The following is a 57,671-nucleotide window of genomic DNA, read 5'->3' on the forward strand; positions in this document are numbered from 1 at the left end:
AGCCAAAGGTGATACGGCATTGTCTCTCGGTTGAGTATACAGGAGAGCGATCGCTCTGAATTCACTTGCCTCACATAAAGGTGCGAACTGACTCTTTCAGCGCTTCGCTATCGTGTCCTGCCTAAGAATGCCTTACAAGCGATCGCCCAACGATAAAGCAAAGTCTTGCAGGCACATTGTGGACAATAAAAACTTGTTACTACGTAATCGTACTTAAGTAAATTTACTTAGCTGTCAACTTAGAACTTCATAGAATCTTCATTTATTTTCCAGCAGCAAATTACTATTAAAGCTTTATTGGATAAGAAATTCCGCAACTATTCTTCCTTTACAACTTATTTTATTATTATAAACTTTCTGTAAAGCTACGGATAAACTTTGATGAGTAAACACTATACCTGGAAATGATTTCACGGCTTGATGACTGATAAGTAGAAACAACATTAAAACCTAAGTAATTTCTACAAATCGTTTTTTTCTAACTTTACAGGATTCACTTATTGACATTTTGAGTTAAATATACACCTGTATAAGGGCTGAAGAATTATCAAAATTAATGCTAGCCCTTCCGAAATACGCATACTTTTACCTGTATTCAAAGTAAGCCTAAGAAACGAACTTTCTAAGTAGTTACAGCTTCTGTTTATAAAAAAGCTGCGAACACCTAGGCATTTTCACTGCCAGCATCTATCTTGTATGAGACCGACTATGAATCTTTTTGCTAAAATCTCTGCTTCAGCCGCTATTGGTGTTACTGCTGCCCTGACGATGTTTGGGAATTCAGCAATGGCGTTCACAGTAACTCCAAACAACAATACGAATGCTTTGCTGCAAGCCTTGTTAGGCGACACGACTGGATTGAGTAACTTTTCTGTCAATGCCACAGGCAATGCTACTGCTTTTGGTCTTTTCAGTGACGACCCCTTCGGTTTGAAAGATGGCATCATCTTGAGTACCGGGAATGTCACCAATGTAGTGGGTCCTAATAATGCTCCAGGTAATGGTACAAGTTTCGGAACACCAGGTGATACGGAGGGTTCCTTTGATTTGGCTCAGCTCGATATTAGCTTTGACGCTGACGCTACCGTAGATAAGCTGTTCTTCGAGTATGTCTTCGGCTCGGAAGAGTTCCTAGAGTACGCTGGTACCGGGTACAATGACTCTTTTGAACTGTTGCTTAATGGTGTCAACCTAGCTAAGTTGACCGATGGCAAAACCGTCACGATTAACAACCTTGTTCCCAATCTCAACAGCCCTTATCACGCCGACTACATTGACAATCCAGAAGGGAGTCCTGGCACTGAGTTAGATGGCTACACCAAAACCTTGGCTTTCGAGGGTTTGCTGAACAAAAATGCCAAGAACACTCTCAGCATCAGGATTAAGGATGTAACTGATAGTCAATTAGATTCGGCGGTATTCATCAAAGGGAAGTCTGTGGGAGTCGTAGAGCCTCCGAAGGATGTTCCTGAACCCAGCTTGATGCTTGGTTTGCTGAGTGTTGGTGGTATGACCTTGATCAGCCGTCGCAACAAGCAAAAAGCACTAAAAGCTTAATCCGGCAGGATGGCAAAGATAGTTTAGGTGGTTTGCCTATCTTAGGCGCAAGAGTCTGATCTTGGACTCAGAACGCATAATTTTGACAAAGCTGTGTCTTTACAGAAGGCACAGCGATTTTTTTTATGGCTACTAACTTGCTCTTGCTGCTGTGATCTCGTTACTGATTCAACGATGAGGGCAATCTCCGCTGCTGGCAGAAACCCAAAGGTGAGACGGCATTCTCTCTCGATTGAGTATACAAGAGAGCGATCGCTCTGAATTCACTTGCCTCACATAAAGGTGCGAACTGACTCTTTCAGCGCTTCGCTATCGCGTCTTGCTCATCCACTAGCGCGATCGTAGTGCGTCTTGCCTAAGAATGCCTTACAAGCGATCGCCCGACGATGAAGCCAAGCTCTTGCAGGCAGATTGCAGCTAATAAAAACCTGTTCTACGTAATACTTCTTAAGTAAATTTACGTAGCTGTTAACTTAGAGCTTCATAGAATCTTCATTTATTTTTCAGCAGCAAATTACTATTAAAGCTTTATTGGATAGGAAATTCCGCAACTATTCTTCCCTTGTAAGTTATTTTATAATTGTAAGTTTTCTGTAAAGCTGCGGATAAATATTGATGAGCAGATACCTTACCTGAAAAGGCTTTCATGCCTAGATAGCTGGTAAGCAAAAACAACATTAAAGCCTAAGTAATTTCTACAATTCGTCTTTCTCCAACTTTATAAGATTCACTTATTGACATTTTGAGTTAAATATACATTTGTATAAGTGCTGAAGAATTATCAAAATTAATCAGTAGCTTTTACGAAATACGCATACTTGTACCTGTAGTAAAAGTAAGCCTAAGGAACAAACTTTCTAAGTAGTTACAGCTTCTGTTTATAAAAAAGCTGCGAACACCTAGGCATTTTCACTGCCAGCATCTATCTTGTATGAGACGAACCATGAATCTTATTAGTAAAATCTCTGCTTCAGCCGCCATTGGTGTTACTGCTGCCCTGACGATGTTTGGGAATTCAGCAATGGCGTTCACAGTAACTCCAAACAACAATACGAATGCTTTGCTGCAAGCCTTGTTGGGTGATACGACTGGATTGAGTAACTTTTCAGTCAGTGCTACAGGCAATGCTGATGCTTTTGGTCTTTTCAATGACGACCCCTTCGGTTTGAAAGATGGCATCGTCTTGAGTACCGGGAATGTCACCGATGTAGTGGGTCCTAATGATTCTCCAGCTACTTCAGGTTCCGGAACATTGGCTCAGCTCGATATTAGCTTTGATGCTGGCGCTTCAGTAGAGAAGCTGTTCTTCGAGTATGTCTTCGGCTCGGAAGAGTTCGTAGAGTTCGGTGGTTCCTCGTTCAACGACTCTTTCGAACTGTTGCTCAATGGCGTCAACCTAGCTAAGTTGACCGATGGAAAAATCGTCACGATCAACAACCTTGTTCCCAATGCGGCTGGGCCTTATCACGCCGACTACATTAACAATCCCGCAGGGAGTCCTGGCACTGAGTTAGATGGCTACACCAAAACCTTGACCTTTGAAGGTTTGCTCAACAAAAACGCCAAGAACACTCTCACCATCAAGATTCAGGATGTCGGTGATGTTTCATTAGATTCCGCTGTGTTCATCAAAGGGAAGTCTGTGAGAGTCGTGCAGCCTCCGAAGGATGTTCCTGAACCCAGCTTAATGCTCGGCTTGCTGAGTGTTGGTGGTATGACCTTGATCAGCCGCCGTAACAAGCAAAAAGCGCTGAAGGCTTAATCCGGTTTGGATGGCAAAGATATTGGGTTAAGTGCCTATTTTGAATTAGGCGCAAAAGTAGGATCTTTGATCCGAAGCATAATTTTAAATAGTGCTGTGTCTTTACAGAAGGCACAGCCCTTTTTTTATGGCTATTAACTGGCTCTTGATCCCGTCATCTCGTTACTGATTCAACGATTAAGGCAATCCCCGCCGCTGGTAGGAACCCGAAGGTGAGACGGTATTCTCTCTCGATTGAGGACATAAAAGAGCGAACTGACAAGTTAGCGCTTCGCTATCACATCCTATATGGGGATCAACTCAAGCCGCCAGACAGATTCGGCATCCTTTCAGTGGTACTCTGGAAAATGGCATTGCTAAATGTTAAGACTGTTTTCCCGTATCTATACAGATAGATTCACAACATAGGCACAAGCATGGTAGCCACCACAGACAAGACAAACGTAGGGCGTATTACCCAAATCATCGGTCCCGTTATCGATGCGGAGTTTCCCAGCGGCAAAATGCCGCAGATTTACAATGCCTTAAAAGTTGAAGGCAAAAACGAAGCCGGACAGGACGTGTCCGTAACCTGCGAAGTGCAGCAACTTTTGGGTGACAACCAAGTGCGTGCTGTTTCCATGAGTTCCACCGATGGTTTGGTGCGCGGCATGGAAGTAGTAGACACCGGCGCTGCCATTACCGTACCCGTTGGCCCTGCCACTCTGGGTCGGATTTTCAACGTTCTTGGCGAACCCGTAGACAATAAAGGGCCAGTCAATACTGAAGAAACCTTCCCCATCCACCGTCCGGCTCCCAAGTTCACTGACTTGGAAACGAAGCCATCGGTGTTTGAAACCGGAATCAAGGTGTTAGACCTGCTGGCTCCTTATCGCCGTGGTGGCAAGATTGGTTTATTCGGCGGTGCTGGTGTTGGTAAAACCGTCATTATGATGGAACTGATCAACAACATCGCGATCAATCACGGTGGTGTGTCTGTGTTCGGCGGTGTGGGAGAGCGTACCCGCGAGGGAAATGACCTCTACAACGAAATGAAAGAATCTGGGGTTATCAAAGAAGATAACCTCAGCGAATCGAAAATCGCTCTAGTCTACGGTCAGATGAACGAGCCACCCGGAGCGAGAATGCGCGTAGGCTTAGCCGCACTGACAATGGCTGAGTATTTCCGCGATGTCAGTAAGCAAGACGTGCTGCTGTTTATCGACAACATCTTCCGGTTTGTGCAAGCGGGTTCGGAAGTATCAGCGCTACTGGGACGGATGCCTTCTGCTGTGGGATATCAGCCGACTCTGGCAACAGATATGGGCGACCTGCAAGAGCGAATCACCTCCACCACCGAAGGTTCGATTACCTCAATTCAGGCCGTCTACGTACCAGCCGACGACTTGACCGACCCCGCGCCAGCAACCACCTTTGCCCACTTGGACGGAACCACTGTGTTGTCTCGTGGCTTAGCAGCGAAGGGAATTTATCCCGCTGTTGACCCGCTAGATTCCACTTCCACCATGTTGCAACCCAGTGTTGTTGGTGAGGAACACTACGCGATTGCTCGTGAAGTTCAGGCAACGCTACAGCGCTACAAAGAGCTGCAAGACATCATCGCCATTCTGGGTCTGGATGAATTGTCTGAAGATGACCGCTTAACGGTGGCTCGTGCGCGTAAGATTGAGCGTTTCTTGTCTCAGCCGTTCTTCGTGGCAGAAGTCTTCACCGGATCTCCAGGGAAATACGTGAATCTGCAAGAAACAATCAACGGTTTCAAGAAGATTCTGTCTGGAGAGCTGGATTCATTGCCAGAGCAGGCTTTCTACATGGTCGGCAATATTGAAGAAGCGATCGCTAAAGCTGAAAAAATCAAAAGCTAGTCCATAGGCATTTGCCATTAGTCATTAGCCTTTTTTCACGGGCTAATGACTAATGACCAATGACCAATGACCAACTAACAACTGACAACTCACAAATTATGGCTTTAACTGTTCGCGTTGTTTCTCCCGACAGAACTGTCTGGGATTCTAGTGCTGAAGAAGTAATTCTGCCTAGCACTACAGGTCAACTCGGTATCCTCAGCGGTCATGCTCCTTTATTGACCGCACTGGATATCGGTGTCATGCGTGTCCGTTCTGGTAAAGATTGGGTGCCCATCGCCCTCATGGGTGGCTTTGCAGAAGTGGATGAGAATGAAGTAACCATTCTGGTTAACGGTGCCGAGCGCGGCGACAAAATCGATCGGGAACAAGCCCGTGCTGCTTATACCGAAGCTGAGGCGAGGCTTAATCAGGTTGAGGGTGGTGGTTCCCGTCAAGAGCAAATTCAGGCAACTCAAGCCCTCAGACGTGCCCGCGCTCGTTTTCAAGCCGCTGGTGGCATGGTTCAAGCCTAAAGTCTGTCAACACTCAAATCTTCTGAAAAGCTTCTCCTGTAACTCAACGGGAGAAGTTTTTCGTTTGGGAGAGGTTAACAATCATGAGTATTGCACTCAGCGAAGCGATCGCTTGCTTGAGAAATTTAGAGCGTTTGTCAGTTGGGTGGAATATAGTGCAGCTCTAACGTTCGGTAGGGACTTTTTGACTGCCATGTCTTTACAGATGTATCCCACTTCTCAATTCATCTGCAACTAATTTGGGACAGCTAATGGCAAGATTGCTAATCAATGAACAATTAGCCATAAAAAACAATATTTATAAAATATTCCCATACCTGAGAATCTTTCCATCTGTTCATCCTTAAATGATCGAGCCAATTCATAATGTATATTTCGGCTATAAAATACTATAAATAAATACACAAATATTTTTACGAATTAATAATTATTTTTACACTTCCACATCTGCTTTTGACGAAAAATGATTAACCACTAGGCTCCTTTGTCTAAAAAATCAGGTTTGCTGCTGAATGGTCGAATATTAATCCTGCTACCTGTCGAAAGTTAAAAAATGCAAAGTTGAGGCAGGTCTCAAAAAGGCTTCAGTTGCAATGAATTCAACAAGCAGCCTATAAAAACCAAAGCAAAAACAGCCAGCTTTATGAAAATTTCCTAAAGCAAAATACCCATCTTTATCAACTCTTTAAAGTATTCAATATCTAATTAATCATTCCTTCATCAAAGCTGTGATATTACGGAGTGACTCAGAAAAATTGGCGAGTGTAGAGTTGCCGCAAATTTTTCATCAGCCCTAAGGAAGAGATTGATGTCAGTATTTACCAGCAGAATCGGTGCCCTGTTAGTCCTGTTGTTGTTTGGGGGTTCTGTAGGTGCCACATCCACCTCAGCTCAGTCAATCATTCCGGCTCCCAATGACACGAATACTCTGGTTAACCAGAATGGAAACCAGATTGACATCAGTGGCGGCACCCTTTCTAGTAATGGCTCGAATCTCTTCCACAGCTTCACTCAGTTTGGGCTGAATCAAAACGAGATAGGCAACTTCCTTTCAAACCCATCCATTCAAAACATCCTGGGTCGTGTCAATGGGGGAAATGCCTCAGTAATTAACGGTCTCATCCAGGTTACGGGTGGGAATTCAAACCTGTTCTTGATGAACCCCGCAGGCATTATCTTTGGCGCAGGAGCCAGCCTAAATGTGCCTGCCTCCTTCACCGCCACCACTGCTAACGGCATTGACTTTGGGAGCAATTGGTTCAGCGCCACAGGTGCCAACGACTATAACGCTTTAGTGGGTACGCCCAACGGCTTTGCCTTCGCAATGAGTCAACCGGGAGCGATCGCAAATGCCGGAAACTTGGCAGTCAACCCCGGACAGAATTTAACCCTACTCGGTGGCACCGTAGTCAGTACCGGGCAATTGTCAGCACCGGGAGGTAATATCACGGTGGCAGCAGTGCCTGGTGAGAGCGTAGTACGCATTTCTCAGGCAGGAAGTTTACTAAGTGTAGAAATTCAACCCCTAGCAGCAGCAGACAATCAACCGAATGACTGGAAGCTTCCGATTGCCTCCTTACCTCAGCTGTTGACAGGTGCTGGGGATGTGGGAGCCACGAAAATGACTGTCGCCGCTGACGGCACAGTTCATTTAACAGGTTCCGGTACTGCAATACCCACAGATACAGGTACTGTAATTGCTTCTGGTTCCCTGAATACCTCAAACACTGCCCCAGGACAAACCGGAGGCACTGTCCAAATTGTCGGCAATAAAGTGGGATTGGTAGGTGCCAACATTAATGCTTCCGGCACCCTCGGCGGCGGCACAGTGCGAATTGGCGGCGATTATCAAGGGAAGGGCACACTACCAAATGCATCGCGCACCTATGTCAGTAGCGACTCTCTGATTGCCGCAGATGCCCTCCTCAACGGCAACGGTGGAAAGGTAATTGTTTGGGCAGATGAGACAACCCGCTTCTACGGCAATATTACAGCTCGTGGCGGCGCTCAAGGTGGAAATGGTGGCTTTGTCGAAGTGTCAGGCAAACAAAACTTGGACTTTGACGGTTTAGTAGATGTGGGTGCGCCCCTAGGAAAGGGCGGTCAGTTGCTATTAGACCCGAAAAGCGTTGTCATTGATACCGCAGACGATGACAACAATCAGCTTGATGACAAGACAATCCTGGCTGATGATGGCAAGGACAACGATACATTCAAGATTTCCGCTGGCAAGGTGAAAACCATGCTTAACAGTGGCAATGTGTCAATTGCAGCCACGGAAAACATTGATGTAAAAAGTGCTATCAATGCCAGCAGCAATACCAATACTTACAATCTTGCGTTGGACGCTGCGACCGTCAACTTGAACGCTCCTATAACTCTCAAGGGCGGTCTGACAATTAATAGCACGCAGGCGCTGAAGATTGCCCCTAATGCAGACATAAATTTGGGGGGAGCCTTCTTGCACGAAAGCTCCGGATCGGTCGCTACTGCAAGCAATATTACCGCTGAAAACGGCATCAACTTTAAAAGTGCCGTCACCCTCACTGGAGCGGACGTTACCTTCAAAACAGGTACAGGGACGGGTGACATCACCTTTAATAGCACCCTGAACGGGACAAACCCAGGTGGTCAAAACCTGACTTTAGAGGCAGGCGACGGCACCATCCAATTCAAAAATGCCGTCGGTACTACCACACCTCTCGGCAACCTCACCATTAACAGCGGCAACCTCAACATTGCCGACGCAGCAGACATGAAGTTAGGGGGAGCTTTTGAGCAACTGGGGTCGGGAACCGTTTCCACTGCGGGTAATATTCAAGCTGAAACCGGCATCAGCTTTAGTGGAAATGTCACCCTCTCCGGAAATGTCAAACTCAATACCGGAACGGGTAACGGTGATATTGCTTTCACCGGAGCGATCGCAGGCAGTGGCAAAAACTTAGAACTGAGTGCGGGCACGGGTAACATTAACCTTGGTGGTGCAGTAGGTAGTAGTGATACCCCAATCGGCAACCTCACTATCACCGCTGCCAAAGATGTAGAGACAAAAGCGATCGCCGCCGCTAGCATTACCCAAAAAGCAGGTACAGGCACCACCACCTTTAATGGAGCATTGAAGACAAATACTGCCACAGGGATTGACTTGAGTGGCACTAACTTTATCTTCAACAGCCCTGTCACAACTACCTCCAATGGCACTGTCACCATCAACAACAGTGGCAATTTGACCATTGCTGCAAACGCAAACATGAATCTTGCGAAAGGCTTCAGCCAAACTGGCACAGGGGCAGTCTCCATTGGCAGCAACATTACCACTAGCAATGACAACATCAGCTTCAGCAGTCCCGTTACCCTGAAGGGAGATGTCAAGCTAGATACTGGAACTGGAGACGGTGATATTACTTTTAGCGGAGCCATTATAGGCGGTGGCAAAGACTTAGAACTGAGTGCTGGTACAGGAACTATTACACTGGGCAGCACGACGGGACTGGACGCTCTGATAATTGACAGTGCTGGCGACGTAACAACTGGAGCAATTACCGCCACCAGCATCACTCAAACGGCAGGTACAGGCACCACTAGCTTTAATGGAGCGCTGAATACCAGCGGTGGAAGTGGTATCAAGCTGACCACAAACGAAATTAAATTTGGGAGTACTGTCGATGCCAAGGCTAACCCCATTGTCCTGACTGCTGACAAGCTCGACCTGGGTTTATCAACAATTGCGGGTTCAAAAGTCACTCTGGCACCCAAATCTTCAGGGCAAAGCATCAGCGTAGGATTAGCCGCCAATCCTGGACTGAATTTCACCCTCGATCAACTGAAAAATATTACAGCTAGTAGTTTGACCATTGGGGATGCCACCAACACTGCAAGCATCCACATTGGGACATTCCTCAACCCGCTTACCGAGAATCTCACCTTTATTAGTAAAGGGACTGTAGATGTCACTGCACCGCTATTCGCAACTAACAATTTGACGATTACTAACGGTGGCAAGCTGACGATTGCCCCTAATGCAGACATAATTTTGGGGGGAGCCTTCTTGCAAAATGGCTCCGGATCGGTCGCTACTGCAAGCAATATTACCGCTGAAAACGGCATCAGCTTTACAAGTGCAGTCACTCTTACTGGAGCGGACATCGCTTTCAAAACGGGTACAGGGACGGGTAATATCACCTTTAATAGCACCCTGAACGGGACAAACCCAGGTGGTCAAAACCTGACTTTAGAGGCAGGGAACGGCACCATCCAATTCAAAAATGCCGTCGGTACTACCACACCTCTCGGCAACCTCACCATCAACAGCGGCAATGTCAACGCCGATGCTGCGATCAACGCCGCTAGCCTTACTCAAAAAGCTGGCAACGGTACTTACAGTGCGATAACTGCCAGCAACATTCAGCTAACTGGTAATATTTTTAACCTCAACGGTGCCATCAATACCACCAGTGGCGGCATCACTATCAATAACAGCCAGAAACTGACGATTGCTGCTGACGCAGACATGAACTTAGGAGGAGCGTTTCAGCAAATGGGGTCTGGAACTGTTTCCACTGCTGGTGATATTCAAGCAGAATCCGGCATCAGCTTTAGTGGAAATGTCACCCTAACCGGAGGTGTCAAACTTAATACTGGAACTGGCTCCGGTGATATTGCTTTCACCGGAGCCATTACAGGCGGTGGCAAAGACTTAGAACTGAGCGCAGGTACGGGAAATATTACGCTGAGCAATGCTTCCGGACTGGGCAATTTAAAAATTAACAGTGCTAGCGACGTACAAGCTGGGGCAATTACAGCAACTAGCATTACTCAGGGAGCTGTCACACCGACGACTGGCACCACCACCTACAGTACGCTGAACGCTGCGGGTGCGATTAACCTGAAGGGCAACATTTTTAACCTCAACGATGCCATCAAGACCACGGGTGGGGGCGTTACGATTACTAACAGCGGTTTGCTGACCATTGCACCTGCCGCCGACATGAATTTGGCGGGAAAGTTTGTGCAGAATGGCACGGGTAATGTTGTTACGGGTGGAGATATTACCGCTAGCAGTATTCAGTTTGACCAAGGCGTTAGTTTAACTGGCGATGTCTCTTTTAACACCAGTGGCAGTAATGGCGCGATCGCATTCAACAGCACAATTGATGGCAATCACAATCTCACCCTGAACGCAGGTAGCGGCAGTATTAACTTCAAGAATAACCTTGGCACCGTTACCTCTTTAGGCAACCTGACGATTGACAGCGGCAATGTCAACGCCAGTGCTGCCATCAACGCCGCTAACCTCACTCAAAAAGCTGGCAGCGGGACTTATAGTGCGATAACTGCCAGCGACATTCAGCTAACTGGTAATATTTTTAACCTCAATGGTGCCATCAATACTACGGGTGGCGGTGTCACGATTACCAACAGCGATTTGCTGACCACTGCCTCTGTTGCCGACATGAATTTGGCAGGAAAGTTTGTCCAGAATGGCACGGGTAATGTTGTCACGGGTGGAAATATCACCGCCAGCAGTATTGAATTTCACCAAGGCGTTAACTTAAGCGGTAATGTTAATTTTGATACTAGCGGTAGCAATGGCGCGATCGCTTTCAACAGTACAGTTGATGGTCAGAAAAATTTAACTGTGAACGCTGGTATCGGTGATATCACCTTCAACAGCACTGTCAATACTGCTAGCCTAGCTACCACTGGAGTTGGTGGGACAACCAAGCTCAACGGCAACGTGACCACTGCTAATAGTCAAAGCTATGGGAATAATGTCCTGCTGACCGGGGATATCATCCTAAAGGGGGATGAAATTGACTTTTCGGGCGGAACGGATTCGGTTGCTGGCACGGGAAATCTGACACTTCAGACAGCAACGGTGGGGAAAGCGATCGCAATTGGTTTCGATCAAGATGCTTCTCTAAATATCAACGATACCGACCTAGCTGCTTTACATGACGGATTTAGCAGCATCACCATTGGCAATGCCAGCGGAAGCCAAGACATCATTGTAGATTCGGCAACCTTCAAAGATGCTGTAACCATTCAAGCGGGCACAGGGGCGCTGACGGTGCAGGGAATATCGCCGGGAATTACCAGTAATGCATCTATTCATCTCATCGGCGGTGCAACGACTCTTAATTCAGGCATTAAGACCACAGATGGAGGCAATCTTACCCTCACCAACAGTGATGTGCTGAAGATTGCTTCGGGTACAAAGATGACCTTAACCGGAGCCTTTGTGCAAAATGGCACGGGTAGCGTTTCCACCGCAGGGAATATCACTGCTAGCAGCATTCAATTTACCCAAGGCGTAAATCTTACAGGTTCTATCTTCCTGGAAACGGGTGCAGGCGATATTAGCTTTGGCAATACCCTGAATGGTAATCACGACCTAACTTTGAGTGCTGGTACTGGTAACATCAATTTTACAGATGCAGTCGGTGGTAGCAGCAAATTCGGTTCTGTAACCATTAACAGTGCCCAAAACGTTGTTTTCAAAAACCCAGTTACAACGACGAATAATGGTGGCGTCAGTATCAACAATACTGGAACGCTGACAATTGACGCTGCCGCAGATATGAACCTCGATGGAGCCTTCAGTCAAGGTGGGACGGGAGGAGTCATTACCGCTGGAGATATTACTACCACCAACGACACTATCAGCTTCAGCGGTGCGGTGAACCTAACCGGCGCAGTCTCTCTGAACACGGGTGCGGGAGTAGGCGATATCAGCTTTAGCAATACTGTCAATGGAACTCAGAACCTGAATCTAGCAGCAGGTACTGGCAACGTTATCTTTAATAATCCGGTGGGAAATAGCGCTGCACTCAGCAATTTGACAGTGAGTAATGCAGCATTGGTCGAATTTAAAAGCACTGCCAATCTGACCGGAAATCTCAATTTGACGGCTGCTGAAATTAACTTTGACGGGGGAGACAATACAATCGTTGGCGGCGGTACCGTTCAGCTTCAGCCTGCAACACCCGATCAAGCGATCGCAATTGGCGGATTTGAAGAAACACCAGCGCTGGATATCACCCAAAAAGATATTAATGCTTTGGGTGGCTTTAAGTCGATCGTCATTGGTAGTGACAGCGGAACTGGGACGATTGATGTCAATGCTGTCACCTTCGACGATCCAGTGAAAATTCAGTCTCCGAATGGCATCATCAACGTTAATGGGACAATTCAGGGAGTGGATGATGCCGCGATCGCTCTCAACGGTGCAACAACCAAATTGTCGGCAAACATTTCCACTCAGGGGCAAGACATTACCCTCGGTCAACTCGGCAAAACTGTGGAGCTGACGACTGATATCGCACTCGCAAGCGGCGGTGGTAACATCATCTTTGAAGGCAATGTTAGCGCTCAATCTAATAACCAGCAGGGACTGACGCTCAATCCGGGTGCAGGTCAAGCGATTTTTAAAGGGAACGTCGGTAGTCCGCATCTCCTGGAGTATTTGACTATCAATAATGACTTGGGTGTTGTAATTATCGGTGGCGAGAATGCAACCTTAAAAGGCAACAGCGCCGATATTTACCAGGAACTAACTGTCAACGCCAAGCAGACACTCTTATCAGGCATCATCACGACTTTGGATGGCAACATTATTTTTAACGGTGATGTCACCCTGACGGATGATACTTTCCTCAATACAGGCTCATTGGGTGCGGGTAACATTTCTTTCAATGGCACCCTGGATAGCGAAAAGGGCGAATACAACGACCTAAAGATGATCGCAGGCACCGGCAACATCTTCTTCGGCAAAACGGTGGGTGCGGGAGATGGTAAAGGGTTAGGCGCAATCTTAATTGAGAATGCTACCGATGTGACCGCCATTTCGACGATTGTTGCAGACAGTCTGACGCAGTTATCTGGTAGCACTACGACGCTGGCAGGTGACATTACGACAACTAAGCCAGCTGGTGTAAATATTACTGCCAATAATATCCAGGTGGGCGGCAGTCTCAACACCAATGGCGGAAAGGTAAATCTAACTGGGAATGGCGGAGTCAGCGCTAGCAATATCACTTCCAAAGGTGGGGAAATTAGCCTCAATAGCACTCAAGGTGCGATCGCGAGTAATGGCACTTTAGATTCATCTGGCGGCAAGGTTAATCTCACCGCCAATCAAGGCGTTACAGCAGCCAATATTACTTCCAAAGGTGGGGAAATTGCTCTCAATAGTAGCCAAGGTGCGATCGCGAGTAATGGCACTTTAGATTCATCCGGCGGTAAGGTAAATCTCACCGCCAATCAAGGCGTCACCGCTAGCAATATCACTTCCAAAGGTGGGGAAATTGCCCTCAATAGCACTCAAGGTGCGATCGCGAGTAATGGCATTTTAGATTCATCCGGTGGCAACGTTAGTCTAAATGGGAATGGCGGAGTCAGCGCTAGCAATATCACTTCCAAAGGTGGGGAAATTGCTCTCAATAGCACTCAAGGTGCGATCGCGAGTAATGGCACTTTAGATTCATCCGGTGGCAAGGTTAATCTCACCGCCAATCAAAAAATCACCACCAACAATATCACCTCTAAGGGTGGGGGAATTAGCCTTACCAGTGACACGGGAGCCATTAATACCGCAGCCTTGGACTCCTCTTCTGCAACGGGTGCTGGCGGTGCGATCGCTCTCAACAGCAAACAAGGCGCGATACAAACGGGAAGTTTGATATCCAAAGGCGATACGGATGCTGGGGGAATTACAGTTATCGCCAATGACAGCATCACGACGCTGGATCTTGACGCAACAGCGACTAAAGGTGCTGGAAATGCGATCGCGCTTAGCAGCCAAAACGGAACCGTACAGACTGGAAATGTGAAAACTTCCGGTTCTCCCATCACTGTCTCTGCTCAAGACAATATCACTGCTGCCAATATTGATTCTGCTTCCGAAAAAGGCACCGGGGGAGCGATCGCACTTACCAGCCAAAAAGGAGCCATTACCGCTGCAAATGTGACCTCCAAAGGTACAACCGGCGGGGGTGCAGTCACCGTTGCGGCTCCAGGTAGCATCACCACGGCAAATATTGACACATCTTCTACCAATGGCACCGGCGGCGCGATTCGCCTAACGGCGATAGCTCCGCTTCACGCTCTCCTAAGCGATGCAGCAGCCATTCAAAGCGGCAATTTGCTCTCTCAAGGAACAGCAGGCGGTGGGGATATTGAAGTTTCCGCTCAAGGCATCATCACTGCTGGAGTTATCGACTCTAGTTCCAGCTTCGGGAAAGGTGGTAACGTCACCTTGGCAAACCCGCTGATCGAACTCAACAAAAAGCCAATTGATGACATTCAAGTTGTCTCCATCAATGCCCAAAGTGGAGGAAGCGCCTTCGGAGGCGTTGTTAAAATTACAACCGATCGGTTCTTCCGTGCTACAGGCACTTTCACCGATTCCAAAAACCCATTTGCGACCAGCATTTCCACGATTGGAGGCGCTGGGGACGGCGCGATTCTGATTTCCCACGGAGGCGGTTCCTCCTTTACTCCCTTTGTCGTAGGAGATGCGACAGAAAACGGGACGGCTGGCGCTCTCACCACCGGAACCGGGTTCCTCAGTACAATTTTGCCATCTAAAGAATTTCCTGGCCCTTATCGCCAAGGCAATATTCAAATTACTCCCCGCCGTCCGGGAGACAACCTGCTTCCCTACTTCGGCGCGATGCCTCTGAATACGCCTACTAGCGTCTCTGACGTAACAGTTGATACGACGAGCGATCTGGATAGCACAATCACGTCTAAATTTGACCAACATCTGGGGCAAACGGGAAATATCACCAATCCGAAAGCAGCCGCCAACCTATTGAGCCAAATCGAGAAGCAGACGAGCATCAAATCAGCATTTGTTTATGCAGTCTTTGCACCGGATCAAGTTTCTAGTAGCCAAAAAACTCAAATTAACAAAGACGATGAGCGACTAGAGCTAATTCTGGTAACAGGAGAGGGGAAAACGAAACGGGTGCGCGTAGCAGGTAGCAAGCGAGGAGCGCTTGGCGCATCCGCTTCGCGATCGCAAATCCTGAAAGTCGCTGGAAAGTTGCGAAACGCCATTACCAATAAAAATAAACTGAATGACGACTATCGTGCCCCCGCCGAACAACTGTATCAGTGGCTAATTGCACCTATCAAGGACGAGTTAGAAGCCCAAGGTATCCAGAATTTAGTCTTCATTATGGATGCAGGCTTGCGATCGCTTCCTATCGCCGCCCTCCATGACGGTCAACAGTTTTTAATCGAGAAATATAGTATCGGTCTCATGCCTAGCCTCAGCCTCACCGATACCCGCTACGCTAACATTAAAAACGCTAAAGTCTTGGCAATGGGTGCCGACCGCTTTACCAACAAAACGCAAAATCCATTGCCTGCTGTGCCGGTAGAATTGTCGATGATTACTTCTAAGCTATGGCAAGGTAAATCCTTCCTCAACGAAGCTTTCACCCTGAAGAATTTAAAAGCACAACGCACTTCTACACCCTACGAAATTATCCACCTCGCAACTCATGCAGAATTTAAGTCAGGGGCACTCGGTAACTCCTATATTCAGCTGTGGGACACCCAATTGAGATTGGATCAAGTGCGTCAGTTGGGCTGGAATAAACCAGCGGTGGAATTATTAGTGCTGAGTGCCTGTCGTTCAGCACTGGGAAATGAAGAAGCCGAGTTGGGCTTTGCCGGGTTTGCGGTGCAAGCAGGCGTGAAGTCAGCGCTGGCAAGTCTTTGGTACGTCAGCGATGAAGGCACATTGGGGCTGATGACAGATTTCTACAAAGAATTGAAAAAAGCCCCTATTAAGGCGGAAGCTTTGCGACAGGCACAGCTAGCAATGTTAAAGGGAAAGGTGCGACTAGAAGGGGGACAACTGCATACTTCTGATGGCAATATGGCTCTACCTTCCTCTCTTGCATCAATCGGAGATAAAGACCTAAAGCATCCTTATTTCTGGTCAGCTTTCACAATGATTGGGAGTCCTTGGTAGAAAGTTAATGCATGAAAAAACCGCTGACTACAAATACTTCTTCAACAGCAACTCCATTTTCTCCTTCGTTGCTGCCGGAACGTTCTCTAGTCGCGTGAGGATTGCATATTTTAAAGCCGAGTGAGCATCAGAAACTGGCGGATTTTCACTCAAACGCCGAACAGTTTCTTGAATTACTTTTTGAGCATTGGTTGCATTGCGTTGCAGATTGGCAATGACCATTTCTACCGTTACGCTGTCGTGATCGGGGTGCCAACAATCGTAATCGGTTACTAATGCTAAGGTTGCATACGCAATTTCTGCTTCTCTGGCTAACTTCGCCTCTGGTAAATTAGTCATGCCAATGATTGTGGCACCCCAACTGCGGTAAAGATGCGATTCAGCTTTTGTAGAAAATGCGGGTCCTTCCATACAAACATAAGTACCACCGCGATGGAGCGTGACATCGGGTAAGTTTAAAGATGCGATCGCATCTGCCACAACTCCAGCCAATTGATTGCACACGGGATCGGCAAACCCAATATGAGCCACAATCCCTTCCCCAAAAAAGGTAGAAACTCGATTCTTGGTGCGGTCAATAAATTGATCCGGCACTACCATATCTAAAGGTTTCGCTTCTTCTTTGAGAGAACCTACCGCCGATGCAGAGATTAGGTACTCGACGCCTAGCTGCTTCATGGCGTAGATGTTGGCTCGAAACGGCAACTCAGAAGGCAACAGCGTGTGATTGCGACCGTGACGTGCCAGAAAAGCCACTCGCGTTCCTTCCAAAGTTCCCAATATCAAAGCATCAGAGGGGAAGCCAAAAGGCGTGGAGATTTGCATCTCTTCTACATCTTTGAGCGCCTCCATCTTGTAGAGACCGCTGCCACCGATAATCCCAATCCGAGCCTGAGTCATTTTTTTGCCTTCTTGCTACAACGCCAAGCTATTTTACGGGAAATTAGGGAGTGTTTGGATAGCCAATCTGATTTGTCAATGATGAGAATCACCAAATCATGAAGGAATTGTTACATTCTCTTGAAGATGGCGATCGCGCAGGATTGTAAAGAAATATTACAATATTTTTATATGTCCTCAGAATCTCGTTCTGCGGGATTCGCAGCAGTATTACATAAAGTTGCTAGAGAACTATGCCAGCTTCAGCTAGTTTACCCACAATCTCCGTTCAACAAATTGTTGAGCGAATCTTTGTCTTTCGCCAAATTTCTCGTACCGATCAACGTCTATTGATGTCAACATTCCTATCGCAGGAAACCCTAAGTGAAGCAGAACACCTGCTAATTAATCGCGTGTTTGATGCACTGAAGCAGGGATTGCTAAAAGTAGTGGATTAATTAAGAAGAGTTGACTTTTAACTTTATTTATGTCAGCTCGCTTAAAGTAGCAAGCTTGAGGGATTGATAGCCTTTTAACAATTTAAATAAATATCAAAAAATATATTATTTGGAAGTAAGTCAGTTAAGGTGAGACTGAATTTACATCAGTGCAGATGCACTTAATCCATAAAGATGAGCAATTCGAGAAACTCTCTGACAGCGATCGCACTGCTATGTTTCTATACCACTGGCTTGCAGCTAATCGCCCAAACAAAGGCAAATGCAGCTACACCAATTTTACAGGCTCAATCGAGACCTGCACAAAACCAAGGCGTATGTTCATTTATTAATGGAAATAACGTCAATATCCGTAGTCTACCCAATACTCAATCCAATGTAGTAGCTAAACTCAATAGAGGCGATACAGTTCGGGCAGTGCGAAAACAGGGTAACTGGGTTCAAATCTCTGGAAGAGTAACCTCACAACCCGGAGTGACTCCGGAGGTGGTTAAACCTCTGAAAGGTTGGGTACTCAATACTTACATCAATGGATGCTCTGAAGATCAATTCGATCGATGGCGGACATAAAAAATACCACTTAATTCGCTGTTCTATTGAATTAAGCTAATACTTGGTAGTGCTAAAAAATTAATGCATCATTAATTTTTTAGCACTATCCTATACGCTACTATTCTTTAGCGTTGGCAAAACTTTTCGAGCTACTGTAAATAGTTTAATTCAAACCTTGAAGATAGGTTTTTTATTGTGGAAGGGAATTTCTCAATTTAAAGCGCACTGGCATTTTATCAGACGGATAAATTAACAGGTTTTGCTGTAATTGTTCTAGAGAAGAACGACCCTTGACTAACTCCCAGTCGAAGTTGCGGAGCAATAATGCTAGCATCATCGTTCCTTCCAGCATTGATAAATGCTCCCCCAAGCAACGATGAGGTCCTGAGCCAAAGTCTATCATTGGCAGCGAACTATTTTCCTTGCTCTTCTCTAACCAACGTTCTGGCAGAAATTCCTCTGGATTAGCATAGACTTCTGGATCTCTTCCCGCAGCAAGCATTGACCAAGCTATTCTTGTACCGCGAGGAATCGCTTTACCCTCAATGAGGGTGTCGCGTTGAGCCTCCAATGAAGTCGAGCCTGAGGCTACTGAATAAAGGCGCAAGGTCTCCTTAATAATTGCGCTAATATAAGCCAATTCCTTGAGGCTTTCGGTATTTATCAAGCCTTTGCTTTGCCAAACTTGGTCAACGATGTCTCGTGCTTGCTGAAAAACCCTTTGATTGAAGCTCAACTCTCCTACTGCAAAGGATAAAGTATGAGCTGTTGTATCAGTACCAGCGATTAAGAGTTCAACACATTCTGCTATTAATGTGTCGCGATTGTATTTTGGTTCTTTGGCAGCGATTTTGACTAACATTGATTCGGAGAACCAAGAACTTACCTGTGGTAAATCGGTCTTGTTTTGTTCTCTAAACCGTAAAGCTAAGTCTACACGGGGAGTTAAGAATTCCTCTAAATATCGCCTTGCTGCCCAATAATCTTGTGAATTTTTAGAGGGCAAATATTTCATCCATATCTTCTCGCCAGTAGCTTGTCGTAGGAACCGATAGCCTACAACAGACATCGCTTCGTACACCTTGGAAACTTCCAGGGGCGGTCCTTCAGGAGTAGCGCTCTTTCTATCAACTGGAATTCCCAGCACGAGACAAGAAATCACTCTCATTGTAAGTTCTACAAACAGAGGATCTACCTGAACTTCTTTTGATGGCGGTACTTCCTTCAATGTAGCAATTACTTGCTCGCAAGCCTCGCTAATAATTTCTGCATATTTCGTGAGGCTGGTAGAACTGAATTCGGGATTCCAAGCTTTGCGTCGCCACTGCCACTCAGCCCCAGTTTCTCCTAATAGAATCGGACCACTGACATCGTTCCAAGCTTTGCGTAATTGCTCCGACCTGATTAAGCTACCATCTTTCATCCCATTGACAATGGTATCTTCGATAACTTTTGCTTTACTTAAAATAACAGCAGGCTGATTGACCTTCCATATAACATAAATCGGGCCTAGCTCTTGACTCCAATCAAACATTTGCTGGAATAATTTCTTCTGTTTCACTGCTGCTAATAGTTGAGGAAGATTTCCTAACAGCCAGTGTTGAGGAGGTGAAGGGAGCGATCGCAGCGATTTGTAAGTATTATTTTGTTTCCACCAGCGCCACCCAATTATTCCCGCTATGCTAGTAACGCCTAAGACTGTGGCTAAATATGGAAGTGAGTCGAAATAAGCAATCTCAGTAGTAATGTCTTGAAGCATGAATTCGCCTTTATCCACAAAAAACTACAGATTACCCAGATACTAACTTAACGTGAGTTCGATGGCTAGAGAAGGGCAAAAAGCTTTTCCAAACAATCAATTAATCAACAAAAGCCAAGAATCCATGCTTAAACAATAGCGATCGCTCAAAACAGAGAGTTATAAAGGACAAATAGCACTGTAGTCCTATTAAATCCCAAACCATCACAAGATAGGCGTGGCATGGAGCGAATTATATTGGGCTAACAAAGTAACTATGCCAGGTTTGCACCAGTTTCTCAGCCGCTATCGTTCCTTCCAGAGGGAAACATGAAAGAAATTCTTTATCAGTAGTGGAATCGTAAGGCCCTTCTTTAACTTCAAAAATTACAGTATTTGGTACTAAAGCGATCAGTGTATGATAAGTTCCTTCGAGGAATTCAATACCAGAAGTTGTTCCATCGGCACTAATCTGTTCTTGGTGAATAATTGCGCCTTGATCGTTAAATAGAAGCATTCCTACGGCTCCCTGCAAAATCAGGCACAGCTCGAATCCATTGTGACCGATTTCCCGTTTATGGCGATGGGGACGCACATAAGTCCCTGGTTGCAGACAAATAAGCGATCGCTGAACTTTTTCATCTAAAGCGTGGAAGTTGTAACTTTGTCGTAAGCGATCGCTACTGGATGCCTGTTGAGCAACTGTATCTATTAAATTTTGGTCGAGACGTTTAAACATTTTTCTCCAAGGAAGTTTCTGACCAGACTTAGAAGTCTGGTCAGAAGGTAGGGTAAAAATACTTCCGATCAACTAGACACTTAATACTACTGAAGATGGAATATTGCCCACCATTGAAGGTGATAAATACTCCAGATACCACTCAATTGTTTCAGCTAGTCCTTTATCAAAAGAATATCGGGGACTCCACCCAAGCATTTTTTGCGCCTTTTCTGCCGATACCTGCTGGTGCCAAATTTCCCCGTGGCTTTGATTCATAATTACCGGCTCTATGTGTTCGCAATTCATCAGTTGCTGGAGCTTTTGCACGACTTCTAGCACCGTCCAACTACCACCCATTGCGAAGTTGAAAGCCTCTCCATGAACTTCTGGACGAGCTAGCCCTTCAAACATTGCAATATAGGCATGGGCTGCATCTTTGACATATAAAAAGTCCCGCATAAAATTACCTTTATCGGGCATACGAATGAGAGGACTTTCATTGCTCAGTAGCCTTCGGATCGTATTTGGGATTAGTCGGCTCCAGTTTAAATCTCCACCACCGTAGATATTACCAAATCGCCCTACAGCCACAGGCAACCCGTAGCTGTGATAGTAGCTTCGAGCAATTAGGTCAGCGCAGCTTTTAGAGACATCGTAAGGATGTCTGCCCAGCGTTGGCATATCTTCTGTATAGGGTAAGACGGGACTATCACCGTAGGCTTTATCACTTGATGCCACGATTACCCGCCGCACCAAATCCGAACGGACGCGACAGGCTTCCAATATGTTGTATGTGCCACGAATGTTTATCTCAAATGCCAATCGAGGTTTCTCAAACGCCAAACCTTCTACCGACACTGCTGCTAAGTGAAACACCGTATCAATGCCGCGATCGCCAATCACCTTTTCAAGTAAATCGTAATCCTCGATTGACCCAACAACATTGTTGACACGATGAACGATTCCACTACGCACAAAATGACTGTCTGGGTTCCAGTCAGCCAGTATCGTCGTCACCGTCGCGCCCTGCTCTAATAAGCACTCAGTCAACCAAGAACCCATAAAACCGGAAGCTCCGGTTACTAACACTCGATGACCGCGCAGAATATCAATCACTGATGCACCTAAATTTAGAACTAACCCTGCACTAATATACAGTTTGCACATCTATCCAGAGTGTGATGCACACTACTTTTTTGTGAGAGAATTAGTTTTTTATGGATTTTGCGATCGCACTGATGAGATGAGCCATCGGCGAACCAAAACTCTAACCAGAGATTGCAGAAACTCTTTAAAGTTGCTTGAAATCTTAGTCTTGGAAGGCTTCGGAGTTTCCATCTTCCCCTCAAAACAGCCAAAAGCCGCTCTAAGTCATCCCACCATCAATCAGGTTACACAAGTAAAAAATGCAATCCTGACCCTGCTGCTGGCGCTGTTCATATAAGCTTGAGCCTTTGCACAAAACCAAGGCGTCTGTTCATTTATTAACGCTAATAATCTCAATATCCAAAAAAGTTCCAGCACTAAATCACAAGCGATCGCTAAACTCAATAGAAGCGCTCGTGTCCAGGCGGTGCGAAGACAAGGTAACTGGGTTTAAATCTCTCAAAGAGTAACATCACAACCTGGAGCGACACCGGAGGTGGTTAAACCTCTCAAGGGTTGGGTACTCAAATACTGATATTAATAGATACTCAAAAGATAAATTTAATTGATGGCGAAAATAGGGAAGCCGCTCGTTTTAAATCTATTAGACTTCCCCAATTCTCCGTAAAATCCTAAGTGCTAATTAGCGCCATCTAGTCCCAACGAGGAATATCGGCATCTTCCCCACCAATACCAATTCCGGTGTTAAATATTTCAGCATCGGTAAGAGTCAGGTCATCCATTGATGCCCCATACACATTAGCGTCATAAATTTTAGCGTTCGTAAAATTTACGGCGTTGAGATTGGCTTCCTGAAAATTGGCATTCGTTACAAAAGCTGATGTTAAATTAGCTGCTGTCAAGTTTGCCTTCGTCAGATCGGCACCTTCGAGGTTCGCATTCGTCAGGTTAGCGCCTTGCAAATTGGCTTCTCTCAAGTCAGCACCAATCAAATGTGCGCCGCTGAGATCGGCTCCTGATAAATCGCAGCGAACACATTCCCTCGTTGACAATAGCTGTTTTACGTGTAGCGGATTCTCCGCTTTCACTGGCATAGTTAAAAATAGTGGAGCGAGTAATGTTAGGGTCGCGAATAGCTTGAGTTTCATAATACTCCCTTTTATCAAAAAGGTTGTTCCGTTTTCTTCCTCACCCCTTTATTATCTCACTAAGATTCTGTGGTAGACATTGATTGATGCCACATATAACTTGTGATAGAGAACATAGGATTTAATCACTCGTTAGCAGGATTGCGACACTGCTTAATTGGGATAAAATGCGATGAATTTCTACCACTAGCCTTCTTCAACGTGGTTTGAGCTTACTGATGGCGATCGCATCAAATCGCATCGATCTGCTTTTAATCTATCTTTTGGTAGAGAAAGAACCTCAATCCTCTCCTCGTAACAACCAAAAGCCGCTAAAAGTCATCCCCGACTCATCCGGTTGCACCAGCAAAAAGTGCAATCCCCGACTCTGCTGCTGGCGCTGTTGATAAGCTTGAGCTGCTGCCGTAACTTCTTTATCCTCAAAAGTAGCAACAATCCAGCGGTCAACCAACCCAGCCTCTAATACCAACCCATCCGGCGCACCCGCAATGTAATTAAGAGACACGGGACGGGCTTCTTGTAGCCAACGCGCCAAACGCATTGATTGCCGCCCACCGTAAATTACCACACCAGGAACGGGCACCGTAGACGCTAAACCCAGATTGATCGGCAAAAGAAATTCTGGCATCTCCAGAATCGGAATCGGGCGTTCTGCAAAAGCTTCCACCACAGCAACCGCCGGAAGCGTGGCAAATCGCCATTGTTCTCCCCAAAGGTTTTCTGGCAATGGGACTGGCGGCGGTTTGTCCAGAGATGAGAGTTCGCCAGTGTAGGTATAGTTATCGAGTTTGGGGTATTGTTGCGCCTTCTGTTGCAAATATTCCTTCAGCGCTCCAGTGCGTCGAGTCGCTTCCACCTGAATACCCAGTTGTTGCGCCGCTGCCTGAATCAAACTCAAGGACTGGGGACGAAACACTTGGATGAGATGCGGCAGATTTCCACCCGCTGCTTGCTGCAACTGAGAAACCAGCCAGCTAGCATTCGCTTCAGATTGAGGACAAAAAGCGTCATAACTAAAGCTGCGTGTGGCGTCGCAAAGCAACAACTCCCACAACACCTGCCCTTTTTCATCTTTGAGAGGACGCCGATAAAAATCAGCTTGCCAAACCCGATTCATCTGTTCTCTGTTCCTTTGCGTCCTTTGCAGTTCAAAAAAAAGCAGGTGGGCAGCGCCCACCCTACTTTTAGCTCAAAATCGAGTCAATTCATACCTAATGTAGGGGCGTGCCGTTTGCCCCTACAAATTTGCTACGCCAGCGCGCTTGCCAGAATTGGTTCAGTACCGACTGAAGTTCCCGGCGCGTACACCTGAGTCACATAGTCCGCAATCATCCGGTCGGTGTTGAATAGCGGCGAATTTGTCTTAATCGACGCCTTCATCATTTGAATCCAGCGATGAGAAACTCCCTTCTCATCTTGGTCATAGTAGAGAGGAACGATTTCCTCTTCTAGTAGGTGGTAGAGAGATTCCGAATCAATCCGGTCTTGCAACTCCTGGTCGCTGGTGTGGGCATCTTCCCCAATTGCCCAGCCATTGCTTCCCTTGCCATCTTGTCCTTCTTGATAGCCTTCGCACCACCAGCCATCGAGCACACTGCAATTAATGCCGCCGTTGAAGCAGACTTTTTGCCCACTCGTACCGGAGGCTTCTAAAGGACGACGCGGGTTGTTCAACCAAACATCAACACCTTGCACCAAATGTTGACCCGTGTAGATGTCGTAATCTTCAACTAAGGCAACTCGGTTGAGAATGTCTGGGTGCTTGCACCACTCCATCAACCGCTGGATAATCCGCTTGCCTTCTTCGTCATGAGGGTGCGCTTTACCGGCAAAGACAATCTGCACGGGTCGTTGGGAATTCCCAAATATCCTCAAGGCGCGTTCGGCTTCCCGCAGCAGCAAATCACCCCGCTTGTAAGGGCTGAAGCGTCGTGCAAATCCGATCGTCAGCACGTTGGGGTCTAGCAGCTTGTCGGCGGCATCAATGCGGAATTGCTCTTCACCGCGACTAATCCGTGCCAATTTCACTTTAGAACGGGTATGAGCAATCAGGCACTCTTTGAGAACTTGGTGCCGCCACCAGATTTCCTCATCGGGAATTCCGTCCACCTTTGCCCACATCTGTTTGTCAGCCATGCGGGTTGACCAATCTTCACCCAGGTACTGGGAATAGAGGTCGCCCATCAGGGGTGCTGTCCAGGTACGCGCATGGACGCCATTGGTAATGTGACCAATGGGCACTTTCTCTTCACTACGGTCGGGATAGAGAATGTTCCACATCTTGCGGGAAACCTGACCGTGCAGGTCGCTGACGCCGTTAGCAGTGCGACACATCCGCAAAGCTAAGACGGTCATGCCGAAGGGTTCCCAAGGGTCGCCCAGGCGGCGTGCCCCTAAGGCGAGGAATTGCTCGCGCGACAGACCCAATGTAGGCCAGTAGTGGGCGAAGTAGGAATCCATCAGGTCTGAGGAGAAGACATCGTGACCTGCGGGAACGGGGGTGTGGGTGGTGAAAACGCAGCGATCGCGCACCAATCCCTCAATGTCATAGAAAGACTTGCTAGTACGCTGAATTTCTTGTCGCGCAATCTCTAGGGTGCAGAATGCCGCGTGACCTTCGTTCAGATGACAAACCGATGGATCGATCCCCAGTGCTGCCAGCGCCCGAACGCCGCCAATTCCCAGCACGACTTCCTGGGCGATGCGGGTTTCTTGGTTGCCGCCGTACAGGTGCCCTGTCAACCAGCGGTCAATTGGATCGTTGTCGTGTCGGTCGGTATCTAGTAGGTAAAGATTGACGCGACCGACTCGCGCCAGCCAAATTTGGGCTTTAACTATCCGTTGCCGGATTTCCATCTCAATCGTGATGGGTTCCCCTTGCTGGTTTTTGAGCAACTCCAGGGGCATCTGGTCAAAGGGATTGTTAACGTAGTTTTCTTCCTGCCAACCGCCACTATTCAACCGTTGACGGAAATAACCTTGGCGATAACAAAGCCCTACCGCGACCATCGGCACGCCTAAATCAGAGGCGGACTTCAGGTGATCTCCGGCTAAAATTCCCAAACCGCCGGAGTAGATAGGGAGCGATTCGTGGATGCCAAATTCCGCACAAAAATAGGCGACGGGTCGCTGTGGGGAAATTTGCGGCGCGACGCGCGACGCCCAAGCATTTTTTTCGTTCATGTACTTGTCAAATTGCTCGACAAGTGCATTCACCCGTTTGATATAAGCGGGGTCTTGAGCGAGCTGGGTGAGGCGCACTAAAGAAGCTGATTCTAAGATGGCGACAGCGTTATGTCCGCAGCGGTGCCATTCATCAGGATTAATGTTCTGAAATAGAGAAGTGCGATCGCTCGTCCAACTCCACCAATAGTTATATGCCAGGTCTGCCAATCGCTTGAGAGGAAACGGTAGCTTCGCACGCAGCGTTTCAATTGTTGTCATAAATTCCGTTGCACTACACTTGACAGGCTTGCTCTTGACGTTCGTCTGGATAGGGAGCGTGTTATCTTCTACCGGTTGTTTGGCTTTTAGCTAAAAAAAGTAGAGGCGCTAAGAGCCTAAAAACATCCTGCTATCCAGCCCGATTTATAGCTTTACAGGATTTCCTATATAAACTGTGTTTTTTTACACTCTTTACATTTTTCCCCCAAAAATTAGTCAAGTAATCTAAGGAAGATTATGGTTTTGTTAAGTTTTATCAGACAACGCCCAAACCGTGCCTAATCTAAACAGCCGGTTTTGCGACTTTCTCAACCCCAGACTGGCTGTAGTTGTGCCAATTAGTCATGAAAATTACAGTTAAATTGGTTAGAGTACCAACGATTCATTAAATTAACTAAGGGGGAAAAAGCCTCAACTGACTCGGCACCCCGGTTGTTAAACTCTCAATTTTCAAAGTCGCTTTAGCTTATGAATCCTGCCCTGACTCAATTTGGCGATTGTATGTCCCACCTCACTGGGGTGCGGGCAATTATGAAGGATATTAAGGAAACTCTGCAAGCAGGTATTGGACAGGAATATATTAATTTAAGTCCTGGGAATCCAGTGATTTTGCCAGAAGTAGAGCAGTTATGGCGGGATTACACCGAAGAATTGCTCGCTAGCTCAAATTACGGGAATGTAGTTTGTCGCTATGGTGACTCTCAAGGCTATGAGCCATTAATCGAAGCGGTAGAAAAGGATTTCAATCGCCGCTACGGACTAAATCTGACTCATCGCAATATTTTGATCACCCCCGGCAGTCAAACGCTTTATTTCTTTGCCGCAAATGCCTTTGGGGGCTACACCACAAGCGGTAAATTAAAGCAAATTATCCTGCCGCTGAGTCCAGATTACACGGGGTATGGGGGTCTGACTTTAACCCCAGAAGCCTTATTTGCCTATAAGCCAGCTTTAGACATTGATGCCGCTGCCCACAGTTTCAAATATCGTCCGGACTTCAGCAAACTGAAGATTACAGAAGATACGGGCTGCGTGTTATTCTCGCGTCCTTGTAACCCAACCGGCAACGTCCTCACGGATGACGAGGTGAAAAAAATTGCCGATTTGGCTGCGCCTTATGATGTCCCAGTCTTGATCGATTCTGCGTATGCACCTCCGTTCCCGGCGTTAAATTTTACCGAGATGACGCCGGTATTTGGAGAGAACATCCTGCACTGCATGAGCTTATCGAAAGCGGGGCTACCCGGAGAACGGATTGGGATTGCAATTGGGGATGAAAAGTGGATTCAGGCGCTGGAGTGTTTCCAGACAAATATGTGTATCCATTCATCTCGGTATGGGCAAGCGATCGCAGCCCGTGCAATTGAAACGGGAACGCTAGCAGAAATCGCTACCACAGTGATTCGCCCCTACTACCAGAAAAAGTTTGATGTTGTGGAAAGCAGTATCGAACAGGCAATGCCCAAAGATTTGCCTTGGTTCCTGCATCGCGGCGAAGGAGCAATCTTTGCATGGCTGTGGTTCCAAGATTTACCCATTACAGACTGGGAACTGTACCAGCAGTTAAAGCAAGTCGGTGTCATTGTCGTACCAGGTAGCTCTTTCTTCCCCGGATTGCGCGAAGAATGGGCGCACAAGCAACAATGCATTCGTATTAGCCTGACTGCTACAGACCAGGAGATTGAAATCGGGATACAGCGCTTAGCGAAGGTGGTAGAGCAAGTATATTCAGTTGTTAAATGTTAGAAAGCTCTGCCGGACAGAATTCGCGGCGATGCGAACTAAGTCAGAAAAGCGCGAACTTTTAGAAGTCTCTGTGTCGCCGCCCCTTCCAGTTATCAAAGCATTCACTACCGTGTACACATATCTTTGATTAAGTGGCAAAACGTTGATTGCTCCCCCAATTTATCGGGGGTTAGGGGGATCAAAACCGGACTGGCAAGTACAAGAAGATTTGTGCGTACACGGTAGGGCATGAAAAAGAATACGGAATACGGAATACAGAAAGCTGATGACCAATGACCAGTGGTTAGAAATTGGCACAATTGTTGCCGCTCAAGGGATGAAAGGGGAGTTGCGGGTGTATCCGGAATCCCAATTCCCAGAACGCTTTGAGGAACCGGGAGAGCGTTGGATGTTGCGACCGGGCGAGACAGAACCGCAGCCAGTGAAATTGGTGAAAGGGCGGTATATAGATGGTAAAAATCTATACGTTGTACAGCTTGCTGAGGTAGAAAATCGGGATCGAGCGGAGGCGCTAGCGGGAACCAAGTTAATGGTGAAAGCTTCCGATCGCCCGATCTTGGAAGAAGATGAATACCACGTTCTAGACTTAATTGGTTTGGAAGTTTTTCTTCAAGAATCGGGAGAAAACTTGGGCGTGGTGGTGAATGTAATTCCGGCTGGCAACGATTTACTGGAAGTGCAGTTGCACCAGCAACCTGTAGCTGTAGCGCCAGAGGATGAGCCGGAAACACCCCAGAAAGGGGAAGTCAATCGAACCAGTAAAAAACGGAAAGTTCTTAGACCCAAACCACCGAAGCTGTCTACCATTTTGATTCCTTTTGTGAAAGCGATCGCGCCTGTGGTAGACCTGGAGAATCGACGAATTGAAATTACGCCGCCGCCTGGATTGCTAGAAATGAATCAGGAAGCTTGAATTTTTTCAGAATCCCAGCGCGATCGCAACCAAGCATCTATCTCGGAATCTATCTCGGAAAATTATTTCCCAAAATAACCATGCCGTCCTTTTGGGGACGGCATGGTTACATTAACGATTCTTTGTTAATTGCTCAAGAATGCTGGTGAAGTCATTACCAAAGCGCTGGCACTGGCGCTGCCTCAGTCGTCTGCGGTTCGGTTTGAGCTGTATCTGGAGTGCTTGTGGTCTCTCCAGTGGTTGTTGTCGGACCAGGAGACGGTGTTGTCTGCACCGTTCTTCGCTGAATCGTTGTCTCTTCCACTCGACGGGTTCTGTTGAGGCGAGTAGTATCTGTCGCATCGGCTGCTTCAACCATACTCACATTGCTAGCCATATTCTGGTCATCCAATGTGGCGCTAATCTCCATTCCTGGCATGAGGTTCAACCGAGTTAGATCCTCTGGTGAGAGCATCATACTTCTGGTTGTACCGTCTGGCAGTCTTAGCGTGACTACATTGCCTCTAACGCTGCTGACGGTGCCTCTAACTACTTGATTCGTGTCGGTTGAGTTAGGAGTAGTTGTGTTGGTGTTGGTTGGATTGGCAGTAGGTGTGTCGGTGTTTGTTTGGCTAATGAGCTGCCTGGATTCACCTTCTACTGGGCGAGCGATCGCTGGAAACACCGATACTGCTGAGAGTAACAGTGTTAGCATCGTACCTGTCAATACTTTGGTTTTTTGTAAACGCATTACACCCTCACTTTTAAAATATTTGGGTAATAAACTTGACTATCGGCAACAGTTGTACTTAGCAACGGATGAAAATGCCTGGATTATTGCCCAAATCCTATCTAGCTCTACTGAAGATTCAATCTACCGGACTATATAAGCCCTTAGGAGTAGAGCTGGGAATAAAATCTGACTTTGTGAGACTTGACAAAACTAGGAAAATCCAATTTTAAACAAGTCAGTCAGCTCAGTGTGATTTACAGTTTTGATCTCTGATAATAAGTTCCATAAGAGTCGTTGACCAGGGAAAAGAGAGGACAGGAATGCTGGGAGGTAAATTACCATCTGGAAGCTTCAAGCTGCTGTGCTTCAGTACAGCCGTTCTATTGCTGGGCGTTCGGCAGCAGACGGCTGCCTCAGTTCCAACACAAGCTTTGGCAACTACCAGAGAGGCAACGATCGAATTGCCTGTTTCGGAACCACAATTGCCTCCTCTGGGGGCACCCTCTCTCTATCTGCCTTTGGAGGAACTCTCCCCAGCGAGTACCACGCCCGATACTCATTTGGTGATTAAATTAAGCGATCGCCGCGTCTATGTCTATCGCGACAATCAGGTGAAAGCAAGTTATCCGATCGCGGTCGGTAAAAAGGGTTGGGAGACGCCTACAGGCACGTTTAAGGTGACGCAAATGCTACGCAATCCAGCTTGGCAGCATCCTTGGAATGGAAAGGTCGTCCCTCCAGGCGCAGATAATCCTTTAGGAGCCAGGTGGATCGCTTTTTGGACAGACGGACGCAATTTTATCGGGTTTCATGGCACCCCCCAGGAAAAACTGGTGGGACAGGCAGTTTCTCACGGCTGCGTCCGGATGCGTAATCAGGATATTTTGGCTTTGTATGCACAGGTCAACATCGGAACTCCTGTAAAAGTAGAGCCTTAGAGTCCTGAAAGTTGCCCAATTAAAAATACAGCGGCTTGTTAATTTTTAATTAAACCAAAGGCAACAAAATCTCAAATTCGGTGCCAATGCCTGGTTTAGGTTCTCCGCTGGAATTGCTAGGAGTGGCATACCCCTGAGGAGATCCGCTCTCTGGGCATCCACTGCGCGAGTAATCCTCAGGACATACACTAAGCGAGTCGCCCAAACGGCATACACTACGCGATCGCATTCTTAATTTTCCACCGTGCTTCGCCGTCACAATCTGATAACTTACCGATAAACTCGTCTCTTTAGCAGAGCGTTTCTCTACAGAAAAAGACTCAAGAATTTGCTGCTGTACTTCCGGAGACATCCCAGGGCCATTATCGGCAATGCGAATGGAAACCCAGCGCGAATCAGAAACTCCTGTCTGACTTGCCTTGTGCGAACAAACCTCAGTCGTGATTTCGATCCGAGGTTTCTCTTGAATATTCGGGGGCGATGTTCCTTGAAAATCTTGAGTAAACTGCTGAACGACTGCTTGATTAATCAATGCATCAATCGCATTCGTCAGGATATTCATGAAAACCTGATTCAATTGACCCGCGTAGCATTGTACCGGCGGCAAATGACCATAATTTCTGATAATTTCAATTTCGTTGTTTACACGACTTTTTAAAAGCAAAACAATACTATCTAAACAAGCGTGTAAATCGGCAGGCTTAGGATAAACATCATCAATATGGCAGAAGTTTTGCAGACTCATCACGAGCTTTTTCAATCGTTCTGCTCCGGCTCGGATGCTGGCAATTGAGCGGGGTAAGTCCTGTTGTACAAAATCAAATTCTATGTCTTCTTTCAGAGCCGTAATTTCTTCAGGAATCTGCGGCAGATGTGTCTCATAAGCAGACAGCAATTCTATCAAGTTTTCAGTATAAGTTGAGACATACGTTAAGTTCCCCCAAATAAAGCCAACCGGGTCTAAAATTTCGTGAGCAACTCCATCTACTAAGCGCCCTAAGCTTGCCATTTTCTCACTTTGAATCATCTGAGCTTGGGTGCGTTCATATCGCACCTGAGCTTCGATTCCCCGGATTTGCCAAGAAACAACATTCAAATCCTGAACATCTAACAGCCGATAATCAGATTCTCCCACTTGCACTACGACAGGTTCTGCCAAAAATTCAGGCGATCGCCGCAGCGCCTGCTGGGTTGCTGTCAAAATCGGCGTACTATCGGGAAGGATTAAAACCTCAGAGTGGGCGTACTTGTAGAGGATGTGCAGCGGTTTGTGCAAAAACAGCTCTAGTCGATGAGGACGGATCAGGTACTCCAAAAGCCGCCGCCGCGAAATCATCCCGGCAAACTGACCCTGTTCGACTAAGATGGCTCCTGGCAGTAGAGGATGCTTCTCAAAAATCCGGGCAATATCCACACCCAGACAGATGGGTTTCACCAGAAAGTTGTACAGCGGCAATTCCCCAAGAGTTGACTCTATAGAGAGGTCGCGATCGCTCCCTTGGGACAAGGACGGAAGTGATATAAATCCGTTTGGTACCGACACACAACGCCCACAAATGCAGCAGTGAAGCTGGAATCAGCTATGACCATAGACTACCATTTTCAGCAGTTTTCCACCTGCCCTTGAGGTTAATTTCTGCTACTATTTTCCAGAAAAATTGTGAACAAGCGCCTTAACCGAGTGGCAATCGGATCTCGAATTCTGTGCCCATCCTTGGTTGTGAATCTTCTATCTCCCTGGAATTAGCTAGCAACTGTGCCGCTGCTGGTGCCTCGCATCCGCTAGCCGCACTATAGATTCTGTCTTGCCGGGGATACGAATCTGCGATTCCTATTCCTACGGCGGAAGCTACGGGCACCGACAACGCTTCAACTACGGAACCATTATGGGAGGCGGTGCTAGGAGGAGGATACGCCAAAGGCGAGCAATCCTCTGGACATACACTACGCGATCGCACCGATAAATGACCCCCGTGTTTCTCAGTAACAATTTGATAACTAATTGCCAATCCCAATCCCGTTCCCTTGCCCACCGGCTTTGTAGTAAAGAACGTCTCAAAAATCCGATCCTGAATTTCTGGTGGAATTCCCGGCCCATTATCCGCAATCCGGATTACGACCCATTCAGAATCTTGGATTTCTAAAACTTCCGTCGTAATCTCTATCTGGGGTTGCCAATCCGACCCGTCAGTGACTCGATCTTTGAGTGCATCAATCGCATTACTAATGATATTCATAAATACCTGACTCAGTTGACCTGAGTAGCAATTCACCAGTGGTAAATCGCCATATTTTTTAATTAATTGAATCCCCTGCTTGATGGGATTATTTAAAATTAATAAGGTACTTTCAATACATTCGTGTAAGTCAGCAGGCTGTCTCTTGGTTTCATCCATATGAGAAAAGTTTCGCAGACTGCCAACGATTTTTGTTAATCGTTCCGCACTCAGCTTCATACTTCCTATCAACTTAGGCAAATCTTCTAGAAGAAAATCATATTCAATTTCCTCTTTCAATTCTTCGATTGTATTCAAAGTTTCAGCTTTTTCATAAGCTGCCAATAAACCGATTAAATTTTTGTAATAAGTTTCTACAAAACCAAAATTCCCATTAATGCAGTTAATGGGGTTTCTAATCTCATGGGCAACCTCAGCAACCGTCCGTCCCAAACTCGCCATTTTTTCGGTTTGCAGCATCTGAGCTTTGGTTTGCTCGTTGAGCAACTCGGTTGTGAGTTCATGAATTTTTGACTGTGCCACCAATAATTGATGTACATCTAGTAATCGGTAAATTCCTGGCGCTAACTCTACCACAATCGGTTCATAGAGTAGCTCAGGAGGTCGTTGCAAAGACTGCTTTGCCGCCGCTACAATTAACGTATTGCCAGAAAGTTTCAAAACATGGGTACTGGCGAATTGATATAAAGATTGTAAGGGTCGTTTTAAAAATAATTCTAGTCCATAAGGACGGCTCATTTGTTCTAAAAATCGTCGCCGCGAAATCATTCCCGCAAACTGACTTTCTATCGTTAAAATGACCCCTGGTAGCAGCGCATTTCCTTCAAATTCTTTGTTAACTTCCTGCCCCAGACCAGAGGCTTCTATCTGAAAATCGTATAGCGGAAGCTCTTGAAGGGTTGACTCTAAATTGAGGTTCTTTATCTGGGACAGAGGAAGAACTGATAATTCCGGCGGAGATTCTTGCCAAGCCATCATAAATTACCTCAATCAGTTCTTATTCGCTGTATAGGGAGATGCAAAATTTACTTTATCCCCACATTCTACTGATTTAAGTTATAAATTTTACAGCTAAAACCTTAGTTTAACTTTAAATATGATTTAAAGATTTGATTAACCTTTGGTTAAAAAATGACGGCTCAAGAGGTTTTTTAATTGTTATAAAAATACAATAATTTACACTTTTTACTAAACTAAAACAACTCTATATATTTATCTAAAGCGGAATAATTTGTATTCAAGAAGTTGCAGATGGCTCAAAAACGGATGAGCGATCGCGCGGAATGCGAAGCAAATGACCTTGAGACCGATCTCGCCCAGTCTGTTTTGCTTGATAAAGCTTTTCGTCCGCCGCTGCAATCAGCATTGCAGGTAAAAAATTTGAGCTAGGAAAGATCGTGGCAACGCCTAAACTCAGGGTGATGCACTCGCTTACTTCTGAGCAAACATGGGCTATCTTCAAGGCTTTCACAGTCAATCTGATGCGTTCTGCGACCTGAAGGGCACCCTCTAGCGATGTGTGCGGCAAAATCACGGCAAATTCTTCGCCCCCATAGCGTGCCACTAAATCTTCCGGTCGCTGCACCGCTTGCTGGATGGCACCCGCTACCTGTCGCAAAGTGTCATCACCCGCTTGATGACCGTAGGTATCGTTGTACTTTTTGAAGAAATCAACATCGCACAAGATCAGCGATAATGCTGAATTACTCGCCTGCATCTGGTGCCAACAGGAATCGAGATAGTCATCAAAACAGTGTCGGTTAGCAACCCCAGTCAAACCATCAGAAGTGGCAAGACGCAGCAATTTTTGGTTTGCTGTTTCCAGATGAGTATAGAGTCGAGTCAGTAATTCAGTCGCCAATTCGTGAATTTGCGACTGAGCAATCAGTAATTCATGTACATCTAATAATCGATAGACTTGCGGCGCGACCTCCACCACAATCGGTTCATAAAGTAACTCAGCCGCTCGTTGCAATGAGTGACGCGCCGCCGCCACAATTAACGTATCGCCGTTCAGAATCAAAGTTTCCGTTTCGGCAGAACGATATAAACATTCAATGGGACGTTTGGAAAAGAGTTCCAATCCGTAGGGACGGCTCATGTATTCCAAAAATCGCCGCCGCGAAATCATCCCAGCGAATTGACCCTGCTTCATCAAGATGACGCCTGGGAGTAGCGGATTGGCTTTAAGAGTCTGAGTTACTTCCCAACCAAGTTGATGATATTCAATCTGACAATCGTGAAGCGATAGCGATCGCAGCGTGGACTCTAAACACAAGTCTTGCTGGCTTCGATTGGATGACAAAGGAAGTGATAAAAATGCGTTCAGCACAGGGTACCCCGCTGCATGAAAACGCAGCAATGGAAGCTTGAGTATACTTCAAGCTTAGGATAGCATTTTCACTAGCAATCGTCCGTGTTACAAACTACAAAGGTTCGGTAAACTCCGTAAATTTACGGTAAAGCAACCGATAGATAAGGGAGAAAGCGAGCAACTTTTGGTAATCGGGTTCGTCCACTAGCACATTCATCAGCCCTAGTGATGAGTAGTAATAACCGCTAAAATGTCTTGGCAACCTCATAAAGCTAAAAAAGGCTTCTCACGATCCAAAGCATGAATCAACTGCACAACGCTTTCACCTTGTTTTTGAGTTTGCTGGTAGAGGCAATGCCTTTCTTACTACTGGGGGTATTGCTCTCCGGTTTGCTCCTGTTGTGGATTGATGAGGGCAAGCTGATTTCTGCCATGCCGAAAAACCCCATTTTGGGGGCATTTGTAGGCAGTTGTGCGGGCTTTTTGTTTCCGGTGTGTGAGTGCGGCAACGTGCCCGTGGCGCGACGGTTGCTGATGCAGGGAGTGCCTGCACCTGTGGCAGTTGGGTTTTTGCTCGCGGCACCGACCATTAATCCGATCGTCATCTGGTCAACCTGGGTAGCGTTTCGAGATCAGCCAGAAATTGTCGTGTTGCGGGTGGTATTTTCTTTATCGATCGCGACAATTATTGCCTCGGTTTTCAGCGTTCAATCTAATCTGAAGCCGTTACTGCAACCCGCGATCGCTTGCGCCATACCTCAGATGCAAACTCAAGGGGCACGGGAAGACGATACTCCCACCTTGTTAAAATCCGGCACGTTTTGGCTGGGACAACCGCAACCGATAATGAGCGCCGTTGGCGTCTCCGGCGGTGGGATGATGGGTCAATCGATTACGTCAAAACCCCTGCCTTTCAAGCTGCGGATGTTCCTTGATAATACAGTGCAAGAGCTGCGGGAATTGGGAGGCGTGTTAATTTTGGGAAGCGCGATCGCAGCGGCGATTCAGGTACTCGCTCCCCGCGAACTGATCCTCAGCTTGGGTCAGGGACCAATCACCTCCATCCTTGCGATGATGGGATTAGCGGCTCTCGTGTCCATTTGTTCAACGGTCGATTCCTTTTTTGCCCTTTCCTTTGCCACAACATTTACCAGCGGCTCCTTGTTAGCCTTTCTGGTATTTGGCCCCATGATTGACCTCAAAGGCATCGGTTTGATGTTATCCATTTTCAAACCCAGAGCTGTGTTTTACCTATTTGGTCTTGCAGCTCAGCTGACTTTTATAATGACTCTCCTGTATACGTACTTTTTCTAAGATGAGTGGTGAGTTGCAATTGGCTCAGGGAAAACAGATTCCTAGAACGATTCACAATCAACCCGTCTTAAATTAGCGATTCGTACCCTTACCAATGACCAATCAACCAAAAATTATTTCTCAAAAATTTATAATTCCCGGCTTGGATGTCCTAGCACTAACGGCTTGGGGAGCCTTGCTCCTGAAATATTGGTTCACGGGTCAGTTATACCTGCTGATTCACAAAGATTACTTTAAATATGTTGTTGTCACTGCCATCTGCTTGTTAATTATGGCGGCATTGAGCGCCATGCAACTGATTGGGAAAATATTAAATAACCGGAAGGAAAAGCGGTCGGTGGCAGTTCTTCAGCACATCACCCTATTTCCTCCTGGTTGGAGCAGTGTATTGTTACTGTTGACGGCAATCGCTGGTTTATTGGTTGCCCCCCGCGCCTTTAACTCAAGCACAGCGCTCGATCGGGGAATTACCGATTCTTTGACCTTGACACGAGTGCAACCCCAATCATTTCGCTCTTCAACAAGACCGGAAGAGCGATCGCTCATGGACTGGGTGCGGACGCTCAACTTCAATCCAGAACCCGATACCTACACGGGTCAAAAAGTTAAAGTAAAGGGATTTGTTGTCCATCCACCAAAACTCTCTGAGCAATATCTGTTAATTTCGCAATTTGTGATTACCTGCTGTGCCGCAGATGCTTATCCCGTGGGACTGCCAGTGAAACTCACTGAAAACCGGACAGCTTATGCCCCTGATACTTGGTTAGAAGTTGAAGGTGAGATGATCACTGAAACTCTAGAAAACAAACGCCAACTCACCATCAAGGCAAACTCCCTCAAAAAAATAGAAGCACCGAAGAACCCGTATGATTATTAGACGATTTTAGATTTTAGATTGGCGAGGACGAAGGCAGTGATAAATCGAAAATCAAAAATCGAAAATCGAAAATGGGGGCAACCTGTTGACCGTCTAGCGCTAGCGCTAATGCTGGTGCTAAGCGTGGTGATTGGGCTAGTCGTGTGGGGTGGCGATGCCTGCGGCACGAACTGTTTTTTAGTCACCGGGCCTCGCGTGCGGGATTTCAACTGGCAGGGAGAAAAAATAGGTGTTGAGGATACTTCCTTTATCCTCACCTTTAGCCGCCCGATGGAACACAGCAGCGTGGAAGCAAATCTGCGAATCGCTCCACCTTTGGGGGGTAAATTCAGTTGGGCGGGGCGGAAGATGTCTTATACCCTCACTTCCCCAGCATCCTATGACACTGACTATAAAGTGGAATTACAGGGGGCGCGAGAGCGCTTGGGGACTCAAGGAAAAACAGGAAGGGCAATTCAGCCGTTTACGAGTCAGTTTCGCACCCGCGATCGCGCTTTTATCTACCTGGGCGTTGAGAAAGAAGAACAGGGACAGTTAATCCTCTACAACCTCACCCAAAACAAAAAAACCGTTCTGACGCCTAAAGACCTCGTAGTGATGGACTTTAAGGTGTATCCAGATGGTGACAAGGTTTTGTTTTCTGCCACCGACGCGACGAATAACCAACCCGGTGTATTGGCGCAACAACTGTACACCGTCAGTACCGGACTCCATTACAAAACCAAAGGAAAATCTGAAAAGGATCTCGATCCCCCAGGCAGAATGAATCTGGTTTTAGATAATAAAAACTACCAGAATCTCAAATTTGACTTAGCGGCGGATGGGCAAACGATTGTTGTTCAGCGGGTGAACAGCCAAAATCCAGCCGAATTTGGCTTGTGGGTAGTCCGACCGAATGCACCGCCGCAACCGCTGAATAACCAACCGGGCGGGGATTTTTTGATTGCGCCGGATAGTGCCTCGGTGGCAAGCGCTCAGGGAGAGGGCATCGCGATTCTGCCGCTGACACCAGGAGCCAAACCGCTAGATTTTCTGCCCAAGTTTGGGATGGCGCTGGATTTTGCCAGAGATGGCTCGGCAGCAGCGATGGTGAAATTTAATACAGATTACACGCGATCGCTCTTTTTAGTCACCAACCAAGGCGCACAGAAAGAACTGCTGCGAACAAATGGCTCAATACTCAACTGTCAGTTTGCTCCTTATAAGGAAACGCTCTACTGCCTGCTGACTCAGTTACTGCCAGGCGAAGAGTACCAAGAACAGCCTTACATTGCGGAAATTGACCTCCAGACAGAGAAAGGAATTCTGGATGCAAAGGCGATCGAGCCGCTGTTGCTCCTGCCCACCCAGCGGGATATTCAGATGAGTCTGGCACCGGATGGGTTAGCGCTGCTGTTCGACCAAGTTGTGACCAACGAGACGGCAACCGCGGCAGACAGTTTGAGAACCAGTGAAGGACAAGCGATCGCGACCAGTCGCCTTTGGCTGCTTCCCCTGAGCCAGCCAGAAGCTGCACAACCCCAAGCCCAGATCCAACCAGAGGCGCTGCCTTTCGCTGGATTTCATCCGCGCTGGGTACCATAAAAGAGCCAAGTTTTACTCATTTAAAAGGCAAAATAAAGAAGGAAATCCCTAAAAATTTTGCCTTTTAAATTTTTTATTTTTAAAATTTAATAATTTTTATCCTTCAAGGGTGTGCAAATACATAACTTCCTCGATCGGTACCGACAAGGAGAACGCGATTTTTCCTATGTAGACCTCAGTGGAGCCAGCCTCGGCGGGGTCAATCTCCGCGATATAAACTTAACCGGAGCGAACTTGAGCGGTGCCAACCTCAGTTGGGCTTCTCTGAACCAATCCAAGCTGATTGGTGCTTGTCTGCGCCAAGCCGATATGCGGAGTGTCAACCTCACAGGTGCCAATCTTAACCAGGCAATTTTGAGTCGCGCTCGGATGGTGAAAGTGGACTTGCGTTTAGCCACTCTCCAAGACGCCGACCTCAACTGGGCGGTGCTTCAAGAAGCCGACTTGAGCGGTGCTGACTTGCGTAGGGCGAAGCTGGATCAAATCAATCTCGAAAATGCCAAACTCAACGGCACTCAGTTAATCGAAGCCGAGTTGATGGAGGCAAATCTCCGTCGCGCTAGCTTGGTTGGCGCAAACCTCAGCAGTGCAAATCTTCGGGAAGCGCATCTAGAAGCTGCGAATTTACGAGATGCAATTTTAGTCGGCACCAACTTGACGGAAGCCGACCTCAGTTCCGCCTACTTGCGGGCGGCAAATTTGACTGAGGCAGACTTGCATCGGTCAATTCTCATCGGTGCCGATTTGAGCGAGGCGATTCTCAATAGTGCTGACTTGAGTCGGGTAAATTTAACGGGAGCGTATTTACTCAAAGCCAGTTTGCGAAAAGCTTATTTACTGCGAGCGATCTTGCAGGATGTGTATTTGTTACGTGCCGACTTGAGCGAGGCAAATTTACGCGGGGCGGATCTGCGGAAAGCTGATTTGAGCGGGGCATACCTGGGCGACTGCACGATGTCCGAGGCAAATTTGGGCGACGCCTATCTTCTAGAAAGTCATCTGATTCGCACCAATCTCGACCAAGCGCAACTGACCGGCTGTTGCATCAGCAACTGGCATCTTGAGGATGTCGATCTTTCTAAGGTGGAGTGCCGTTATGTTTTTACCCGGTTTAATTACGCGACTAAAAAACCGACTGAGCGCTTTCCAATCGGTCGGGATTTTGAGCCGGGGGAATTTGGCAAGGACGATAGCACCGGGGACGCGGAGGGTGCGGAGGGTGCCACTACCATAGAAGTTTTTTTGAAAGAAGCTCCGAATTGGGAAGCGCTGGTGTTTACTTTGGCTCAGGTGCAACTCGATTCTCCTGACTTGCAACTCAGTATTAAGTCTTACCAACCCCAGGAGGAGCAGTATCTGTTAAAACTGGCGTCGAGTCATTTTGTGAATGCGAAAACTCTGTCTCAACGAGTTTTGCAGATCTACCCGGAGATGCTCCAGTTGGTGGAGTCTAAGCGACAAGCGATCTTGGATCTGCTGGAAATCAAGGTTCGCCCAGAAAATCCACCTGTAACGCTGAAGGTACCGCCACCGCCACCGCCACCGTTACTTCCGTCGCCTCCACCCGATTATCGGCTGCGGATTTATCAAGAGGTGGTGAAACAGATCCAACTGATTATCCTCTCCCAAGCGCCAGAGCAGTTGGTCGAAAGCGTGCAGCGGTTGTTGAATTTCCTGAAGAACGAGGGGATCTCGACCGAAGAAATCCAAAAGACAATGATTAGTCAGGCGCTGGTAAAGCGAGCAAAGCAAGACCAGACGTTCCAAAAGCAGTTGTTGCAGTGGGAGAAGACGGCGGATGAAACGGTGCGTTTTTCAATGGTGGGGGAGTCACTCCGGTTAGCGATCGCGCTCATTTGGCCCCATCTTCCGCAAAAATAGAGTTGTCTATGTAGATGAGACAGCTCTAGCCCCACCCGCGTTCAACCTGGTACGCTCAAGGGAGGCGCTGGTAACACTGTGTATGCGATCGCTGAATAAAAATTCCCACAACCATCTCTTCATCAAGGTAATTCCCTATTTATTATTCTTGGGGATTTTGGGGATAACGCTGCTTTCTTTGCTTAGCTTAGTTGGCTGGAATATCTTTTTAGAACAGCTTTCTCACTTTAAACTGCAATATCTTATTGTAGGGTTAGTGTTATTTGCCTTACTCTTACTGACTCGCAAAAAACTCTTAATCTTGATTAGCCTATTTTGTATTTCTCTACTTTTGGCAGAGATACTCCCTTGGTATATTTCTCTATCGCCAAAACCGGGAAATAATATTGAATCTATCCGAATTTTAAGCTCAAATCTGAATACGCAAAATAAAAGCTATTCAAAAATATTATCTGTCGTTAGAAAAGAAAAACCAGAAATTGCTGTCTTTTTAGAAGTTAACGACGCTTGGATAAAACAATTAGATTCTCTTCTTGATATTCTTCCCTACTCCATTAAAAAACCTAATCCTTATAATCTAGGTATCGCCGTTTATAGTAAGCAGCCTCTCACCAACGCTTCTATCAATCTTTTTGGGACAGATAAAAATAATAGTATTGTTGGCAACTTTACGATGAACGGACAATTGATTTCCCTGATTGCCACTCATCCGCTACCGCCCGTCAAACCTACCTTCTTTCATTCTCGGAATCAACAGCTAGACAAAATCAGCCAATATATACAAAAATTGAAAACCCCAGTTGTAATGGTTGGGGATTTAAATATAACTATGTGGTCTCCTTATTACAAAAGATTTATCAATAAAACTGGGCTGCATAATGCCCAGAAAGGATTTGGAATTCTACCGAGTTGGCCTATGAAAGCTTCTTATTCTCAAACTCTCCCACCTTTCTCTTTTGCTTTATCCATTCCTATCGATCATTGTTTAATCAGTCCAGAAATTAAAGTCAAGAATATTCGCACTGGGCCGAATGTTGGTTCAGACCACCGACCTTTAATTGCAGACTTGGTAATTCCAGAAAAGAAATGAACCACTCCAGGCGCAAACAACACAAAAGGTAGAAATGAGGGCAAGATAGGTAAACTGAGAGCGCAAGTAATGCAATACGTCCCCTTAGTGGTGTTCGCTCCTTAGAAATCCCTTCCCTAGCCCCTTAAAAGGGAGGAAATTTGCCCCTTTTGTTAATCAGGGTTTGGGGATCGAGCCTTAACCGAAAAAGATTGGGAAACGATCGCTAGAAAAAGGGAAAATGTTTGCCAATAGACTCGGCAGCAGATTATCCTAAAGAACGCAATTTATGAGTTTCGGGTGGTTAAGAACCATTGTTTGACAATATTAATGTTTCTACGGGTAGCAGAGGCAGTGACGGCAAAACCGCCGGTCATCAGTTTGATGGTTGGTCGCTAGAAGAGCGAAATCCCGATGTGATTAAAGCTTGGATGCCGGTATGGGAATGGTTCTACCGCCACTATTTTCGGGTTCAAACGGATGGCTGGCATCATATGCCCCCCGAAGGGAAGGTGCTGGTTGTCGGTTCCCATAATGGAGGTTTGGCTTCGCCCGATACTTCGATGTTTTTGTATGACTGGTTCCGCCGGTTTGGCTACGAACGCTTAGCTTATGGACTCATGCATCCGTCTGCTTGGAAAACTCCTATCTTCGCGGTGCCAGCTGCCCAGGTAGGGGCGCTGATCGCGCATCCGAAAGTAGCGATCGCTGCCCTCCAGCGGGATGCTGCGGTACTCGTCTATCCTGGCGGGGCTGAAGATATGTTTCGTCCTTACAACCAGCGTTATCAAATTCATCTAGCAGGGCGTAAGGGATTTATCAAACTGGCACTGCGGGAAGAAGCGCCAATTGTACCGATTATTTCTCATGGTGCCCACGAGACGCTGATTGTTCTAGCAGATTTCTACCAGCAAGTGCGACAACTGCATGAATGGGGCTTTCCCTGGAAGTTAGATGCTGAAACGGGTGTATTTCCACTTTATTTAGGGTTGCCTTGGGGAGTGGCAATTGGCCCGATCCCGAATTTTCCGCTGCCAGTGCAAATTCATACTCGTGTCCTTGCCCCGATTGTGTTTGAACGCTATGGTCGTGCAGCAGCGAGCGATCGCGCTTATGTGAATGCTTGCTATGAAAAAGTTTGTACCCAGATGCAACTTGCACTAGACCGTTTAGTTCGAGAAGTTAGCGCGAGGCAATCATCCGCACCCTAAAAAGGCACAGGAACTAAACCAACTGCGAAGAAGCCAGAGAAAAGAATACAAGAGGGCGATCGCACCGGGGATCTTCCCCTCCCAACTCACTTTTTCACCTAGGAGCGGTGAATTAATGAAGGCGAAGCACGCTTGAGAGTAACGTTGCTTCGCTATCCCGCGACTAATTATCTATATTGATTCATCCTCGGTATCGTGATAGAGATGAGGACTTGAGGGTGCCAAAGCTCAAGTGAATCTAGGGAGAAGCAATCGAGATGAAAACAAAGGGGTTGAGATGAGCATAGAGAGTTATCCACCACCAGTAAACCAGCTGCTCACCTATGGCAATTGCGCCGAGATGGACTTTGACAATTGGCCTGACTATCTGGAACTCGGTATTGCCCCCACGGACATTCCTAACTTGATCCGCATGGCAACAGACAACGAGTTATACCGGGATGATGAAGACACGCTCGAATCCTGGGCACCCATTCATGCCTGGAGAGCATTGGGCCAACTCCGCGCTGAGGCTGGCATTGAGCCGCTCATGGGCTTGTTTGAGAAAGAGGAAAGCAACTATTGGGAATGGATTGCCGAAGAACTGCCATTAGTCTATAGCATGATCGGGCAAGCCGCGATTCCGGCTCTGGCGGCTTATCTAGCGGATACCTCTCAGGCGATATTCCCCCGCACAACGGCTCTTAACTGTCTGGAAGACATTGCAATCGATCATCCTGAGGCTCGTCCTGAGTGTGTTGCGATTCTCACCCATCAACTGGAATCGTTTGCAGAAAACGGCTCAGAATTGAATAGCTTTCTCATAGGTTCCCTGGTCGATCTGAAGGCGGTAGAGTCCGCGCCGCTGATAGAGCGTGTCTTTGCTGCTGATACCGTGGATCGTTTCTTGGTAGGAGACTGGGATGATGTGCAGGTGGGATTGGGCTTGAAGTCGCCTGAAGAATTACCGAAGAAAGAATTTAACCAGAGCTTTCAAAGAAAGGGGGTCAGCGATTCTGGCTTCACGGGTTCATCAATTTCTCAGGAAGCAAAAGGCTTTCGCCCTGGCAAGAGCGATCCCAAAGCCAAGTCTAAAAAAAAGATGTCCAAGGAGTCACGCAAGAAAAACCAGAAAAAGCGGAAGTAATTTAATCGGGGTTAGCGATTGTTGAGGTGCGAACTGACAGGTCAGCGCTAGGCGAACGCCTCGTTTTGAAGACACGCGATCGCCTCTGACTCAGCTGGGATCAACGATATATTTTTGCTCCGGTAGTACATTGTGCGATCGCACATCAGTTGCCTCTGTCGCTGATTCGGTATCAGCGATCGCCTGCACAGACTCTATAAACTGGCTATCCAGCAAAAAAACTCCTCTGGCAAAGCGGACGCTCCAATATCCCCCTGGACGCCGGTCAACAACGACCCCCTCTTCCCCAAGCTGAATCACATCAGGAGGACGCAGCATCGGCATCGGTTCCGCTGTTTTAACGTAAGGCGGCAACGTTACCACACGGACTCGCTCACCAATTACAAATTCTTTAGACATCAGTTTTTAGGTAATGAAGTAGTTGGGTGTCAGTAGTCATTAGTTCTAAGTTCTTTGCGAGTGACACCAATGACTAATAACAACTGACTAATGACTACTTATCAAATATTCAAGGCGCTTGCCAAATCTTTTGGTGATATTGCTCTACATTTCTGTATGGATCTTCAACAGGGTGAGCATGATCGTGACCATGCCCGTGCCCATGCCCATGCCCATGTCCATGCCCATGATGAGAATGATCGTGGGCGGGAGTGTGCCCGTTACTGTTGCTATTGGCTGCTATCCTGAATTTGCACATTTCGCAATTCATTTGCACTTGCCCCAACTGCGTCTCAATTTCTCGTTCTCTTAATACAGACAACAACTGAGGGTGAATGCCCATTTCTGGTAGGCAAGTCATGGAAATATCCGGGTATTGCTCCTGTTGTTGCGCCGTGATGTCGAAAATCTTTTTAACTAAGACTCCGGTAAATAGGAAGTACGGCAGGACGATAATGCGTTTTGGCTCGTAGAGTCTAGCACGGCGGAACCCTTCTTCTAGGCGAGGATGGGTAATGCCGATAAAGCAAGTTTCAACGGTGGCGTAGCCGCTACCTTCCCACAGAATCCGGGCAAGCTTATAAACATCGCTGTTCGCATCAGGATCGCTGGAACCCCGACCGACAAAGAGCAGAACCGTTTCTGAGCGATTGTACTGGGGTTGGTCTAATTCCGAAAGACGCGATCGCCACAAATCCAAAATCCCTGGCGTAATCCCAAAATGACGCCCATAGTAAAACTTCACCTGGGGATGTCTAACCCTTGCCCGGTCTAACTCATTCGTAACATCAAACTTATTGTGTCGAGCTGCAAATAGCAAAATCGGCAATACAGAGAGTTCCGTGTAACCCTCTTCTACACAGCGATCCACCCCCTCCTGTATCGTGGGGGTAGTGAGTTCTAGAAAACAAGGTAAAACAGGACGCGACGGGTCTAACGCTTGATACGCATCGGCAAAATCTAGAAGACTCTGCCGTCCATCCTCATCTTTGGTGCCATGACCAACCATCAACAACGGACGACGCAAAGGTAGCGGCGGCAATTGAATCGACTGGGGAGTAGGGGATTGCAGTCCCATCAGATCGGTTGAATTTATACTAGGCATCAATTTGATTGCTCCTTTCCCGTGCAAGGCAGGAAGTTAGACTGTATGAAGGTAGTACTAAGTAGGCATTCTGGCTTCCGAGAGTCACCTCGTTTACAGCTGCCGCACAGCCCCGGATTTGCACCGGCGTTTCCCCACGTTGTTACCCTTTACGTGTGCCTTGATATCTTAGCCGATCCGGTCGCAGCTCAAAATCCAGGGGGAGGGGGTATTCCCAAGACTCTCCAGATGCCAGTTTTTGATGCCCCATCAAAACTGAAGGAAAATTTTCCCCACTTTATCGAGTATCATTCGCAAGTTTGGCGATCGATCGAGCAACTCTAGAATTGATTGACCGTTTGTGGCTTTTTTACAAAAGCGGGATTCTCCCATTTTTTGTAGCTTATACAACCCTATCAATTCAAACAATTGCTGACTGTATAAAGCTAACCCCATACATAGAAGTCTGATAAAAAATACAAATTATCCATTACAAAATACTGCCCTGAGTGCGACGACGTACCGCCAGTGCTAACCCGGCAAAAACTAAGGAAGTCATGCTTGAAGGCTCAGGTGTAGATACGGGTGCAACATTTAATTTTACTCGACGCCCTGTTTGCATCGAGAGTGAAATATTTGCCGAGGTTGATGAAGAATACACTTGCCATCTGTTCAACTCTCTAGGCGGCGCAGTGAATTGCACCAACATTTCCCAATTGCTGTCAAGCGAACCAATGGCTAAACCATCAGTGCAACAAGCTCCCCAACCCTGATTTGAAGTAAAGAGGGGGCCAGTAGAATTTGCAGTTGCCTCACCTAAATCGTCTACAATTTTTAATTCCGCCGTATCTCCCAACAAGTTAAAGCTCATTTTAGCTGCTCCACCTGTTGGATTACCCGGCTTAGAATGAACGATGAACAGTGACAGCCCATCAATAGCATCTACAAAAAAAAGGTGAGATTGCTTAGCCGTTAAAGTCAGAGCTGGATTATTAAAAGATGAATTATAACCTTTGCTATACTGGTAGTAATTGGCTGCTGTTTTGATTGTACTGAAAGCTTCAACCAACCCCAAAATATTACTATCAAAGTCACCCAAGCCGGGTTTAGATTCTTGCGACACCTTAAGCATCGTGGCGGCTTCGGAGCGCTGGGCAAAGAATGGAACAAACAGCGCGATCGCTACCAACATCAAAAGCTTTTTCATGACTTGTTATTTTGTAGATGCTTTGCTCACTAAAACCAGAATACGTTTATTTAAATAAAGTTATAATAAAGTCAAATTAATAAAATGGTGAATTTAATAATTTTTACATCTTTATTTCAGGGAAAATACGAATTGACTTTAAAAGAAATATCGGTTCTTCGGAAACGCTTCCTCCTAGACGGAACCACCCCATTTAATTTTTCTTTATTTTCCACAGCGAACCCTCTTCTGTTACCTTCGCAAGGACAGAAGAGGGTTTGCCAATTGATATGCTTTCTAAATGAGCTGAATTAAGGTTTAGAAAACCGGAAGTTTTACCTTTAATTGCCGCTGAAGTGGCACGTTAACGAAATCCTGCGGAAGAGGATGTCCCTCCTAATATCCGAGAGTATCCGCTCCCCCTAAGGAAGTTTAAAAAGCAGGGTGGTTTCATACAACCCTTAGAAAATATCGAGGCATTGCGACATTTTGTAGGGGCATGGCAATCAAAAAGCCCCTACCGCCAACCAAAATCAACGCTACATAATTTTCTTTTAATAAATGAAACCACCCTGCCTTAGGGAAGCTTAAAGAGGAAGGAACCGAACCACTCAAAGTCCCCTTTTTAAGGGGTATCATCAGTGGGTAAGCGTGTCACAAGAATTTTCACACCTCCGCTAAGCTGCCTTTACCCAATAAACCTAGCCGCATGAATGATTGAATAATTGTAGAGCTTCTTCTTTGAGAATTCCTTTGGTCACTTTTATTCTCTTAGACCCTTTTTTAATAATTTCTTCGCTAGATAAGTCAAGCTGGGGAACACCAGCCTCAATTAAGTCTTGAATGGAAGCTCCAAATATAATTTCAGATATCCCTGCCCATATACAAGCTGTTGTACACATTGGGCACGGTTCGCAAGTTGTGTACAAGGTATAACCTTCTAAAGAAGGATTTTTCATTTCTTTTGTTAAACAACGAATCGCGTTAAGTTCTGCATGGGCAGTTGGGTCATTATCCGTTTCCACAGTATTGTGCGCTTTAATAATTACTTGATTATCTTTAACAATTACTGCACCGTAGGGAGCATCTCCTAGCTTTGCTTCTTCCAGGGCTATCTTCATAAACTTTTCTATTTTCATCCAACTCCTGCGACAAAAAAATCTTTTTGGATAAGCCTTATCTTATCCTATTTTAAGGTAAGGCTATAAATTATCATCCTTAAATCAACTGAATAAAATGCTAAAAAACAATCGCTTTATTTTTAAACATTAGCAGTCTATATCAACCACAGTAAAGTATTCCGTCAATCAGAATATGTTCGACTTCCTTCAAGAAAGCCTGCAACAACGCCGCGCTTAGTTGTTGCGGGTCAGTACGAGTAATTCGCGATACCAAAATTTTATCGAGCAGTTTCGTGACCCTAGTATAAGCTTGAACGGCTAGAGCTAGCATCAGGCTCCTACAACTCTTTAATTAATCGGGAATTATTTTGATTTCCTTCCCCGTGATGTTACCCTAAGCGACAAGATGAACGTCTTCGTTCGATAGAGTGATGCCTATCACCCTGTTATTTATTAATGTCTTGCTTCTGGAAACTCTACTATGCGCTTGACTTCGCTCGATGTGTTTCGAGGTATTGCCATTGCGGGAATGATTTTAGTTAATCAGGCGGGAGTTGCCGACCAAGTTTATCCTTTCCTGCAACACGCAGAATGGCACGGCTGCACCTTGGCAGACTTGGTATTTCCCTTCTTTCTATTTATTGTCGGCGGGGCAATGACCTTTTCCCTTTCCAAATACGCGGAAGGGAACCGCCCTACTGCCGATGTTTATAGACAAATTTTACGCCGAGCGGCGATTCTTTTTATTCTTGGTTTGCTGCTGAACGGCTTCTGGAATTATGACTTCAGCTCCATCCGCATCATGGGCGTCTTGCAGCGGATTAGCCTTGCCTACCTGGTGGCTGCTCTGATAGTTCTTAACGTGCCACGCAAAGGACAGTGGGTACTCGCAGCACTGCTACTCATTGGGTACTGGATGGCGATGTCTTTGATCCCGGTTCCCGATTATGGAGCTGGTGTCTTAACGAGGGAAGGGAATTTTGGCGCTTATATTGACCGCCTGATTATTGGCACAGCGCATCTGTATAAGGGAGATAATTTCAACTCAATGGGAGATCCTGAAGGTCTTTTCAGCACTCTTCCAGCAGTTGTCACCGTCCTCACCGGCTACTTTACGGTTGACTGGATACGCACCCAACCAGTACAGTCACGCACCAGTATCGGCTTGGTCTTGTTTGGCATTGCTTGCCTAGTCGCTGGATGGGCGTGGGGGTTAACGTTTCCCATCAACAAGAAACTGTGGACGAGTTCTTTTGTGCTTTTCACAACTGGTTGGGCGTTGCTGTTGCTGGCAGCTTGTTATGAATTGATGGAAGTGCGGAAGTTCCGTCGATGGGGAAAGCCGTTTGAAGTTATGGGGTTAAACGCTATCTTCGCGTTCGTCGCCTCAGTTGTGCTGATTAAAATCCTGGCTAAAACCCACGTTGGAACCGGCGAAACCGCCCCAACTACTTATAACTGGATCTATGAGAATGCCTTTGTGTCTTGGGCGGGAGCGATGAACGCCTCTTTATTGTTCGCCATCGTGACATTGCTGTTCTGGTGGGCGATTCTGTACGCAATGTATCGCCAAAAGTGGTTTTTGAAAATCTGAGACAGCACTTCCTCATGACTCCAGAAATGACCGGGATCACTTAGTTATTAAGGTGTTGTCACAATTTTTTCTAGCTTGCATCACTGGGGATGGTTCGGAAAAAGCTGAGAGTAGAGATATCAAATTCTTGATCTGACCATGACAGCTGAGTTTTTTCCGACCCAAGTGACTATCGAGGATCTAGTTGCTCAGATATTCGTCTCCCGCCGGATTACTCCTGTGAACCAGTACCAGCTGCAAACTGTCCTGCTCACTAAAGATTGGCTGGATGAAGAAGAACAAACCATGCTCAATCGGCTATTTTATGGTGTCCGGCATGGTTTGCTAAAACTAGGGGAATGAGTGAATTCTACTCAATAGGGTGGTAATAACCTACGGAATCCATGCAAGATCACCACAAGCATGAAGAACAGATTCCTCAGGAAAAGATTAAACACGGGCAGAAACAATGCTCGTTGCTCTACACCCCGCTCAGAAACCTCAGTTAATCTCCTTCCCAATCCTTCCATCCAATTAATATTTCTCGGCATTTTCCAAAGACCATCAAGCCACAGGGAGGGAATGCCGACTTTGCCTACAGATGCCCCGATAATTCCGCCTAAGATTGCTGCTGTGGTATCTGTGTCCCCGCCGCAACGAATGATTTCTAGGATGGCGGTTCGATAATCTTGCTGATATCTCAACCAGACATAAATCACCACCGGCACTGTGTGATAAATATAGCCAGTGACGCCTGTGCCCAGCCCCATGTGGGCGGCAAAGGATTCTGTACTTTCTTGGGCATCTGCACTGTCGCAAGCTTTTTTAATTAGCTGCAAGAATTCACCAGACTCTGCTCCTAGGATCTTTTCAAGAGTGCGATAGTAATCTTGGGGCAAAACATACGATTGGTGACTGGATAGATGGGATGCGATCGCTACCGCCAAAGCCCCATGTTCTGCTTTTGGATCGGTATGGGTGATGCGGGTGGATACTCGGAGGAATTCGCGTAATTTTTGGATGTCGTCCCCATAACAGACACCAATAATGGCGCTTCTCATCGCGGGGCCATTTCCAGCAGAGAAAACACCAGCGCGATTGGGGGAAAATCCCAGCCATAGCCTCAAAATCGCTTTTAAGGTAGCATATCCGATACCTGCTGGCAGACCCAGTAACCAGAAGCGCAATTTCCAAGCCAGTTGTTTCGCAAATATCTGGACATCCCCACCCGCAACGATTAAAGCTTGGGCAACCATGCAGGTGTGTTCCGTATCATCGGAGACCATGCCTTTACCAAAGAAGAAATGGTGCCTGTTTATTTGAGGATAAAGGCGATGTTGTCGTTGTTTAGATAAGCCTTCGTAAGGGAGTCCGATGGCGTCACCTACAGCAGTTCCAAGTATACAGCCAATGATTGCATCTGCTTTTTGAAGGGGCATGGGATTAACGAACCGCCAAGGACGCAGAGGACGCAGAGAGAGTTAGGAAGAGAGAACGATGCGGCGGATGCCGTCTTTGAGGAGGGAGACGTTAAAGTTGATGAGCAGGGCAAGGGGATAGTTGGTCATTTTAAGGTAGGAGAGGACTTGGGCTTGGTGAATAGGATCTAGGTTTTGAACAGCTTTCAATTCAACAATTAGGACATCACCAACCAGAAAATCTAATCTGCCTTCACCCACTTGATGACCTTTATAGGTCACAGCTAGCGTTTTCTGAGGTTTAGAAAATATTCCCCGCAACCGAAACTCTACCTCTAACGCCTCCTGATACACAGACTCCAAAAATCCCGGCCCCAGCACTCGATGCACCTCCATCGCCGCACCTATCACAGCATACGCAAGTTTATCCACCTCCTCACTTGGCTCTCTTCTCTTGGCGTCCTTGGCGTCTTGGCGGTTCGTTCTCATATACCCTTCCCTACCGTATGGCAAAATTTATGTAAAGCCGTCTTCATTTATTCTTCCCAGCATGACCGCAACAATCCCCGCCCTCGCCAGCCAATACGACCCCACTACGACAGAAACCAAGTGGCAGAAGTTCTGGGAAGAAAACCAAGTCTTCAAAGCCGACCCGAATCATCCAGGCGAACCTTACTGCATCGTGATTCCGCCACCCAACGTCACGGGTAGCTTGCACATGGGACACGCCTTTGAGAGTTCCCTAATTGACACCCTCGTGCGCTACCACCGGATGAAAGGACGCAACACTCTGTGGGTACCGGGAACCGACCACGCCAGTATCGCAGTGAACGCCGTACTGGAAAAACAACTGAAGGCAGAAGGAAAAACTCGCCATGAGGTGGGACGCGAGAAGTTTTTAGAACGGGCTTGGCAGTGGAAATCGGAATCAGAGGGAACCATTGTTAATCAGCTGCGGCGTTTGGGCGTCTCGGTGGATTGGACGCGGGAACGCTTCACGATGGATGAAGGCTTATCCAAAGCAGTGTTGGAAGCTTTTATCCAAATGTATGAGGAAGGACTGATTTATCGCGGCAATTATCTGGTGAACTGGTGTCCCGCGAGTCAATCGGCCGTATCTGACTTGGAGGTGGATAATCAAGAAGTCAACGGGCATTTGTGGCACTTCCGCTATCCCCTCACCGATGGCAGCGGCTATGTGGAAGTAGCCACAACTCGCCCCGAAACGATGCTGGGCGATACAGCAGTGGCGGTGAATCCCAACGATGACCGCTACAAGCATTTGATTGGGAAGACGCTGACGCTGCCCATTATGGGGCGAGAAATTCCGATTATTGGCGATGAATTGGTCGATCCAGCTTTCGGGACGGGTTGCGTGAAGGTGACACCCGCCCATGACCCCAATGACTTTGAAATGGGTCAGCGTCACTCTTTGCCGTTTATCAACATCATGAATAAGGACGGCTCCTTAAACGAAAATGCCGGAGAATTTCAGGGGCAAGACCGCTTTGTTGCCCGGAAAAATGTGGTGCAGCGACTGGAAGCAGACGGCGTTCTGGTGAAAGTAGAGGAGTATAAGCATAAGGTTCCTTATAGCGATCGCGGGAAAGTCCCGGTCGAACCCCTCCTCTCAACTCAGTGGTTTGTCAAAATTCGCCCTCTCGCTGACCGGGCGCTAGGGTTTCTAGACGATCGGAATTCACCGGAGTTTGTCCCAGAACGCTGGACGAAGGTTTATCGCGACTGGCTAGTAAAACTAAAAGATTGGTGTATTTCTCGCCAACTGTGGTGGGGACATCAAATCCCAGCTTGGTATGCGGTAAGTGAAACAGGCGACGCAATTACCGACGAAACGCCGTTTGTTGTCGCCCGTACCGAGGCAGAGGCACGGGAGAAGGCATTTGCACAATTTGGAGAAAATGTCAAGCTAGAACAAGATCCAGATGTTCTCGATACCTGGTTCTCTTCTGGTTTGTGGCCTTTTTCGACGCTGGGTTGGCCCGAACAGACGCCAGATTTAACAACCTATTACCCCACCACAACCCTCGTGACAGGCTTTGACATCATCTTCTTCTGGGTTGCCAGAATGACGATGATGGCGGGGCATTTTACGGGGAAAATGCCTTTCCAGGACGTTTACATCCACGGCTTAGTGCTGGATGAGAACGGCAAGAAAATGTCTAAATCTGCCAACAATGGCATCGATCCGTTGTTGCTGATTGACAAATACGGTACCGATGCCCTGCGCTACACCTTAATTAAAGAAGTGGCTGGGGCGGGTCAAGATATCCGGATGGAGTACAACCGCAAGACCGATGAATCGGCAACGGTTGAAGCTAGCCGCAATTTCACGAACAAATTGTGGAATGCTGCCCGGTTTGTGATGATGAATCTGGATGGCAAGACACCGCAACAATTCGGGAACCCCACCCCAACCCTCCCCGTTAACGGGGAGGGCGAAACAAAAAGTAACGGAGGAGATTTAGAACTCTGCGATCGCTGGATTCTCTCCCGCTACCATCAAGTAGTGCAGCAAACCGGCGACTACATCAACAACTATGGTCTTGGTGAAGCCGCTAAGGGACTGTATGAATTCTTTTGGGGCGATTTCTGCGACTGGTACATTGAACTGGTCAAACCTCGCCTGCGCCCAGACGCCCCCGCTTCCTCGCGGTTGGTTGCTCAGCAAACTCTCGCTTATGTGCTGGAAGGAATTCTAAAATTACTCCATCCTTTCATGCCGCACATTACCGAGGAAATTTGGCATACGCTGACTCAAGCGAATGAAGGCAAAAGCTTAGCGTTGGAATCTTATCCCAAATCCGATCCAGCACTCATTAACCCGGATTTAGAGCAACAATTTGAGCTGCTGATTGGCACAATTCGGACGATTCGCAACTTACGGGCAGAAGCAGATATTAAGCCTGGGGTGAAGGTGTCAGCAATCTTGCAAACTGAAAGCGATCGCGAACGGCATATCCTCTTGGCTGGCAAGTCTTATATTCAAGACTTGGCGAAGGTGGAAGAATTAACCATCCCAGGGACAGCCGAAACACAACAGCCGCCTTCATCTGCCGAAACACCCAATCAGGCGGTATCTGCCAACGAAAAAGGCAACTTTAAAATTAGCCCAATTTTCTTGCCATTTTTACTGTTGCTGCCGTTGCTCTTTTTAGTGGGCACTGGTGTAATTGCGGTGGCAACAGTGGCAAAACAAATTCTCGGAACCCGTGTCTCAGAAGCCAAACAAGTTGGTGCGACGAATCCTCCATCCACCGTTTCTCCCCCAGAACCGGCGAGTACCGCACAAGCGGATACGCCACAAGCGATCGCTGGTGTCGTGGGTACGGTGCAAGTTTCGATTCCCCTCGCTGGTGTCGTCGATGTGGATGCTCTGCGTGCCAAGTTAGAGAAAAATTTGAACAAAGTTGAAGCAGAAGCAAAGGCCCTTTCGGGACGTTTGAGCAATGCCAAATTTGTTGATAAAGCACCCGCTGATGTCGTCAAGGGAGCGCGGGATGCCCTTGCCGAAGCCGAGACACAGGCAGAAATGCTGCGCGAACGACTCGCGCAACTGTAGAAGCGATCGCGTAGGGGTAAAGATATCTCGCCCCTACGAATCCCACTCTGGGTTACACACTCCTTCTTGCGGGGGAAGAAGAAAAGGGTTGTTTAAAGTAGAATACGCCCGTAAAGTTAGGGTGCCCAGTTTTATTAATTTAAAGACAAAATACCAATGCGATATTTTGCCGAAGTGCAAAAAAATGAATCATCGGGCAGTCTGGAATTGCGAATCCTAGCTGAGCAAACCTCTGACAATATCTGGGCAGTGGTGGAGAAGGAATCTGTCGTTCCCGCCGCTGAGATTCCATCCTTAAGCGAAGGTTTGTTGGTTCTGGCAGACCTTAGCGAGAATCAGCAGATTCTAAGTATTCACGAAGCCAAAAACTGGGTTTTGGATTTAGTGCAGCAGTACCTGACAAGTAGCATTACTCCCGCTTTTTTGCAGCAGGAAGCCGAACGTGCTGAACACTGGCGGCAAGACCTTACTTTACAAAGTCAGGAATTAGCTCGCAAAAATTTGGAAATGGAAGCGCGTCGCGAACAAATTCAAACTTTAGAACAAGAACTCGAACAGAAGAAGAAGCAACTAGAAGCCTTAGAAGCAGACCTAAAAAAGAGAGGCAGTAACTAGAGGGAACGCCGCATCAGGGGACGTTTGCAACCCTTGGCAATACTTCTGGGATCTGAGATAAGAACCCTAAACCCCAAACCCCACCCCTTACAAGGAAAGGGTGGGGCAGAGGTGAGAAACCAATTACTCACGTTAAGACATTATCGTTGGCAACCCTTGGCGACGGCTTGGGGAGAAGCACGCCGGTGGTGGTTCGTTGCGGCTCCCCTAACAGCACCACAGAGCAAGCGAGATGTTGAACCAGCTGGGTCGTGATATCGCTAACTTCCAGACCGCCCGCAGTGCGGTATCGTAGCGATCGCAATACAATCAAATCAAACGAACGAGCTGTATTGAGAATCGCTTGCGCCACATTCTCATGCTTAATCACTTCAATCTCAAAGTTCGTCTCCGGTGCCCACTTTGAGGCTAAAAGAGACAGTTGCGATCGCGTCCACGCTACCTTAGCTGCCGAAGTTCTAGCATTGCAGACGTGTAACAACGTTACCTGAGCTTGATTGGAATCGGCTAGAATTTTCGCAAACCGTAACGGTTGCGTCCCTTGCCCCGTCAAGTTTTCCACCGGCACCAAAATGCGGTGAAAATTCATAGGTGAATCCAAGAGGCGTGTCACCACAACTGGACAATGGGACGCCCACAGCACGCTATCAATCACATTGCCAAACAAACGCGCCCTGAAGCCCGTCCGTTTGCCCCAGCCCATCACAATTAAACTCGCTTTTTGTTCGCGGCTAGCGCGGCTAATTCCGCGAGCAATGTCGTCATCTAGGCGCAGCAACGGCTCGGTTTTCACACCCAGTTCCCCAGCGAGTTCCGTGGCTCGCTCAAGTAGCATCTCACTGCGTTGGAACGCAGCTTCCATTTGCGGTGCGTCCATCTGAGCATTGGTTGTCGTAATCGCTAAAGGCACAATTCGTCCAGCTTCATGCCGCGCCAATAGCGCTGCCATTTCCATCAAATACTTCTCAGTTTGCGGATTGTAGACGGGTACAACTACTGTAAAAGGATGGCTTGCCGATGCCTTTTCCCCATCCAGTCGAGTTTTATCGCTCTCCAGTGGCTCAGCTTCCGTTACGGTTAATCCGGGTGCGAACTGACTGGTAATCAACGGTCCTAGCGTTGCCGTCACCAGCATTAAGACAATAACGCTGTTTAAAACCTCTTCCGTTAGTAGTCCAACCCGGTAGCCGACGAGAGTAGCAGCCAGCGTTGCCGCAACCTGGGGCAGCGACAGCGACCACATCACGAGCATCTCGCGCCAGTTGTAGCGGTAGACAAATTTAGCCAACAGAGCCGCTAAAAACTTACTACCAATCAAACCCACTACAATCGCTAGCGTCAGCCAGATAGAACTGAGCGTTTTAATAAATGCTGGGATATCAATCAGTAGCCCCATATCCACAAAGAAAATGGGGATAAACAGGACGCTTCCGACAAAAACCACCTTTTCTTTTACTTGCCCTTCCCCCACAACATCATTCACCGCCAGACCGGCAAGGAAAGCTCCGACAATTTTTTCCACACCGATTAGCTGGGCACCCAACGATGCGAGAAATAGTGCCAAGAGTACAAATAAAAATTGATTGCCTTCTTCTTGCCCAGTGCGCCGGAAAAACTCTCGACCCACCCAGTCAAAGCCAAACAAAATGACGGCAGAGTAGACAATCAAAGAACCAAAAAGGGTGAGTAGCTTCACAACCGTGAAGTCACCCCCATGAATTCCCACACAAACAGCCAATACCAGTAGAGCGCCAACATCAGTGAAGATGGTCGCTCCAATTGTCACCGTGACGGCTTCGTTCCCTACAACGCCGAGACGGCTCACAATCGGGTAAGCCAAGAGAGTATGGGAGGCAAACAGAGAGCCAATCAAAATTGAAGCGTTCCAGTCAAAGTTGAATACACGCCCCACGATTGTTCCCATAATTAGGGGCACTAAAAAGGTAAACGTGCCAAAACCGGCAGAGCGATGCTTCGTTTTGCGGAACTGTTCAATGTCAA

The 57,671-nt window shown here is 47.0% G+C and carries 39 protein-coding genes and 1 riboswitch (1 of these 40 running past the window's edge); of the genes, 21 read left to right on the forward strand and 18 right to left on the reverse strand.

Features of this window, described 5'->3' with window-relative positions; all coding sequences use genetic code 11:
• The first annotated feature begins 708 nt into the window (after window positions 1-708).
• The 5 genes from NDI33_RS20330 to NDI33_RS20350 all read left to right on the forward strand — a co-directional run bounded on the left by NDI33_RS20330 (window position 709) and on the right by NDI33_RS20350 (window position 16,686).
• Window positions 709-1,557, forward strand: a complete 849-nt coding sequence (locus NDI33_RS20330) for a choice-of-anchor L domain-containing protein (protein WP_190411652.1) — start codon at window positions 709-711, stop codon at window positions 1,555-1,557.
• Window positions 1,558-2,500: 943 nt separating this feature from the next.
• Complete coding sequence (locus tag NDI33_RS20335) at window positions 2,501-3,319, forward strand: choice-of-anchor L domain-containing protein (protein ID WP_190679265.1); 819 nt, start codon at window positions 2,501-2,503, stop codon at window positions 3,317-3,319.
• Window positions 3,320-3,735: 416 nt separating this feature from the next.
• The gene (gene atpD / locus NDI33_RS20340) at window positions 3,736-5,184 is read left to right on the forward strand and encodes a F0F1 ATP synthase subunit beta (RefSeq protein WP_190411654.1); all 1,449 of its coding nucleotides are present in this window, start codon (window positions 3,736-3,738) and stop codon (window positions 5,182-5,184) included.
• 98 nt (window positions 5,185-5,282) lie between these two features.
• Window positions 5,283-5,699 (forward strand): ATP synthase F1 subunit epsilon, encoded by a 417-nt coding sequence (atpC, locus tag NDI33_RS20345; protein ID WP_190428339.1) that lies wholly within the window; start codon window positions 5,283-5,285, stop codon window positions 5,697-5,699.
• Between the two features lie 808 nt (window positions 5,700-6,507).
• Window positions 6,508-16,686 carry a CHAT domain-containing protein gene (locus tag NDI33_RS20350; RefSeq protein WP_190679267.1) on the forward strand — a complete coding sequence of 3,393 codons (10,179 nt, stop codon included), beginning with the start codon at window positions 6,508-6,510 and terminating at the stop codon, window positions 16,684-16,686.
• Window positions 16,687-16,713: 27 nt separating this feature from the next.
• On the opposite strand, the gene NDI33_RS20355 is transcribed toward NDI33_RS20350, so the two are convergent.
• Window positions 16,714-17,586, reverse strand: coding sequence for an S-methyl-5'-thioadenosine phosphorylase (locus NDI33_RS20355; protein ID WP_190411657.1), 873 nt, complete (start codon window positions 17,584-17,586; stop codon window positions 16,714-16,716).
• A gap of 233 nt (window positions 17,587-17,819) precedes the next feature.
• Here NDI33_RS20355 and NDI33_RS20360 point away from each other — a divergent pair, with 233 nt between their 5' ends.
• Both NDI33_RS20360 and NDI33_RS20365 read left to right on the forward strand, forming a co-directional pair.
• Window positions 17,820-18,023 carry a hypothetical protein gene (locus tag NDI33_RS20360; protein WP_190430461.1) on the forward strand — a complete coding sequence of 68 codons (204 nt, stop codon included), beginning with the start codon at window positions 17,820-17,822 and terminating at the stop codon, window positions 18,021-18,023.
• A gap of 174 nt (window positions 18,024-18,197) precedes the next feature.
• On the forward strand, window positions 18,198-18,593 hold the full coding sequence (locus tag NDI33_RS20365; protein ID WP_190679269.1) for an SH3 domain-containing protein: 396 nt from the start codon (window positions 18,198-18,200) through the stop codon (window positions 18,591-18,593).
• A gap of 172 nt (window positions 18,594-18,765) precedes the next feature.
• Here NDI33_RS20365 and NDI33_RS20370 read toward each other — a convergent pair whose 3' ends face one another.
• The 6 genes from NDI33_RS20370 to glgP all read right to left on the reverse strand — a co-directional run bounded on the left by NDI33_RS20370 (window position 18,766) and on the right by glgP (window position 26,733).
• Window positions 18,766-20,334: a cytochrome P450 gene (locus NDI33_RS20370; RefSeq protein WP_190679276.1), complete on the reverse strand. Its 1,569-nt coding sequence runs from the start codon at window positions 20,332-20,334 to the stop codon at window positions 18,766-18,768.
• Window positions 20,335-20,566: 232 nt separating this feature from the next.
• Window positions 20,567-21,052 (reverse strand): WbuC family cupin fold metalloprotein, encoded by a 486-nt coding sequence (locus tag NDI33_RS20375; protein ID WP_190430345.1) that lies wholly within the window; start codon window positions 21,050-21,052, stop codon window positions 20,567-20,569.
• Window positions 21,053-21,124: 72 nt separating this feature from the next.
• Window positions 21,125-22,201: a GDP-mannose 4,6-dehydratase gene (locus NDI33_RS20380; RefSeq protein ID WP_190679278.1), complete on the reverse strand. Its 1,077-nt coding sequence runs from the start codon at window positions 22,199-22,201 to the stop codon at window positions 21,125-21,127.
• Window positions 22,202-22,833: 632 nt separating this feature from the next.
• Window positions 22,834-23,289 carry a pentapeptide repeat-containing protein gene (locus tag NDI33_RS20385; protein ID WP_190679280.1) on the reverse strand — a complete coding sequence of 152 codons (456 nt, stop codon included), beginning with the start codon at window positions 23,287-23,289 and terminating at the stop codon, window positions 22,834-22,836.
• A 280-nt stretch (window positions 23,290-23,569) separates the two neighbouring features.
• Window positions 23,570-24,406 (reverse strand): Tab2/Atab2 family RNA-binding protein, encoded by an 837-nt coding sequence (locus tag NDI33_RS20390; protein ID WP_190679282.1) that lies wholly within the window; start codon window positions 24,404-24,406, stop codon window positions 23,570-23,572.
• A 131-nt stretch (window positions 24,407-24,537) separates the two neighbouring features.
• On the reverse strand, window positions 24,538-26,733 hold the full coding sequence (gene glgP / locus NDI33_RS20395) for an alpha-glucan family phosphorylase (RefSeq protein WP_190679284.1): 2,196 nt from the start codon (window positions 26,731-26,733) through the stop codon (window positions 24,538-24,540).
• Between the two features lie 468 nt (window positions 26,734-27,201).
• Between glgP and NDI33_RS20400 the strand changes: the two genes are divergently transcribed.
• Together NDI33_RS20400 and rimM are read left to right on the forward strand one after the other, a co-directional pair.
• Window positions 27,202-28,479 carry a valine--pyruvate transaminase gene (locus NDI33_RS20400; protein WP_190679285.1) on the forward strand — a complete coding sequence of 426 codons (1,278 nt, stop codon included), beginning with the start codon at window positions 27,202-27,204 and terminating at the stop codon, window positions 28,477-28,479.
• Between the two features lie 265 nt (window positions 28,480-28,744).
• Complete coding sequence (rimM, locus tag NDI33_RS20405) at window positions 28,745-29,392, forward strand: ribosome maturation factor RimM (RefSeq protein WP_190679287.1); 648 nt, start codon at window positions 28,745-28,747, stop codon at window positions 29,390-29,392.
• A 154-nt stretch (window positions 29,393-29,546) separates the two neighbouring features.
• Here rimM and NDI33_RS20410 read toward each other — a convergent pair whose 3' ends face one another.
• Window positions 29,547-30,122, reverse strand: coding sequence for a hypothetical protein (locus NDI33_RS20410; protein ID WP_190679289.1), 576 nt, complete (start codon window positions 30,120-30,122; stop codon window positions 29,547-29,549).
• Between the two features lie 302 nt (window positions 30,123-30,424).
• Between NDI33_RS20410 and NDI33_RS20415 the strand changes: the two genes are divergently transcribed.
• A complete protein-coding gene (locus tag NDI33_RS20415; RefSeq protein ID WP_190679291.1) occupies window positions 30,425-31,042 on the forward strand; it encodes a L,D-transpeptidase family protein in 618 nt (205 codons plus the stop codon).
• Window positions 31,043-31,091: 49 nt separating this feature from the next.
• Here NDI33_RS20415 and NDI33_RS20420 read toward each other — a convergent pair whose 3' ends face one another.
• The 3 genes from NDI33_RS20420 to NDI33_RS20430 form a co-directional block, all read right to left on the reverse strand.
• On the reverse strand, window positions 31,092-32,585 hold the full coding sequence (locus NDI33_RS20420) for an ATP-binding protein (protein WP_190679293.1): 1,494 nt from the start codon (window positions 32,583-32,585) through the stop codon (window positions 31,092-31,094).
• Window positions 32,586-32,715: 130 nt separating this feature from the next.
• Window positions 32,716-34,257: an ATP-binding protein gene (locus tag NDI33_RS20425; protein WP_190525548.1), complete on the reverse strand. Its 1,542-nt coding sequence runs from the start codon at window positions 34,255-34,257 to the stop codon at window positions 32,716-32,718.
• Window positions 34,258-34,516: 259 nt separating this feature from the next.
• Entirely contained in the window at window positions 34,517-35,611 is a 1,095-nt protein-coding gene (locus tag NDI33_RS20430) for a diguanylate cyclase (RefSeq protein WP_190679300.1), read from the reverse strand.
• Between the two features lie 282 nt (window positions 35,612-35,893).
• Here NDI33_RS20430 and NDI33_RS20435 point away from each other — a divergent pair, with 282 nt between their 5' ends.
• From NDI33_RS20435 to NDI33_RS20465, 7 genes are all read left to right on the forward strand, one after another.
• A complete protein-coding gene (locus NDI33_RS20435; RefSeq protein ID WP_190411675.1) occupies window positions 35,894-36,907 on the forward strand; it encodes a permease in 1,014 nt (337 codons plus the stop codon).
• A 94-nt stretch (window positions 36,908-37,001) separates the two neighbouring features.
• On the forward strand, window positions 37,002-37,784 hold the full coding sequence (locus NDI33_RS20440) for a TIGR03943 family protein (protein WP_190411676.1): 783 nt from the start codon (window positions 37,002-37,004) through the stop codon (window positions 37,782-37,784).
• 108 nt (window positions 37,785-37,892) lie between these two features.
• Window positions 37,893-39,368, forward strand: a complete 1,476-nt coding sequence (locus tag NDI33_RS20445; RefSeq protein ID WP_242029002.1) for a hypothetical protein — start codon at window positions 37,893-37,895, stop codon at window positions 39,366-39,368.
• A 111-nt stretch (window positions 39,369-39,479) separates the two neighbouring features.
• On the forward strand, window positions 39,480-41,249 hold the full coding sequence (locus NDI33_RS20450) for a pentapeptide repeat-containing protein (protein WP_190432378.1): 1,770 nt from the start codon (window positions 39,480-39,482) through the stop codon (window positions 41,247-41,249).
• Window positions 41,250-41,331: 82 nt separating this feature from the next.
• Entirely contained in the window at window positions 41,332-42,339 is a 1,008-nt protein-coding gene (locus NDI33_RS20455; RefSeq protein WP_190679302.1) for an endonuclease/exonuclease/phosphatase family protein, read from the forward strand.
• A gap of 305 nt (window positions 42,340-42,644) precedes the next feature.
• The gene (locus NDI33_RS20460) at window positions 42,645-43,529 is read left to right on the forward strand and encodes a lysophospholipid acyltransferase family protein (RefSeq protein ID WP_347275958.1); all 885 of its coding nucleotides are present in this window, start codon (window positions 42,645-42,647) and stop codon (window positions 43,527-43,529) included.
• Window positions 43,530-43,806: 277 nt separating this feature from the next.
• Window positions 43,807-44,655 carry a hypothetical protein gene (locus tag NDI33_RS20465; RefSeq protein ID WP_190411679.1) on the forward strand — a complete coding sequence of 283 codons (849 nt, stop codon included), beginning with the start codon at window positions 43,807-43,809 and terminating at the stop codon, window positions 44,653-44,655.
• Window positions 44,656-44,745: 90 nt separating this feature from the next.
• On the opposite strand, the gene sipA is transcribed toward NDI33_RS20465, so the two are convergent.
• The 4 genes from sipA to NDI33_RS20485 all read right to left on the reverse strand — a co-directional run bounded on the left by sipA (window position 44,746) and on the right by NDI33_RS20485 (window position 48,502).
• A complete protein-coding gene (gene sipA, locus NDI33_RS20470) occupies window positions 44,746-45,054 on the reverse strand; it encodes a regulatory protein SipA (protein WP_190432374.1) in 309 nt (102 codons plus the stop codon).
• A 109-nt stretch (window positions 45,055-45,163) separates the two neighbouring features.
• On the reverse strand, window positions 45,164-46,198 hold the full coding sequence (locus tag NDI33_RS20475) for a sirohydrochlorin chelatase (protein WP_190432372.1): 1,035 nt from the start codon (window positions 46,196-46,198) through the stop codon (window positions 45,164-45,166).
• A 42-nt stretch (window positions 46,199-46,240) separates the two neighbouring features.
• Window positions 46,241-46,376, reverse strand: a riboswitch (cobalamin riboswitch).
• Window positions 46,377-46,667: 291 nt separating this feature from the next.
• The gene (locus tag NDI33_RS20480) at window positions 46,668-47,384 is read right to left on the reverse strand and encodes a hypothetical protein (RefSeq protein ID WP_190679304.1); all 717 of its coding nucleotides are present in this window, start codon (window positions 47,382-47,384) and stop codon (window positions 46,668-46,670) included.
• A 680-nt stretch (window positions 47,385-48,064) separates the two neighbouring features.
• Window positions 48,065-48,502 carry a nucleoside deaminase gene (locus NDI33_RS20485; protein ID WP_190679306.1) on the reverse strand — a complete coding sequence of 146 codons (438 nt, stop codon included), beginning with the start codon at window positions 48,500-48,502 and terminating at the stop codon, window positions 48,065-48,067.
• A gap of 463 nt (window positions 48,503-48,965) precedes the next feature.
• On the opposite strand from NDI33_RS20485, the gene NDI33_RS20490 reads away from it, so the two are divergent.
• Together NDI33_RS20490 and NDI33_RS20495 are read left to right on the forward strand one after the other, a co-directional pair.
• A complete protein-coding gene (locus tag NDI33_RS20490) occupies window positions 48,966-50,078 on the forward strand; it encodes an acyltransferase family protein (protein ID WP_190679311.1) in 1,113 nt (370 codons plus the stop codon).
• Between the two features lie 138 nt (window positions 50,079-50,216).
• Window positions 50,217-50,420, forward strand: coding sequence for a hypothetical protein (locus tag NDI33_RS20495; RefSeq protein WP_190411686.1), 204 nt, complete (start codon window positions 50,217-50,219; stop codon window positions 50,418-50,420).
• Between the two features lie 11 nt (window positions 50,421-50,431).
• Here the strand turns inward: NDI33_RS20495 and NDI33_RS20500 are convergent, their stop codons facing one another.
• Window positions 50,432-51,496 carry an ADP-ribosylglycohydrolase family protein gene (locus tag NDI33_RS20500; protein WP_190679312.1) on the reverse strand — a complete coding sequence of 355 codons (1,065 nt, stop codon included), beginning with the start codon at window positions 51,494-51,496 and terminating at the stop codon, window positions 50,432-50,434.
• A 42-nt stretch (window positions 51,497-51,538) separates the two neighbouring features.
• Complete coding sequence (locus NDI33_RS20505) at window positions 51,539-51,964, reverse strand: GxxExxY protein (RefSeq protein WP_190411688.1); 426 nt, start codon at window positions 51,962-51,964, stop codon at window positions 51,539-51,541.
• A 61-nt stretch (window positions 51,965-52,025) separates the two neighbouring features.
• Here NDI33_RS20505 and NDI33_RS20510 point away from each other — a divergent pair, with 61 nt between their 5' ends.
• Together NDI33_RS20510 and NDI33_RS20515 are read left to right on the forward strand one after the other, a co-directional pair.
• Complete coding sequence (locus NDI33_RS20510; RefSeq protein ID WP_190679320.1) at window positions 52,026-55,055, forward strand: valine--tRNA ligase; 3,030 nt, start codon at window positions 52,026-52,028, stop codon at window positions 55,053-55,055.
• A 156-nt stretch (window positions 55,056-55,211) separates the two neighbouring features.
• Entirely contained in the window at window positions 55,212-55,670 is a 459-nt protein-coding gene (locus tag NDI33_RS20515) for a hypothetical protein (protein ID WP_190679322.1), read from the forward strand.
• A gap of 127 nt (window positions 55,671-55,797) precedes the next feature.
• Here the strand turns inward: NDI33_RS20515 and NDI33_RS20520 are convergent, their stop codons facing one another.
• On the reverse strand, window positions 55,798-57,671 hold the 3' portion of the coding sequence (locus NDI33_RS20520) for a cation:proton antiporter (RefSeq protein WP_190425425.1). Its footprint extends 244 nt past the window's final position; only the last 1,874 of its 2,118 coding nucleotides appear in the window; its start codon lies off the right edge, out of view; its stop codon occupies window positions 55,798-55,800.

Source organism: Trichocoleus sp. DQ-A1 (genome assembly GCF_039961955.1).
GTDB lineage: Bacteria > Cyanobacteriota > Cyanobacteriia > Cyanobacteriales > FACHB-T130 > FACHB-T130.

Excerpts from the sequence above, each read along its gene's own strand:
- NDI33_RS20365 (WP_190679269.1), top strand. The coding sequence starts at position 18,198 with ATGAGCAATTCGAGAAACTCTCTGACAGCGATCGCACTGCTATGTTTC.
- NDI33_RS20435 (WP_190411675.1), top strand. The coding sequence starts at position 35,894 with ATGAATCAACTGCACAACGCTTTCACCTTGTTTTTGAGTTTGCTGGTA.
- NDI33_RS20390 (WP_190679282.1), bottom strand. The coding sequence starts at position 24,406 with ATGAATCGGGTTTGGCAAGCTGATTTTTATCGGCGTCCTCTCAAAGAT.
- glgP (WP_190679284.1), bottom strand. The coding sequence starts at position 26,733 with ATGACAACAATTGAAACGCTGCGTGCGAAGCTACCGTTTCCTCTCAAG.
- NDI33_RS20375 (WP_190430345.1), bottom strand. The coding sequence starts at position 21,052 with ATGTTTAAACGTCTCGACCAAAATTTAATAGATACAGTTGCTCAACAG.
- NDI33_RS20335 (WP_190679265.1), top strand. The coding sequence starts at position 2,501 with ATGAATCTTATTAGTAAAATCTCTGCTTCAGCCGCCATTGGTGTTACT.
- NDI33_RS20370 (WP_190679276.1), bottom strand. The coding sequence starts at position 20,334 with ATGCTTCAAGACATTACTACTGAGATTGCTTATTTCGACTCACTTCCA.
- atpC (WP_190428339.1), top strand. The coding sequence starts at position 5,283 with ATGGCTTTAACTGTTCGCGTTGTTTCTCCCGACAGAACTGTCTGGGAT.
- sipA (WP_190432374.1), bottom strand. The coding sequence starts at position 45,054 with ATGTCTAAAGAATTTGTAATTGGTGAGCGAGTCCGTGTGGTAACGTTG.
- NDI33_RS20330 (WP_190411652.1), top strand. The coding sequence starts at position 709 with ATGAATCTTTTTGCTAAAATCTCTGCTTCAGCCGCTATTGGTGTTACT.
- NDI33_RS20445 (WP_242029002.1), top strand. The coding sequence starts at position 37,893 with ATGCTGGTGCTAAGCGTGGTGATTGGGCTAGTCGTGTGGGGTGGCGAT.
- NDI33_RS20425 (WP_190525548.1), bottom strand. The coding sequence starts at position 34,257 with ATGATGGCTTGGCAAGAATCTCCGCCGGAATTATCAGTTCTTCCTCTG.
- NDI33_RS20415 (WP_190679291.1), top strand. The coding sequence starts at position 30,425 with ATGCTGGGAGGTAAATTACCATCTGGAAGCTTCAAGCTGCTGTGCTTC.
- NDI33_RS20440 (WP_190411676.1), top strand. The coding sequence starts at position 37,002 with ATGACCAATCAACCAAAAATTATTTCTCAAAAATTTATAATTCCCGGC.
- NDI33_RS20465 (WP_190411679.1), top strand. The coding sequence starts at position 43,807 with ATGAGCATAGAGAGTTATCCACCACCAGTAAACCAGCTGCTCACCTAT.
- NDI33_RS20410 (WP_190679289.1), bottom strand. The coding sequence starts at position 30,122 with ATGCGTTTACAAAAAACCAAAGTATTGACAGGTACGATGCTAACACTG.
- NDI33_RS20350 (WP_190679267.1), top strand. The coding sequence starts at position 6,508 with ATGTCAGTATTTACCAGCAGAATCGGTGCCCTGTTAGTCCTGTTGTTG.
- NDI33_RS20505 (WP_190411688.1), bottom strand. The coding sequence starts at position 51,964 with ATGAGAACGAACCGCCAAGACGCCAAGGACGCCAAGAGAAGAGAGCCA.
- NDI33_RS20475 (WP_190432372.1), bottom strand. The coding sequence starts at position 46,198 with ATGCCTAGTATAAATTCAACCGATCTGATGGGACTGCAATCCCCTACT.
- NDI33_RS20385 (WP_190679280.1), bottom strand. The coding sequence starts at position 23,289 with ATGAAACTCAAGCTATTCGCGACCCTAACATTACTCGCTCCACTATTT.
- NDI33_RS20495 (WP_190411686.1), top strand. The coding sequence starts at position 50,217 with ATGACAGCTGAGTTTTTTCCGACCCAAGTGACTATCGAGGATCTAGTT.
- NDI33_RS20455 (WP_190679302.1), top strand. The coding sequence starts at position 41,332 with ATGCGATCGCTGAATAAAAATTCCCACAACCATCTCTTCATCAAGGTA.
- atpD (WP_190411654.1), top strand. The coding sequence starts at position 3,736 with ATGGTAGCCACCACAGACAAGACAAACGTAGGGCGTATTACCCAAATC.
- NDI33_RS20355 (WP_190411657.1), bottom strand. The coding sequence starts at position 17,586 with ATGACTCAGGCTCGGATTGGGATTATCGGTGGCAGCGGTCTCTACAAG.
- rimM (WP_190679287.1), top strand. The coding sequence starts at position 28,745 with ATGACCAATGACCAGTGGTTAGAAATTGGCACAATTGTTGCCGCTCAA.
- NDI33_RS20515 (WP_190679322.1), top strand. The coding sequence starts at position 55,212 with ATGCGATATTTTGCCGAAGTGCAAAAAAATGAATCATCGGGCAGTCTG.
- NDI33_RS20480 (WP_190679304.1), bottom strand. The coding sequence starts at position 47,384 with ATGAAAAAGCTTTTGATGTTGGTAGCGATCGCGCTGTTTGTTCCATTC.
- NDI33_RS20485 (WP_190679306.1), bottom strand. The coding sequence starts at position 48,502 with ATGAAAATAGAAAAGTTTATGAAGATAGCCCTGGAAGAAGCAAAGCTA.
- NDI33_RS20500 (WP_190679312.1), bottom strand. The coding sequence starts at position 51,496 with ATGCCCCTTCAAAAAGCAGATGCAATCATTGGCTGTATACTTGGAACT.
- NDI33_RS20380 (WP_190679278.1), bottom strand. The coding sequence starts at position 22,201 with ATGTGCAAACTGTATATTAGTGCAGGGTTAGTTCTAAATTTAGGTGCA.
- NDI33_RS20490 (WP_190679311.1), top strand. The coding sequence starts at position 48,966 with ATGCGCTTGACTTCGCTCGATGTGTTTCGAGGTATTGCCATTGCGGGA.
- NDI33_RS20510 (WP_190679320.1), top strand. The coding sequence starts at position 52,026 with ATGACCGCAACAATCCCCGCCCTCGCCAGCCAATACGACCCCACTACG.
- NDI33_RS20360 (WP_190430461.1), top strand. The coding sequence starts at position 17,820 with ATGCCAGCTTCAGCTAGTTTACCCACAATCTCCGTTCAACAAATTGTT.
- NDI33_RS20400 (WP_190679285.1), top strand. The coding sequence starts at position 27,202 with ATGAATCCTGCCCTGACTCAATTTGGCGATTGTATGTCCCACCTCACT.